Raw genomic sequence first — 55726 nt, forward strand, 5'->3', positions numbered from 1 at the left:
TGCAGGCGGGCAGCCTGGCTGTTGGCGGCGGCGCCACGCGCTTCCTCGGCGCGGGCGCGCGTCAGAGCGGCGTCCGCCTGCTCTTGGCGGCGGGTGGCTTCGGCACGGGCCTTGCTGGCCGCGATGCGCTCGGCTTCGGCTTGGTCCCTGGCAACGCGTGCCGCTTCTTCTTCCTGAGCAGCCTGCGTCTCGGCCGGGGAGTCCGGTTTTTCTGGAGCCGCTGCGGGCGTCGTCTGGGCAACCGGTGGGGCGGTGTCGGCGGATGCCGGAACGGAGAATGTCAGCGTGGACGGTTTTGGAGCGCTTGGCGATGGGGTGTCCGGCGAGCGAGCCGAAGGAGGATTGGCGTCGGATGGAATTTGCTGTTTTTTAATAAATTCCGGGACGAAAATCACGGCTAGCGCGGTAATGACGGCGGCGCCGACCAAGCGTTGGGTTAAGCGGTTGTTCAAAATCAAGCCTCCCGTGATTGCGGCGGGGGAGAATCGGATAGCCACGGCTGGGCGGCCAGCACGGGCGCAACGGTTTGGAACGAACCCAGCACGACGATGCGGTCGCCGGGCCGAGCGGCGGTCCGGGCGGCTCGGCAGGCGCTGGCGACGTCGGTGGGCGCTGGCGCGTCGACATCGCGCAGTGCCCGCGCCAGTTCGTCGCCGGAACCGCCTCGCGGCCCGGTCAGCATGACCGGATGCCAGCCGTCGATCAGGCCGGTCAGCGCTCGGACGACGCCGCTTGCGTCCTTGTCGGCCAGCAGGCCGATGACGGCCTGGGTTCGCCCGGCGCAGGGTTGTTCCCGCAGGTGGGCGGCCAGGACGGCGGCACCATGCGGATTATGGGCAACATCGAGAATCCACTCAACCGGGCCGGAGATGCTTTGCAAGCGACCGGGCAGTTCGGCGCGCGCCAATCCGGCGCGAATGGCGGCGGCGGTCACCGGCAAGCGGTCGCGCAGGCTGGCCAGGGTCATGAGCACGGCGGCGGCGTTGCCGATCTGGTGCGAGCCGGTCAGCCCCGGTGGTGGCAGGTTATCGAAGCGTAGCTCGTCCACCCACCAGCGCCAGGTCCGACCGGTGCGCTCGAAGCCGTAGTCGAGGTCGACTTGCCGGTAAGTCGCGCCGATGTCGCGCACGTATTCGACCAGTCGGCGTGGCGGATCGGGATCGGCGCAGATCGCCGGTCGGCCAGCGCGGTAGATGCCGGCTTTCTCGAAGCCGATGCTGTCGCGATCCGGACCTAACCAGTCGGTGTGATCGAGGCCGATGCTGACCACCAGCGCCGCGTCGGCGTCAACGATGTTGACTGCGTCCAGCCGTCCGCCGAGCCCCACTTCCAGCAGCGCGACTTCGACGTCGGCTTCGCGGAACAGTTCCAGCGCCGCCAAGGTGCCGAATTCGAAGTAGGTCAGGGAGATGTCGCCGCGAGCCGCGTCGATGCGGGCAAAAGTCCGGCGGAGCGCGTCGTCGCCCGCTTCCGCGCCGTCGATGCGGATACGCTCGTTGTAGCGCAACAGGTGCGGCGAGGTGTAGGCGCCGACCCGGTAACCGGCGGCCCGCAGTATCGCTTCCAGCAGGGCGACGCAGGAGCCTTTGCCGTTGGTGCCGCCGACCGTGATTGCGATGTGGGGCGGCGGTTCCGGCTGCAGCCGGCGCAACACGGTCCGCACCCGCTCCAAACCCAAGTCGATGGTTCGGGGGTGCAGGGTTTCCTGCCAGCGCAGCCAGTCGTCCAGGGTCGCAAACCGTGAATCGGGCATCCGGGGATCTCGATGCGCGCGCCTAAGCCGCCAAGGCGGGGCGGCCGGTCAGCAGCGCCAGCAGATTGGCCAAGCGGTCGCGCAGTTCGCGGCGGTCGAGAATCAGGTCGATGGCGCCGTGCTCCAGCAGAAACTCGCTGCGCTGAAAGCCGGGCGGCAATTTTTCCCGGACCGTTTGTTCGATCACCCGTGGACCGGCGAAACCGATCAGCGCCTTGGGCTCGGCGATATTGATGTCGCCCAGCAGCGCCAAGCTGGCGGAGACGCCGCCGGTGGTCGGATGCGTTAGCACCGAGATGTAGGGGATGCCGTGCTCGGCCAGCCGGGCGAGCACGGCGCTGGTTTTGGCCATTTGCATCAGCGAGACCAGGGCTTCTTGCATTCGCGCGCCACCGCTGGCGGAAAAGCAGATGAGGGGGATGTGTTCCTGCAAGGCGATTCGAGCGGCGCGGACGAAGCGCTCGCCGACCACCGACCCCATCGAGCCGGCCATGAACTCGAATTCGAAAGCGGCGGCGACCACCGGCATGCCCTTGAGCAGGCCGCGCATGGCGATCAGAGCGTCTTTTTCCTCGCAGGTTTTCTGTGCCTGAGCCAGGCGGTCCTTGTATTTCTTGCTGTCCTTGAACTTGAGAAAATCGGTCGGTTCGATATCGTCACCGATTTCGCTCGAATCGGCTTCATCCAGAAAACCGCGCAGGCGCTGGCGGGCACCAAGGTACATGTGATGGCCGCATTTGGGGCAGACTTGCAGATTGCGCTCCAGCTCGACGCGATACAGTACCGCCCCGCATTCCTCGCACTTGCTCCACAAGCCTTCGGGAATCTGATGCTTGTTGCGGCCGTCGGTGCGGATGCGGGAGGGAACGAGTTTTTCGTACCAGCTCATGCAACGGGTTCCGGGTTTGGGGAGAGTCTCCGGCGGCCGGTGATCGGGATGCCGGGCGGGCCTGGAGAGAAGAAATATTGCGTGCGATGGGACGCTCAGCCGGCGAAAGCGGTGGGCATGCCGGCTTGATCCATGGCTTGGCGCATGGCGGCGAGCTGCGCGGCAACCTCCCGGCGCATCCGTTCGGGGTCGTCGGCCAGTTCGTGCATCTTGGCGACCAGCGCGCTGCCCACCACCACGGCGTCGGCGATCCGGGCGACGGCGGCGGCGGTCGGCGGGTCCTTGATGCCGAAGCCGACGCCCAGCGGCAGATCGGTGCAGGCGCGGATGGTCGCCAGTTTTTCCGCCACTTCGGCGACGTTGAGCGCGGCCGAGCCGGTCACGCCCTTAAGCGAGACGTAGTAGAGATAGCCTTGCGCCAATTGGGCGGTGCGACGGATGCGCTCGACGGAACTGGTCGGGGCCACCAGGAAGATGGGAGCGATCCCGGCGGCGCTCATCAGTTCGATCGGTTCGGCCGCCTCTTCCGGCGGCAGGTCCACGGTCAGTACGCCGTCCACCCCGGCGTCGCGGGCGGCGGCGACGAATGCCGCGTGGCCCATGCGCTCGATGGGGTTGAGATAGCCCATCAGGACCAGCGGGGTCTGAGCGTCGATCTGGCGAAATTCGCGCACCAGTTCCAGTACCCGTCGCGGGGTCATGCCTTGGGCCAGCGCCCGCTCGCAAGCTTTCTGAATGACCGGGCCATCGGCCATCGGGTCGGAAAACGGCACGCCCAGCTCGATAATGTCGGCACCGGCCGCGACCAGAGCATGCAACATTGGCACGGTTAGTTCCGGGTGCGGGTCGCCGGCGGTGATGTACGGAATCAGGACCTTGCGCCCGGCGCGGCGCAACTCCTGAAAACGGTGGGTAATCCGGTTCATAAGATTCGAGACCCTTACAGTTGGATGCCTTCCAGCGCGGCGACGGTGTAGATGTCTTTGTCGCCACGGCCGGACAGGTTGACCACGATGCTTTGGTCGGGGCGCATTGTCGGAGCCAGTTTCGTGACGTAGGCCAAGGCATGGCTGCTTTCCAGCGCCGGAATGATGCCTTCGGCGCGGGTCAAGTCATGGAAACCTTGCAGCGCCTCGTCGTCAGTGATGGCGACGTACTGGGCTCGGCCGATATCCTTGAGCCAGGCGTGCTCCGGGCCGACGCCGGGGTAGTCCAGCCCGGCGGAAACCGAGTGGGTTTCGGTGATCTGGCCATGCTCGTCGTTCAGCAGGTAGGTGCGGTTGCCGTGCAGCACACCGGGTTGACCGGCGCACAGGGTGGCGGCGTGGCGGCCGGTGTCGATGCCGGAGCCGGCGGCCTCGACCCCATAGATCGCCACTTCGCTGTCGTTCAGGAACGGATGGAATAGGCCGATGGCGTTGGAACCGCCGCCCACGCAGGCGACCAAGGCATCCGGCAGCACGTTGTACTCGCTCAGCATCTGCTCGCGCGCCTCGCGCCCGATCACCGCCTGAAATTCGCGCACCATCAGCGGATAGGGATGCGGGCCAGCCACCGTGCCGATCATGTAAAAGGTGTTGTCCACATTGGCGACCCAATCGCGCAGGGCCTCGTTGAGCGCGTCCTTCAGGGTGCGCGAGCCGGAGGTCACCGGTTGCACGGTGGCGCCCAGCAGCCGCATGCGATAGACATTCAGCGCTTGGCGCTGGATGTCTTCCGCGCCCATGTAGACCACGCATTCCATGCCCAGCCGAGCGGCCACGGTGGCGGAGGCCACGCCGTGCTGGCCGGCGCCGGTTTCGGCGATCAGTCGGGTCTTGCCCATGCGCTTGGCCAGCAGTGCTTGGCCGACGGTGTTGTTGATCTTGTGCGCGCCGGTATGGTTCAGATCTTCGCGCTTGAGGTAGATGCGCGCGCCGCCCAGTTGCCGGCTCCAGCGTTCGGCGTAATAGAGCGGGCTGGGGCGGCCGACGTAATGGGCCAGATCGGCGTCCAGTTCCGCCAGGAATTCGGGGTCATTGCGGCAGTCCCGCCAGGCTTCGTTCAATTCGTGCAGGGCTTCCATCAACGTTTCGGCCACGAACCGGCCGCCGTAACGGTCGAAATGACCGTTGGCGTCGGGAAACTGGCTGAAATCGACCGGGTTACGCAGTGCGGCTTTCACAATCGTTCACACCTCGAAAAAAATGCGCGCATCAATTCGGCGTCTTTGACGCCTTTGGCGGCTTCCACCCCGCTGCTGACGTCGACCGCCTGGGGTCGGACCTGGCGGATCGCGGCGGCGACGTTGCCGGGATGCAGGCCACCGGCCAGAATCAGGGGCTTGCGGCGTTCGGCGGGAATTTTCGCCCAGTCGAAACCTTGGCCGGAGCCACCCATTTTATCGCCGCCGTGGCTGTCCAGCAGCAGGCCGGCTGCGTCGGCGAAACGCTGCTCGTAGTCCCGTACGTCGGCGTTGGCGCCCATCGGCACGGCCTTGAGATAGGGCAGGCCGAACGCCGCGCAGTAAGCCGCTTCCTCGTCGCCGTGAAATTGCAGTAGCTGCACGGGAACCTGGGATAAGATGGCGCGAACCGCCTCGGGTTCGTCATTCCTGAACAAGCCGACCGTGGTGACGAAGGGCGGCAGTGCCGTGATGATTCGGCATGCTGCATCCGCGCTTACGTAGCGGGGGCTGGGCGGGTGGAACACCAGACCGATGGCGTCCGCGCCCAACTCGGCCGCCGTCACGCCGTCCTCGGGACGGGTGATGCCGCAGATCTTGACACGGGTACGGGGTGTCGGGGTCATGGAACGGGTACTGGGCAGGGCAAGGACGGTTGGAGGAGTTGAAGACTATCAGAATTCAGCGGGATTTGTGGAGTAATGTGCGCGGCCGTGGCGGGACGACCGAGAACGCTTTTAGCCTATCAGCATCCGCGCCGCCAGCACGATTTCATATATCCCGAACAGAATGACCAGGCTGCCCGTCAAGTGGCGCACCGCTGGTCGCCGCACGAATTCCGCCAGCGCCGCTGCGGCCGTGCCCATCGCCAGCAGCGCCGGCAGGGTGCCTAAACCGAAGCTGAGCAGCAGCAGCGCGCCTTTCAGCGCTCCACCCGCGCCGATCGCCCACACCAAGACGCTGTAGACCAGGCCGCAGGGTAGCCAACCCCACACCAAGCCGATGCCAAAAGCTTGCGCCGGGGTGCGCACCGGCAGCCAGCGCCGGCCCAGCGGCTCGATCCGTCGCCACAGCACGCCGCCGGCTCGTTCCAGCCGGCCCAGCACCGTTTGCCAACCGGCCAGATACAAGCCGAGGAGAATCATGAACAGTCCGGCCAGCAGTTGCAGTCCCAATTGAGCACGATGGACGGGCAGCAGATGCGTGGCCCATGCGCCCACGCCGCCGGCCAGCGCACCGGCGATCATGTAACTGATGATGCGCCCGCCGTTGTAGGCCAGCAGATACGGCAGGCGGGTGCGCAGCGGATGTCCCGGCGTCGCTGGAAGGCCCAGGGTCAGTGCCCCGACGATGCCGCCGCACATGCCGAAGCAGTGCGCGCCGCCGCTCAGACCGATCAAGAAAGCGGCCAGATAAGGAGGATCGATGGCCATCTCGCCGCTTCCTAGCGCAGCACCACGGTTTTGCCACCGTTCAGGAACACCCGCCGTTCCAGGTAATAATGAATCGCTCGGGCCAGCACGATGTTCTCGATGTCGCGGCCGACCGCCGCCAGGTGTTCCGGGCTATGCGCGTGGTCCACCCGCTCCACTTCCTGCTCGATGATCGGCCCTTCGTCCAGATTGGCGGTGACGTAGTGAGCGGTGGCGCCGATCAGCTTCACTCCGCGGTTGTAGGCCTGATGGTAGGGTTTGGCGCCCTTGAAGCCGGGCAGGAAGGAATGGTGAATGTTGATCGCCCGTCCCGCCAGCGCCCGGCACAGCTCCGGCGACAGGATCTGCATGTAGCGAGCCAGTACCACCAGTTCGGTTCGGGTCTGCTCGACCAGGTCCAGGATCTGCTGCTCCTGTTCCGGTTTGGTCGCCGCTGTCACCGGCAGATGGTGGTAGGGAATCGCGTGCCAGTCGGCCAGATGCGCCAACTCGCGATGGTTGGAAACGATGGCGGTGATCGCCATCGCCAGCGCTCCGGTGCGGTGCCGATACAAGAGATCGTTCAGGCAATGCTCGGCTTTGGACACCAGTACCATCACTCGGGGTGGCCGGCGCTGGTCGTACAGACGCCAGTCCATCTCGAACTGCTGGGCCAGTGGAGTGAAATGCTCCAGTAGCACTGGTTCGCTCGCTTCGTCCAGGTCGAACACCAGACGCATGAAAAACCGGCCGGACTCGGTGTCGCTGAACTGGCTGGATTCCACGATATTGCCGCGATGGGCCGCCAGCACGCCGGACACGGCAGCCACGATCCCCACCCGGTCAGGGCAGGCGATGGTCAGGATATAGCGAAGGATGAGCATGGCGATTTCAGCAGGGTTGCGCGGAAGAGGGCGGATTGTAGGCGAAATCGTCGCTTGTCATCCCGGCTTTTCCGCCAGGTTCAGGGCATCGCGCAGCAGCGGCAGGTGCAGCCGCACGCAATCCATGCCAGCGGCGATGCCCTCGCTGGCGCGGTCGAAATCCATCAGCCCCAGATGCGCCAGCCGCGGGGCCAGCACCACGTCCGGCGGGTCGCCCGCCATCCGCGCCCGGGTGATGCGGTCCTGCATGATGTGGATCGAGCCGGCCATCACGTCGAACAGGCTCGGCGGCTCGTCCTCCTCCTTTTCCGGCGGTGACAAGCGATCGTGCAGATTCCCCAACACCGTCTGCCAGCCGGTGCTCAGCCGTGCCAGTAGTGGATTCGAGGCCGGTCGCCGCGTCGATCGCCCGAGCAGATGTCGGCCAACGATATCGCCGTTCAAATTCACCGCGATCACCTGTTCCGCGCCCAGTGCCCGGCATAACGACACCGGCAGCGGGTCCACCAGTCCGCCGTCCACCAGCCAGCGTTCCTGAAACCGCACCGGGCTGAACAGTCCCGGCAGGGCGATGGAGGCGCGCACCGCCTCCAGCAGTGAACCGTTCTGGAACCACACCTCTCGACCGGTCAGCAGATCGGTGGCCACCGCGCCGAACGGTTTGGGCAGGGTTTCGATCGGCACATCCTCGACCCGCTCGCCGAAGGCGCGCATCAGCCGCTCACCTTCCACGCCGCCGCGACGCATGTCCATGTAGCGGATGATTTCCCACCAGTCGATTCGCGCGACCCACTCTTCCAACGGGTCCAACCGGCCGCTGGCGTAGGCCGCGCCGACCAGTGCGCCGATCGAGGTCCCGGACACTACATCCGGGACGATGCCGGCCTGTTCCAGCGCCCGCAGGACGCCGATATGCGCCCAGCCGCGGGCCGAGCCGCTGCCGAGGGCGATGCCGAGCCGGGGTTTACGCAACCGCATGGCCACCGCTTCCTTCCCACCCTTCCCGCAGGCGCGGCAACAGTTCGACCAGATTGCAGGGTTGGGTGCGGGCGTCCAGTTGGGCTTGCAGGATGCGGTCCCAGCCGGTGCGGCAGGCTCCGGTCGAACCGGGTAGGCAGAAAATGAAAGTCGTGTTGGCCAGTCCTCCCAGTGCCCGCGATTGCAGGGTGGAGGTGCCAATCTCTTCCCAGGACAGCATGCGGAACAATTCGCCGAAACCGTCGATTTCCTTGTCCAGCAGCGGTCGGATTGCCTCGGGTGTGCTGTCGCGGCCGGTCATGCCGGTACCGCCGGTGATCAGCACCACCTGCACCGTTGGATCGGCGATCCAGCCCGACACCACCGCCCGGATACGGTAGATATCGTCGGGCACGATCGTGCGGTCGGCCAGTCGATGACCGGCGGCGGTTAGCCGTTCCGCCAGGGTTTGACCGGACGCGTCGTCCGCCAGGGTCCGGGTATCGGACACGGTCAGCACCGCCATCGCCAGCGGCAGAAACTTACATTCGTTCATGACGGACACTCCTTGCTGCTTCGAAGAAAATCCGGCCGGAATCGCTTGAAATCCGATCGGCCGACCGCATTTAAAAATCATCGACAACCTACTTATGCGAGGCTTTCTGCCATGAACCCAACCCGTTTCGAATCTTGGCGGCGCATGCACCACCTGCGCAATGAACTGGACCGGCTGTTCGAACCCTACAACGCCGACCAGGATCAATCCAGTATCGCGACTTGCGACTGGATTCCGGCGGTGGACATCAAGGAAGAGAAGGATCGTTATGTGCTGCGTGCCGATATCCCCGGTGTGGACCCGAAGGATATCGAGATTATCGCCGAAAACGGTATCCTGACCCTCCGCGGCAATCGGCCGGGCGAAACCCGCGAAACTCGCGCCGGCTACAGCCGGGTCGAACGGCCCTGCGGCAGCTTCTATCGTCGTTTCAGCCTGCCCGACACCGCCGATCTGGCGCGGATCGCCGCCCGTAGTGCGCACGGCGTACTGGAAATCGGCATTCCCAAGCTGACCCAGACCGTGTCGCGGACTATCAAGGTCGAAGGCTGAACCTCATGACCGGCGGGAGCGCTCCCGCCGGTCGCTTCCGTCCAAACCGCCCGGAGCCGGCATGAAATACAAGGACTACTACCAAATTCTCGGCGTGGCCCGCAATGCCTCGGAAGAGGACATCAAGAAGGCTTATCGTCGGCTGGCTCGCAAATATCACCCGGACGTCAGCAAGGAGTCCAACGCCGAGGACCGTTTCAAGGAGGTCGCCGAGGCTTACGAGGTGCTGCGCGACTCCGAAAAGCGCGCCGCCTACGACCAGCTCGGCAACAATTGGCGGGCCGGTCAGGAGTTCCGACCACCGCCCGGTTGGCAGAGTGGACGGCCATCCGCTGGCGGCGGGTTCGGCGGCGGCGATTTCAGCGACTTTTTCGAATCGCTGTTCGGCGGGCTCGGCGGGCTCGGCGGGCTCGGCGGGCTCGGCGGCGCGCGTGGGTTTCACGGCGGCGGACGCGGGTTCCAGCAGCCCGGCGGTGAGGATCGGACCGTGGCGCTGGAGATCGGTCTGGAAGAGGCTTATCACGGTGGCCAGCGCGCCTTGCAATTGCAGGCGCCGGAGATGGATGCCAGCGGGCGGGTCAGCACCCAGACCCGGACCTTGAACGTCAGGATTCCCGCCGGCGTGACCACCGGCCAGAAGATCCGGTTGGCCGGTCAGGGTGGCGGCCGAGCCGGCGGCGATCTCTATCTGAAAGTAACGATCAGGCCGCATCCGCTCTATCAGGTCAAGGGGCGCGATATCACGCTGGAACTGCCGCTGGCGCCCTGGGAAGCGGCGCTGGGCTGCAAGGTCGAAGTGCCGACGCTGGGTGGCCCGGTGACGCTGAACATCGCGGCCAATGCCCGCAACGGTCAGAAGCTGCGGCTGCGCGGTCGCGGTCTGCCCGGCCAGCCGCCCGGCGATCAATTGGCGGTACTACGCATCGTCAATCCGCCGGCCGATACCGAGGAAGCGCGCGAATGTTTTCGACGCATGGAGCGGGAACTTCCGTTCGATCCGCGCGCTCATTGGAAACATTGACACTGTCGTAACATGGCTCCAGACGACGGTCGTTCCCTGGCCTGAAATTGCCCGATTGCCGGTCAAGATAGAGAGTTTTTGTCGTATGAACAACCAACGCTGTCTCTTGCCGGTGGCCCTGCTGGTGCTGGGTCTTGCCGCCGCCGTGCCGCCGTCGGTGCTAGCGGCCTTGCCCGCCCTGGTGGAGGGCCAGCCGCTGCCGACCCTGGCGCCGATGCTGGAACGAGCCACCCCGGCGGTGGTCAACATCGCCACCGAAAGCCGGGTGCAACTGCGCCGCAATCCGTTGCTGGACGACCCGTTTTTCCGCCGATTCTTCAATGTCCCCGACCAGCCGCGCGAGCGCCGGGCGCAGAGCGTCGGTTCCGGGGTGGTGGTGGATGCCCGGCGCGGCTACGTCATCACCAACCACCATGTGGTCGACGGCGCCGACACCATCACCGTCACCCTGCGCGATGGCCGCCAGCTCGACGCCAAGGTGATTGGTTCCGATTCGGAAAGCGACGTGGCGGTGATCCAGGTACCCGCCCGCAATCTCACCGCATTGCCGTTGGCTGATTCCGATCGGCTGCGAGTCGGCGATTTCGTGGTGGCCATCGGCAATCCGTTCGGCCTGGGCCAGACCGTGACCTCCGGTATCATCAGTGCCCTGGGCCGCACCGGCCTGGGTATCCAGGGCTACGAAGATTTCATCCAGACCGACGCGTCCATCAATCCCGGTAACTCCGGGGGCGCGTTGGTCAATCTGCGCGGCGAGCTGGTCGGCATCAACACCGCCATCATCGCGCCCGGCGGGGGCAATGTCGGCATCGGCTTCGCCATTCCGGCCAATATGGTGGCGCGGTTGATGGAGCAGATCGTCGACCATGGTTCGGTGCGGCGCGGTCAGTTGGGGGTGTCGGTGCAGGATCTCACGCCGGACTTGGCACGGGCTTTCAATCTGCCCGTCAGTCAGGGCGCGGTCATCGCCCAGGTCAGCCCTCGTTCCACCGCCGCCAAAGCCGGACTGAAAGAGGGTGACGTGGTGTTGCGGGTCAACGAGCGATCGATTCGCGACGGTGGCGGCTTGCGCAACGCCATCGGCTTGCTGGAGGTGGGCGAGACGGTGCGGCTGGAAATCCTGCGAGATGGCAAACCGCTCACCCTCGATGCCAAGGTGGGCGAGTACGTGCCGGCCAAGGCGGAAGGCGAGGCGCTCCATCCGCGGTTGGCGGGAGCCACCTTCGAGGACATCGGGCCGAATTCGCCGCTGGCCGGGAAGGTGCAGGGGGTGCTGATCGTGGGCGTCGATTCCGGTAGTCCCGCCGCCCGCGCCGGTTTGCGCAGAAACGACATTATCATCGGCGTCAATCGCCGCCCCATCGCCAGCACCGCCGAATTGAGGCAACTCATGATCGATCGCGATGGGTTGCTGCTCAATCTGCTGCGCGGCCAGGAGGAGCTGGTGCTGATGCTGCGCTAAGTCGCGCGTCCGGGAACGGTTTGTCGCCGTTCCCGGTTTTATCCGACTATCTTCAGCGTCCCGGTTCCCCGGTTTGCAGTTCCACCCGGTTTTGCTTCTGGTTGTAGCCCTGCCGGAGGATGATCTCGTAATCCAGTTCGGCTTTTTCGCCAGCCTGAATCTTGGCTTCGAACTGCACAGTCTGGAAGTCGTGCAGGGTCGGATTGAGCCGGCTACGAAATACCACATCGCCCGGATAGTCGCGACGGATCTGGACCGCGATCGGCTTGCGGCTGTAGTTGCGGATGCGTTGCCGGTAAACCGTGTGTTCGTCCCAGCCCGCCACCTGGCTGTCCAGGTCCAGCTTCAGGCCGTCCTCGCCCAGTTTGCGATAGAGGTTGCCGCCCTTGATTCGCAACCAGAAATTGTCGCGGTAGACTTTTTGCTTGACCAGTTCGAACACCACCGCTGGATCGACGCCCAGATTCAGTTCGATCTTGTCGCCGATGGGTACGTACTTGAGGTTCTGGGTGGTCAGATAGCTCAAGCCCTCGTGGCCGTTGGCGCGAAATACCCGGATCAGGCCGTCCGGCAGCGGTGTGCCGCCGAGTTTTGACGCCACGTCATTCTTCAACAGGTACAGCCGAGTGAGTTGGTCGCCGTACTCACGGGGGCGGTAACGATACTCGACCGTCATCGGCACCCCGTCCGCCTCGAAGCTGCGCAGCCGCTTGGCCCAGCCGTTCGGCACGGTTTCGGTGCCTTCGATGGTGTAAATGAAGTACTCGCTCAGTCCCTCCTTAATGATTTCCTTGGGCGCCATCTCCGCCGTATCGGCGGCCATTGCACCGACAGCCATTTCCATCGCTGGCGCGGGCGCCGCCATGGCCTTGCGGGCCGCTCTCTGGCGCAGATCGCGATATTCCTCACGCTTGAGCTCGTTGAGCCGGCCGACCGGTACTTTCGCCAACTCGGCGATTTTTTCCACCAGATTGATGGTGCCCACCACGAGCCGCACCTGGGCGTTTTCGTAATCCTCGCCGGATTGATTGCGGACCCGCACGAAGCTTTCCAGTCGTAGATGCCGTTCATCGGGATCGGCGATGGCCAGATAGTCGGCGGCCCAACTGATGCCGGAGGTGAAGTAACTGATTTCGATGGTCGCCTCGCGGTCGGCATCACTATGCACGTTCCAGTACAGAGTTTGCGGTTTGTCGTGCGGGAAGGTGGTGTCGAGCACTTCCAGTCCGGGTTTGGGTTCGCGAAAACGCAGGTTCACCGAGGTCGGGTCGATCAGGGTGTTGGCCCAGGAGAACTGCAAGGGATTGATGCCTTGTTTGAAGGTCACCACCCGGGTTTCCCGCACCAGGGTCAGATCCTCGGAGTTGTAGATGGTCAGTTGCACCGTGCGTCGCTCGGGCACGGTGGCGAGATCGACGTTGCGAGCCGGCAACGTCAGTGGTAGCAACAGCCCGAACAGGCAGAGCAGCACACGCAGGGTCGGATGAGGGGTCATGGCGCTCACCATTCGTTATTCAGGGTCAGCCGTAGGGTGTGGATCTGTTTTTTTTGCCTGGCCGTCGGCGGCACGGGCGGGTAAATCCACATGGAATAGCAGTTGGTCGGCGTCGCTCTTCTCGGGATCGGGTTGACGCAGGGTGCCATCGCCCAGTTGCCATTCCGGGTCGCGGCCGTTGTCGCCGCGAAGGTCATTGCGAATCTGGCGCACGCTTTCGACGATATCCAGCGTAACCGGCGTGTCCTTGAAGTTTTCGATCTCGTATTTCAGCGTCACCTCGTGGCGATACAGATTGCCGGCGATGCGCTGGCGCTCGTTGCGATCCACGGTGCGCCGCACGCCGATGTCGCGGGCTAGGCCCAGATAGAGTTCCCATTCGTCGTCGGGTGGGGTGAAGGCGCCGCGATCCTCGCCGAGAAAAGCACTACCGCCTTGGCCGTCGTCCTGGAAGATGCGCGCCTTGCCTTCCGGCAGCGGTTCCCGACCCAAGGGACCACCGGCGTTCTTGACCACGTAGTGCATCGGCACATTGAGCTTATCTTGAGCCCGATCCAGATAGCCGAATTGCGCGGGGTCGCAGGTGTAGGTTTTGCGCACCGGCACGGCGGCGAAGCGGTCTAGCAGCACTTCCTTGGTTTCGTTCAACCCCAGTGGTTTCTCGAAGCGTTCACCGACGCCCGCCCAGAACCGGGCATCGTCGTAGGCTTCGTTGGCGGCGTTGCCGACCCGCAGGTATTGCGCCAAATTGAGCGTTTTCTCGTCGCGGTCGGCCACGGCGCGGTAGTGGAACTCCTTGCTCAGTCCGCCCAGTACGTAGCTAATCCGCATGCGCGCCGCGCCGGAGGCGCTGGCGGCCACCGACCACACCAGGGCGGTTTCGTTGGGCGGATAGCTGACCGATAGCACCTTGGCATCCAGTGCTTGCGCGTCCGTCGGAGCGAGGATGCGCAGCACTAGGGTGTCGGGATCGATGCGAGTGTTGGCCCAGGAAAAATCCACCTGATTGACGCCCTTGACCAAGGGCACGATGCGCTCTTCCTCGACCAGGGCGATTTGCGGGTGATCGAGCTGGATTTCCACTCGCTCACGTACCGGCAGGGTGGTGAGCTTGATACGGGCCAGCACGTCCGCCGGCGCGGCGCCGAGCAGCAGCAGAAGGCCAAGCGGGTACAGCAACGGGCTTCGATTCATCGGTCGCGACCTCCAAGGGTTGAGCGTATTGGTATAACCATAAACGCTCGCGACCGACTTTTGGGGTTAACGCGGCGCGAGTCGATCACGCGGGTCGGTCGGGGTACGACGCTGTCTGCTTTCAGAATTTCAGAGGGATCGGGTCGATGAGATTGGTTTTCATCGGCTTCGCGCGGTGTCGCCGTGGAGGAATTTCACGCGTCGTCTTCGTCTTCGTCATTTGGGATGGAAACCGAAGAGCTGGGCAGGCCGGCAAAGTAGCGTTCGAGTTTGCGCAAGGCTTCTTCCGGCGTGGTTCCGCCGCCGGCCAGCTTCTCCGCAAAAGCCCTGCCGGGATGTAGGACATCCCAGGATGAGCGGTATTGTGTTGCCCGGCGATTGCCAGGATCTTTGTTACCGAAACCGTCGATCACGATGTTCCAGATGGGCTTGAAGGTTTCGATCAGCATGTTTTCGCCCAAGGGAATCCAGATATCGTCAACCATCAGACAACGATAGTAAAAAATCTTGTAGTTCCAGATTGTTGGCCTGTTCAATGGAGGCGGTATGTTGTCGGAGGCGGTCTCGTAGGGCTGTTCCCTTGCTCGCGTCGGCGGTGATGCCGCCTTTCCGTCCTCCCTTGGGGATGGCCTTGCCCACATAGATCGGTTGCCAAGATTCGCCGTTGCGATTGGGCGTCACGATGGGTTCGTAAGCCGGAAATGGGCCGGTGTAGTAGATTGCATACACGCCGGCGCCTTGGAGTTCGGCGGTCTCGGCCAGCGCGACCACCGCCTGCGCCAGTAATGCTTGGGCGACACTCTTGCCAAGATTGATTTTGTCCAGCGGATTGTATGGCGATGTCTTCACGGTCATGTCGGGCGCTCAAGATGTTTCCTGACATGACTGGCCAGCAATTCGGCCAAGCCAACCGGCACGGCGTTTCCCAGTTGTCGCATGGTTTCCGTCCAGGAGCCATGAAACGCAAAGGTATCGGGGAACATCTGGAGTCGCGCGCTTTCCCGGACGGTCAGGTAGCGCACGGTTCCATCCGGCTTGAGCAGCATGTTTTCCCCGCCGGGCACGCCATGCACACCGGCCTTGAGCGTTTTTTGCCGGCTCGTCGAGTGGACTCCCCGTATGGCCGGGATAACTACGTGCTCCTCCTTGAAAGCGATGATTCAGGTATTTTGCCGCAGTGAGTGGATCAAGTTCTGGATCGGGTAGATCGGATAGAGCATCCCTGATGGTTCGCCATGGCATCAAGATGGGTTTTTCTTTTGATCTTCCAGCCCGTGGAGGGATGGATTTCAGTGTTTCACTCTTGGGATTTGGTATGCCATGCCGCGCCCAATATGCATTGGAATGAGTCTGTTCCCAAGATAACGCTGCTTGGGAGTGCGTAGGTTCGGGAAAAGCCCATTCAATGTCCAGATCCGATCGAAATCCCACAAGAAATACCCGTTCGCGACGTTGTGGAACACCATAGTCGGCGGCATTGAGCACTCTTGTCACTAATCGGTATTGCAGGTCCAGAGAGCTACCGTAAGTGTGATGGCGCTCCAGACGAGTGAGATGATCTGACCAGTCTTCACTCGAACGCTTTGTGATCTCAGGATAAGTCAATTGCAGGCGGATATATTCGAAATAGCTGGCAAATCCGGTTCGTGTCAATCCCTTGACATTTTCGAAAAGAAAAGCGCGTGGTCGAATCTCTCGGACAGCGCGTACGGCTTCGGGGAACATATCCCGGTGATCGCCATGACCACGGTGCTTTCCCCCTAGCGAGAATGGCTGACAAGGTGGTCCGCCGGAAACCAGATCGATACCACCCTCGAAAGGCTGAAAATCAATCTTCCTGACATCTTCTTCGATCAGAGGCCATTGACATATCGGTTTCGTGCCACGACTCTGATTTTCACGAATGGTGTCACAACAGTAACGATTCCATTCAATCACGGCGGCGGTCTCGAAACCCGCGTGACTAACGCCCATGCCCAGGCCACCCGCGCCCGCGAACAGTTCAATGACCTTGACTTTATTCATCTTCCAGAAAGCTCCTGATTTTTTCCGCAAGCTTCGAAATGTCGCGTAGCTCGCATTCCCATAAAACCAACACTCGCCATCCAGCTTCGGTAAGTTTCTTGTGATTTTCAAGATCGCGCAATCGATTGCTTTCCAGTTTGGCGCTCCAAAACTCCAAGCGGGATTTTGGCAGTCTCGCCAACTTACAATTCGAGTCCGAATGGCGATGCCAAAAACAGCCGTGCACGAAAATAACCTTGCGTCGTTTGGAAAAAACCAGATCGGGCTTGCCGGGAAGATTTGCGCGATGCAGGCGATAGCAATAACCCAAGCCATGCACGAGGCGGCGGACCTTCATTTCCGGTTGGGTGTCCTTTCCATGAATCCGGCTCATCCGTTCGCTGCGAGCGGCAGGTGTCAACGTATCCGTTCGCTGGGAAGGCGCAACGGGCACGGTTCGATCGACCCAATAACCAGTCCGAGCGCCTTCGTTCACCGCGTCCTTGCTGGTTTCGCGATCACGCTCGCCCTCAGGCATCTCGTGGCGCTTCTTCGAGGTCGTCGTCGGAGATACTGGCGGCGCCGCCGGCTCGCACCCAGGCGTCCACATCTTCCTTCTTGAACTTCCAGAACCGCCCGACCTTGTAGCCGGGCATCCCCTTGCCGCTCACCCAGGCATACACCGTGTCCTTGCTGACACCCAAGTATTCGGCGATCTCATCGACAGATAACCAACGGTCTTGCATGACGGATTCCAGTAGTAGCGAGTGTGTAGTAAAAATAGTAGTGTTAATTGAAAGGGTTGAATAGGGTTTGAACCGATTAAGATAGATCAAGTAGTATTGATACACGGCTCAGATCCATGAATGCCCTTTTATGAGTCAAAATGGAGTCGAATGTAGCTAACGATTGATAGGCGATCTTCGAAAATTCGGCCAGCCTGGCTGGCATATTCGTTGCCCACGATTTCCATTCCTTTCTCCTCAACAGGTCTCCACTTATGAACCCACAACCTCTGCGGGTCGGCGTCGGCGGTCCAGTCGGTTCCGGCAAGACCGCCCTAGTCGAAGCGCTGTGCAAGGCGCTGCGCGATCGCTATCGAATCGCGGTGGTCACCAACGATATTTACACTTACGAAGACGCTCAGTTCCTCACTCGTGCCCAAGCGCTGGAACCGGAACGGATCGTCGGGGTGGAAACCGGCGGCTGTCCGCACACCGCGATCCGCGAGGACGCCTCGATGAATCTGGCGGCGGTGGCGCAGTTGTGCGAGCGTTTTCCCGATCTGGATCTGGTGCTGGTCGAATCCGGCGGCGACAATTTGAGTGCCACCTTCAGTCCGGAACTGTCGGATCTCACGATCTACGTGATCGACGTGGCCGCCGGCGACAAAATTCCGCGCAAGGGCGGACCTGGCATTACTCGCTCTGACCTGCTGGTGATCAATAAGATCGATCTTGCGCCCTATGTTGGTGCGTCATTGGAGGTCATGGAGCGCGATGCGGGAAAAATGCGCGGCGATAAGCCGTTCGTCTTTACCAATCTCAAGACTCGACAAGGGCTGGAACAGGTGATCGATTTCATCGTCGAGCGAGGGATGCTCGGCGCGGAGCGCGGCCCGGCGGCTTGATTCGCCGCTCTATTCCAAGGGCGGGTGCCCGCGTCGATGATCGAATCGGGCTAGCGCGGTTCTTGGCTTTATTGGCGGCATTGCTCGCTTGTGGTGCCTGCCATTTCTCACGCTATCCCTATGACTGTGCACCCATTCCGTTCTCCGAATGCACCTTTTTGAAACTCAGCCCCATCTTTATGATCGTCTTCGCCCTGCTTTGCCGCAACGAAGCTTCGTCATGCACTATTACAAGGCGTGACCGTTTCGCCCGCAACGTACAATCCAAATCAATCGATTGAATATCATTGATATTGTCGTTTGGCACGGCGTTTGATGAAGCGCTCTCTGGGTCCGCATCCGGGCGGACCGATCAATCACCATATCGAGGGCTACGCATGACAAAGATAATGCCAAAATTATCCCATTGGTTGCTGGCCGGCGCGCTGGCGCTGGGCACCACCTTGGCCCACGCCGCCGATACCATCAAGGTCGGGGTGCTGCATTCGCTGTCGGGGACGATGGCGATCAGCGAAACCACGCTCAAGGACACCGTCCTGATGCTGATCGATGAACAGAACAAGAAGGGTGGTCTGCTCGGCAAGAAACTGGAAGCGGTGGTGGTCGATCCGGCCTCGAACTGGCCGCTGTTCGCCGAAAAAGCGCGCGAGTTGTTGCAAAAGGATAAGGTGGCGGTGGTGTTCGGCTGCTGGACCTCGGTGTCGCGCAAGTCGGTGTTGCCGGTGTTCGAGGAACTGAACGGCATCCTGTTCTATCCGGTGCAATATGAAGGCGAGGAGTCGTCGCGCAACGTGTTCTACACCGGCGCCGCGCCCAACCAGCAGGCCATCCCAGCGGTGGATTACCTGATGAAGGATTTGGGCGTGGAGCGTTGGGTGTTGGCCGGTACCGACTACGTCTACCCGCGTACCACCAACAAGATTCTGGAAGCCTATCTCAAGTCCAAGGGTGTCAAGGAAGAGGACATCATGATCAACTACACGCCGTTCGGCCATTCCGACTGGCAGTCCATCGTCGCTGACATCAAGAAGTTCGGCACCGCCGGTAAGAAGACCGCCGTGGTTTCCACCATCAACGGCGACGCCAACGTGCCGTTCTACAAGGAACTGGGCAACCAAGGTATTTCCGCCACCGACATTCCGGTGGTCGCCTTCTCGGTCGGTGAGGAAGAACTATCCGGCATCGATACCAAGCCGCTGGTCGGCCATCTCGCCGCTTGGAACTACTTCATGAGCATCAAGGACAAGGCCAACGATGCCTTCATCAAGCAGTGGCACACCTTCATCAAGGACAAGAAGCGCGTCACCAACGATCCGATGGAAGCTACCTACATCGGTTTCAACATGTGGGTGAAGGCGGTGGAAAAAGCCAAGAGTACCGATCCCAACAAGGTGATCGATACCATGGTCGGCATCGAGTATCCGAACCTGACCGGTGGCATGGCCAAGATGTTGCCCAACCATCACCTGACTAAGCCGGTGTTCATCGGCGAGATCCAGGCCGACGGTCAGTTCGACGTGGTGTGGAAGACCAAGGGTCTGGTGCCGGGCGACGCCTGGTCCGACTACCTGCCGGGTAGCAAGGACATCACCGCCGACTGGGCTGATCCCAAGATCAAGTGCGGCAACTACAACACCGTCACCAAGAAGTGCTCGGGTCAGAATTACCAGTAATCTCCCCGGCCCCCTCTTGTCGATCTTCACGAATGATCGGGTGGCGCCGGTTCGAATCGCCCGGCGCCATTGCACTCCCTACCTTGGTTAAGGAAGGTAAAAGTCACCCGATCCATTTCCGCAAGCTCGGCGAAGAGGGGATTTCCCTCTCACCCTTCCGATGAGAAGCGCTCCTTATGGTATCCCGCACGTCGTTTCGCGCCGGGCTGACCGGTCTTGCCCTGCTGTTGCTGACGCTTTTCGCGGCATCATCCGTCCGCGCCGCCGATGACGATGCGCTGCGGACTCTCTTGATGCAACTCCGCGAAGCCGATTTCACCGAAAAGGCGACGTTGATTGAAACGCTGGTGAATATGGATCATCCCCGGATCGCCGCAATCCTCGGCGCATTGCCCGAAAGTCGCTTGTACTACCAGGAGGAAGGCGATCGGATGGTGATCGCTCTGGGCGACGATGCCGAGATTGCCATTGAGGATGCCATCACCGGTCAACCCTTGGGGCAAGTGATCAAACGTGACTTGGATCGCGTCCGGGTCAACAATCATTTGCGCAGTCTGATCGAAGACCGCTTGGCCAGTCTGGGCTTGTCCAGCGCCGATCCAGGAAAGCGCCGGGCGGCGGTCGATGCTTTCCTGCGCAATCCCAAACCGGAAGGCGCGGCCCGGCTGAAGGCACGGCTGGAGGTGGAGTCCGACAAGAAAATCCAGGAATTATTGACGGCGGCGTTGGCGCTGGTCGATCTGGCGAGTCCCGACCCTGCCGTGCGTGTACAAGCCGCCAAGGCGCTGGGCGGCTGGACGCAACCGGAAATTCGCGGTCCATTGCTGCGGGTTGCCGCCGAGGATAGCGACGCCACAGTACGCGAGGCGGCAAAAGCCGCGCTGGCCAAGACCGAATTCCGGCTGCAAATGCTGGGTTGGGCGGAAACCCTATTCTTTGGTCTGTCGCTGGGTTCGGTGTTGATTCTGGCGGCCATCGGTCTAGCCGTCACCTTTGGGGTGATGGGCGTGATCAACATGGCGCACGGCGAGTTGATGATGCTCGGCGCTTACACGACTTGGTTGACGCAGCAGTATCTGCCGGTCAACTGGTCGCTGCCGGTGGCCGTGCCGCTGGCCTTTCTCGTGGCTGCATTGGTCGGTATCGCCATCGAGCGCAGCGTGATCCGTTTTCTCTACGGCCGGCCGCTGGAAACCTTGTTGGCCACCTTCGGCATCAGCCTGATCCTGCAACAACTGGTGCGTTCGATTTTCTCTCCACTGAACCGCTCGGTGGCGACCCCGGACTGGATGAGCGGCACGATCCTACTCGGTCCGCTGGAGGTTACGCTCAATCGCCTGGTGATCATCGGCTTTTGCATCGCGGTGTTTGCCCTGCTGTGGCTGGCCCTGCAACGCACTCGGCTGGGCTTGGAGGTGCGGGCGGTGGCGCAGAATCGGGCGATGGCGAAGGCGATGGGCGTCCGTTCGGCGCGGGTGGACGCGCTGACCTTCGGCCTGGGTAGCGGCATCGCCGGTGTGGCCGGGGTCGCGTTGTCGCAACTGACCAATGTCGGGCCCAACCTGGGGCAGAATTACATCGTGGACTCGTTCATGGTGGTGGTGTTTGGCGGGGTCGGTAACCTGTGGGGCACGATGGTGGCCGGGCTGTCGCTGGGTGTCGCCAATAAACTGCTGGAACCCTGGTCCGGCGCGGTATTGGCCAAGATCCTGGTGCTGGTGTTCCTGATCCTGTTCATTCAAAAACGCCCACGCGGACTGTTCCCGCAGCGCGGGCGGGCGGCGGAGGTTTGAACTCATGCGTTTCCCTCCCTGGCTACTCTCCGATCGTGCCGGACTGGTGTTGCTGGCCGTGCTGGCTATCCTCGGCATCGGCGTTCCGGTGCTCAATCTGCTGGTTCCACCCGATCACCCTCTGCATCTGACCGCCTATACCGTTACCCTGCTTGGCAAATACCTCTGCTACGCGCTGTTGGCGGTGTCCATCGATCTGGTGTGGGGCTACATGGGCATCCTGAGTCTGGGCCACGCCGCTTTCTTCGCCTTGGGCGGCTACTGTTTCGGCATGTATTTGATGCGCCAGATCGGGACTCGCGGAGTTTACGGCGATCCCGTGTTGCCCGATTTCATGGTGTTCCTGAACTGGTCGAAGCTGCCTTGGTATTGGCATGGCTTCGACAATTTCGGGTTTGCGGCGCTGATGGTGCTGGTCGTGCCCGGCCTGCTGGCGTTCGTGTTTGGCTGGTTTGCCTTCCGCTCGCGGGTGTCGGGCGTCTACCTGTCGATCATCACTCAGGCGCTGACCTACGCCCTGATGCTGGCCTTCTTTCGCAACGAGATGGGCTTCGGCGGCAACAACGGCCTGACCGATTTCAAGGATGTGCTCGGCTTCCCGCTGCATGCCGATGGAACCCGTATCGTGTTGTTCGTGCTGTCCGCCCTGGCGCTGGCTGGTGGTTATCTTTTGTGCCGCTGGTTGGTCTCGACCCGGATGGGCCGGGTGCTGGTGGCGATCCGCGACAGCGAGGATCGCGCCCGCTTTCTCGGCTACCGGGTGGAACGAGTCAAGGCGCTGGTGTTCACCTTGTCGGCGATGTTGGCCGCAGTGGCCGGGGCGCTGTACGTGCCACAGGTCGGCATCATCAATCCTGGCGAATTCGCGCCGCTGAATTCCATCGAGGCAGTGATCTGGGTGGCGGTCGGCGGGCGCGGCACGCTGGTTGGCGCGGTGATCGGCGCGGTGCTGGTCAACTACGCCAAGACCTGGTTGACCGGTGCCTTGCCGGAAGTCTGGTTGTTCGCCTTGGGTGGATTGTTCGTGGCGGTCACCGTGTTGTTGCCCTACGGTTTGATCGGCCTGTTGCGGCGACGGGAGAAAGCGGCATGAGCGAACTGATCTCGGAATTGGATGCGGTCGGTCTGCATACGCCGGTCGAGCCGGTCGATGCCACCCATGGCATCCTGCTGTATCTGGAAGAGGTCAGCGTCAGTTTCGACGGCTTCAAGGCCATCGATAAGCTGTCGCTGTATATCGGCGATGGCGAACTGCGCTGCATCATCGGTCCCAACGGTGCCGGCAAGACCACCATGATGGACATCATCACCGGCAAGACCAAGCCGGACAGCGGGCGGGTATTTTTCGGCCAGACCATCGATCTGCTCAAGCTGGACGAGCCGGCCATCGCCCGGATTGGCATCGGCCGCAAGTTCCAGAAACCGACCGTGATCGAACCGCTGACCGTGCTGGAAAACCTGGAACTGGCGATGTCGGGCGCCAAGCGGTTGCGCGGGTTACTGTCCACCCGACTGAGTGGCGAGGAACGCGACCGCATCGGCGCGGTGTTGGAGCGGGTCGGCCTGTCCGAGCACGGCGGGCGCCGGGCCGGCATTCTGGCGCACGGCCAGAAGCAGTGGCTGGAAATCGGCATGCTGCTGATGCAGGAGCCGCGCCTGCTGCTGGTGGACGAGCCGGTGGCCGGCATGACCCCGGCGGAAATGGAGCGCACCGCCGAATTGCTGCGCTCGCTGGCCGGCGCGCACTCGGTGGTGGTGGTCGAGCACGATATGGGTTTCGTGCGCTCCATCGCCGATCAGGTGACCGTGCTGCATCAGGGGCGAGTGCTGGCGGAAGGTCGGCTGGACGAGTTGCAGGTCGACCCCACGGTCATCGAAGTCTATTTGGGAGCCGGCGATGCTTACCATTGAAGGTCTGAACCAGTATTACGGCGAATCGCGACACGCTGTGGGATCTGGGGCTGGAGGTGCCGGAAGGCGCGGTGATCAGCCTGATGGGCCGCAACGGCGTGGGTAAGACTACTTTGCTGAAGTGCCTGATGGGTCTGCTGCCGATCCGCTCCGGCACGATCACTTTCGCCGGCGAGGATCTGAGTCGTCTACCGGCGGAGCGGCGGGCGCCGCTCGGCATCGGCTACGTACCGCAGGGCCGGCAGATCTTTCCGCTGCTGACCGTGGAAGAAAATCTGAAAATCGGTTTGGCGGCCAATCCCCGGCGCTTACGACAGGTGCCGGAATTGATCTTCGAACTGTTTCCGGTGCTCAAGACCATGCTCAAGCGCCGCGGCGGCGATCTGTCCGGCGGGCAGCAGCAGCAACTGGCCATCGGTCGCGCCCTGGTGCTGGAGCCGCGTCTGTTGATCCTTGATGAGCCGACCGAAGGTATTCAGCCCAACGTGGTGCGCGAGATTGGCCGGGTCATTCGCCGGCTGAATCAGGAACAGATCGACCGAACCCGCGAGCAGGCCGCCATCGTTCAGGAGATCAATGTGGCGGTGCAGCGCTTGAATCGGGAGTTGGGGATGACCGTGCTGCTGGTCGAGCAGAAGCTGCCGTTCGCCCGTTGGGTCGCCCAGCAGTTTTGTATCGTCGACAAGGGCCGGGCGGTGGCCACCGGAGCGATTGCCGATTTAAACGACGATCTGGTGCGGCAGTATTTGACGGTATAACGGGATTCAGTCGGCGGCATAAGCCAGCGATAGCGCGCCAGGGCCGACGCTGGCGCCGCCGACCGCGCTCATGGTGGACACCATGACTTCGATACCCCACTGGTGGGCGTACCGTTCGAATTCGACGAAGCAGGGCTTCTGCCTGAGTACTTGCGGGTCGCCGGCGTAACTGATCGCCACCAACGGGGTTCGCAGGCCCAATTCGACCGTTTTCCGAGCATGATCGAGCAGCTTCGGCAACGCTTTGTCAAAACCGCGCCCCTTGAACGCCAGTTCAATTTCACCATCGAAAAAGCGGGCAACCGGCTGGTTGCCGAGCAGCCCATCCAGGTGGGACTCCGGAAACGTCATGCGCATTTCCTCATTATCCTTTGCCCAGTTGCGCGCGTAGGCCAAGTCTCCGGGCAGAATGTAGCAGCGCACGTACCGCCGGAACTCCTCGATCCGTCGGCGCAATTCGTTGAAGGCCAAATCCTGATCCCGGAGCAGCCGAATCGCCGCATCGGCCAGCACCGCCTCACCGGCGAAAACGGTTCTACTGTCGAGCACGTTCAGATGGAACGGCGTCAGCAATCCGGCCAGCCGGCGCTTTTCGCGGTAGCCGCGCAGGGTGGCGAAATAGGCTTCGGTCGCGTTTTGAAACAAGGCGCTGAGGGTTTGCGAGAGGGTGATCAGAACCGCCCGGTCGTACTCGACGACCCAACGATCCAGAAACAGCGCGGCGATGGCGTCGGCTGGACAAGGTTCGTTTGTCGCCTTCAGATCCGGCGACGCGGCGTAACGGTGAAAAAAAAGCCAGACTCAGGTTGATATCCCGGGTATCGGAAAACACCTGATCGCCCAGGAGCAATTTATTGGGCAACACCTTTAAACGATGTTGTTGCACGTAAGCATCCGGCAGATCGCAGGTTGCGTCGATCACTACCACGGTTTTCACGCCGACACAACTCCAGAGCCGCGCTTGCGGTCCGTTTGGCGGGCATCCGGCGGCCGGACGAGGGGGTCAGTCCGCATGGGGGTTGTTGTAGAGCGCTTCGAACCGGCAGCCATAACCGAACCGCCCATCCTTCTTGGTGGGGTCGACGCGCACGATGGTGGCCGTTGCCTCCAGTTCGATCTCCGCCAGTTCGTCCGAGTGGATGAAGAGGTATAGTGTCGTTCCGACCGGTAGTTCCTGCTCGGCCCACAACAAGATTCCCCCCCCCGCCGAAATTGCCCATCGTGCCCTCGTGCAACAGGTCGGCGCCGGCAACCTTGTACTGGATTGCGGCGTTGACTTCGGTGCGGGCAAACTGCCGCTTTTCGACACAACCAGGCATGAGCGCACTCCGAAATGGATTTTGGGAAAGCCGGGGCGATGTCTGGGGTGTGCCCTATCACACCTCCGCAAAGTCGGTTAAACTGCCACAAAATTATCGCACCAACCGTTTGGCAAGCCAAGGCGCGGATATCCCCATCGACTCTCCGCACGATGAGACACCGATCCATGCGCAACCAGGAACTTTTTAACCAGCTTGAAGACAGCCGTTCTTTCGCCGCCGGCCAAGCCATCTTCCGGGAGGGGGAGCCGGGTGATAACCTCTATATCGTGGCGGAAGGCGAGGTCGACATCCTGATGAATGGCGGCCATATTCTGGAAACCGTTGGCCCTGGCGGCATTCTCGGAGAACTCGCGCTGGTCGATGACAAACCCCGCAGCGCCACAGCCGTCGCCCGCACCGACTGCGTGCTGGCACCTGTCAGCCGGGCGCACTTTCTGGCTCTGGTGCGGCTGACGCCTTCCTTTGCCATCCAAGTCATGCGGGTTATGGCCGAACGGTTGCGTCGTACCACCAACCAACTCCGCGACTGATCGCGCGGTCAGGCGCCGGCCCGGCTGTTCGGTGCGGACCGGGTTGTCCATGCGCTTGAAAACGCTTTTTCGCATGACACACCGCACGATGCCTGCGGCCTTTCGTGCCAGCCGCGCACCGAAGCCGCTCCGGCCATGGCCGCACGACCGGCAAGCGGGATCGCAGTAGCCTCCTCCGTGGGAATTTGCATGCCTGAAGCTTCTGTCGCCTATCAAGAGGATTCGAATCTGGCCGACAACAGCCCGCTGCTGGGTGACTACCCGGTCGCCGAGTCCGGCTACGACGAAATGTTCGCGGCACCCGGCCTGTTGCGCCCTCATTGGGGCGATATGGCGCGGGCCTTGGAGGGGATCGGTGGCGTGGAGCTGGAGCGCCAGCAGTCCGAAATCCAACGTCTGCTGCAATCGGACGGGGTGACCTACAATACCTACAACGATCCGCGCGGTTCGTTGCGGCATTGGCTGGTCGACCCCATTCCGTTGCTGATGACCGGCGAGGAATGGAACGTGTTGGCAGCCGGGTTGGAGCAGCGTTCGCGGCTGTTGAACGCCCTGCTGGCCGATCTTTACGGCCGACGATTGGCGATTCGTCAGGGGTGGCTACCGCCGGAGTTGATCTATGCTCACCCTGGCTTTTTGCCGTCCTGCCATCAATCGCTGCCGCCGGGTTGCCGCTGGCTGACCTTTCACGGTGTGGACCTGGCCCGCGGGCCGGACGGCACGTTTCGGATCCACGGCGACCGTGCCCAATCGCCGTCCGGCGCCGGCTATACGCTGGAAAACCGGGTCATTCTGGCGCGGGCCCTGCCGATGCTGTACCGCGACGCGCCCTTGCGCCGGCTGGCCAGTTTTCTGGAAACCGAGCGAGCCACGCTGGCGGGCATGGCGCGCCACAACCCCGACAGCCCGCATGTCGTACTGCTGACGCCCGGTCCCAACAGCCCGGTCTATTTCGAACATGCCTATTTGGCCAACTATCTGTCGCTCAGCTTGGTCGAGGGCGAGGATCTGGTGGTGCGCGACGGCCGAGTCTGGCTGAAAACCCTCGGTGGGTTGCGGCCGGTGGATGTGATCCTGCGGCGGGTATCGGACGTTTTCTGCGACCCACTGGAGCTGCGCGGCGATTCCCTGTTGGGCATCCCCGGACTGCTACAAGCAGTGCGCGGCGGTCATGTCGCGCTGGCCAATGCCCTCGGTAGCGGCCTCATCGAAAACCCTGGACTGGCCGCTTTCCTGCCGATGCTGTGCCGGCATCTGCTGGGCGAGGATCTCAAACTGCCATCCTCGGCCACCTGGTGGTGCGGCGACCCGGCCGAACGCGGTTACGTATTGGCGAATCTGGACCGCCTGGTGGTGCGCTCGATCCTGGCGGACGGGCCGTGCTGGGACGGCAGTCAGCTCGACGCAGCGGCCCGCGCGGAGCTGGTCGGGCGAATTCACGCCAACCCCTATCGCTTTGTCGGTCAGGAGCCGCTGCCGCTGTCCACCGCGCCGGTGCTGGAAGAGGGCCGACTGACGCCGCGACCGGTGATCCTGCGCGGTTTCGTGGTCGCCGACGGCGACGGTTATCGCGTCATGCCCGGCGGATTGGCCCGAGTCTCGTCCGGCCTGGATACGCTGCAAGCTTCGCTGCAAAACGGCGGTATCAGCAAGGACTGGTGGGTGCTGGCGCCGACGCCTCAGCGTCATGTCAGCTTGTTGAGGCAGTCCTACGGCCCGATCGTGGTGACTCGCGATGGCAGCGATCTGCCCAGCCGGGTTGCCGATGACCTGTACTGGATGGGGCGCTACCTCGAACGGCTCGACAGCACCGCGCGGTTGCTGCGCGAAGCATTCGGGCGGCTGCTGGAATGGGAGCAGGACAATACCGACGAGCGCTGTTTGGACGACCTGCTCGACGCCCTGGAGATCCCGGTGCCGCCGGTGGCGGAATCGCCGCGCGCGCGGTTCTTCACACTGCGCCAGGAACTACTCGACCTGATCGCCGATTCGGAGCACCCCAGCAGCATGCAGGCGCTGTTCGATGGCTTGCTGCGAACCGGCCGCGCGGTACGCAACCATCTGGGCGACGATAGTTGGCGCTTGTTGAATCGTTTGCAGCAAAGCATCCAGGAGCCGCCCAAAAGCTTGGGTGCCCGCCAAGCGCGGGAGCTGCTGGAAGAAGATCTGATGCTGATGGCGGCGTTTTCCGGGCTCAGCAATGAAACCATGCCTCATCATCAAGGTTGGCTGTTCTTCGACATCGGCCGCCATCTGGAGCGAGTGCTGCATACCTTGGATCTGTTCAAGCTGGCGTTCATCACCGCCCGCAATCCAGGACTGCCGCTGTGGGAGGTCGTGCTCACCTTGACCGATAACCTGACCGCCTATCGCCGTCGCTATCGTTCCGCGCTGCATCCGACCGCGATCATCGACCTCCTGTTGTTCGATGAAGACAACCCCCGGTCGGTTGGCTATCAGTTGCGACGGCTGCAACGCAACATCGGTCGGCTGCACCGGTCGGTCAGCTCCACCTACCGCAACGCCGAGGAACGCTTGATTCTGGAAGCCTTCACCACCTTGCAGCTTGCCGATATCGAAGCCTTGGCCACGTTGTCCCACGACAGCACCCGCTCCAGCACCGAGCTGAGCCGCTTGCTGGACGCGCTGCACACACCATTGTCGAACCTGTCCGACGCCCTGACCCACAGCCATTTCAGCCACGCCGAAGTTCCCCGACAACTGATCACCATGCAGCCGTGAAGTACACCATCACTCATCGTACGCTCTACCATTACAGCAGTGGTGTCGCCCTGTGTCACAACCAGGCGTGGTTGCTGCCACGGGAAGCGAGCTGGCAGCGTTGCCGTCCCAGCCGCATCACCATCCAGCCGCGACCGGCGTTGTCCGTCGAGCGGCAGGATTTTTTCGGCAATCGGGTGCTGTATTTTGCGATCCAGGACATTCATCAGCGTCTTGAAGTCACTCTTGCCACCGAGGTCCAGGTACTGGATGCGCGGCCATTCGGTCCGTCCAGCCCATCCATGGCCTGGGAACAGGCTGGCAAGATGCTGCGGGAAGATCCGGACCCCGAAATCATCGAGGCCCGGTTGTTCGTGCTGGATTCGCCGTTCGTGGGCTTGCATCCAAGCTTTCGCGCATACGCCGAACCCAGCTTTCCACCGGGGCGGCCGCTGTTGAACGCCGTGGCGGATCTGAACCGGCGCATCAATCGGGAATTTACTTACGACCCGCACTTCACGACAACGGCGACTCCGTTGGGTGAAGTCCTGAGCGAGCGACGCGGAGTCTGCCAGGATTTTGCCCATCTGGGGATCGCCTGCCTGCGGGCGCTGGGTTTGGCGGCGCGCTACGTCAGCGGCTATTTGGAAACCATACCGCCACCGGGTCAGCCGCGGCTAGTCGGCGCCGATGCATCGCACGCTTGGCTGGCGGTCTACGTTCCGGGCACCGGCTGGGCGGAGTTCGATCCGACCAACGACTGCATGCCGGGAGAACGGCACGTCACCTTGGCCTGGGGTCGGGATTACGGCGATGTCGCGCCGCTCACCGGGGTGATGACCGGCGGCGGCTCGCACTCGCTGGAAGTGTCGGTGGACGTGGAGCCGCATGCGGAGCCGGTATCGAAAGGCGGACAAGGATAGGCGAATTCCGTCAAATCCGCACCGCCAGCACGTCGCAGGGCGCACCGTGCAGCACGGCGTTGGCGGTCGATCCCAGCAGCAGCGCCAAACCGTGGCGTCCGTGGCTACCCACCACGATCAGGTCGACGCCGTGCGCCCGAGCGGCGTCGAGAATCCCTTCCTTGGTGGAAGGAGCGCTGACCACCCATTGTTCGGCATCTTCCGTTCCCAGGCGGTGCGCCATTTCGTCGAGCGTCTTCCGTGCCTCTCCCAACAGCGCCTCGTCGGGTAAATCCGGCAATACCGGCAGCAGTTCGTAGCCGCCGCCCAGGCTGATATTCACATCCTCGATCACATGGATCAGGCTCAGTCGCGCGCCATACTTGTGGGCGATGTCCTTGGCGCGCTCGCCGACCCGCAATGCTTCGTCGGCAAAGTCGGCGGCAAATAAAATGTGTTGGTAAGCCATCTCGCTTTCTCCCGAGTCATTCACCCAATGGATTCGAACCGGTATGCCACGCGGACCCGATGGTGGAACCTGGATTTCATTGCGCCATCGCATCCAACAGTGCTCGCAGAAACTCGTGGGTTTGCTGACGGGCCGGGTCATTCGGCGGCAGCCGTTCCCATGCCTCGCGCAGGGCGCCCACCCCAAGCCGCACCTGCACCAGACCGAGATTATGCAGGGTCCGCGCATCGTCGCGGCGACGTAGCGCCTCCCGGTAGGCGCGCTCCGCCATATCCAGTCGTCCCTGTTCGGCGTAGAGATTGCCCAACTGGAACCAGGGTCCGGCATCTTGTGGTTGCAGGCGGGCCAATTGCAGATAATACCCTTCCGCCACGTCCCAGCGCCCGGTTGCGTAGGCTTGCCGCGCGCGTTCCTCGATGAAATCCGCACTCGGCGACGGCGCGGGTGGCGCGTTCGACGGCACCGCCCGATCGTCTGGCGAGCGCGACACAGGGGCTTCCAGGCTGGTTGATGTGCCTTGCATGGTGGCGCAACCGGCCAAAACCATGCAGTAGGCCACGATCAACGCAATCCGGCATGGCATTTGGGCGAACCTCTCTGGCGAGCGGCGTATTAGGAACGATTTTGTGGAACGAGCCGCGTGTTCCCAAGTCTTATTGGAAATTCTTCGCCAGTCAAAAACTCCATGTCCCATCGTTTGCTTCCCCTGATCTTGAGTCTGTCGCTGAGCGCTTCATTGGCGTCGGCGGGCGCGCAATCCATCCTGTTGCCGGATATGGGCGATCCCTCGCGGATCTATTTCGGTGCCGACGACGAGCAGCAAATGGGTCTGCAAATCATGCGGCAGCTTCGCGCGCGCGGGGCGGTGCTGGACGATGTGCAGTTGAACGAGTACCTCGATTCCGTGGGTCAGAGCATCGTGACCTACGCCGATCAGAACGGCGTGCCGTTCACGTTTTTCCTGGTCCGCGACCCCGGCATCAATGCGTTTGCCCTGCCTCACAATTTCATCGGCATCAATACCGGCTTGTTGTTGGCCACGCAACGGGAGGACGAACTGGCGGGGGTCATCGCCCACGAAATCGCTCACGTCTCGCAGAAGCATATCGTTCGCGCCATTGCCGACATGAAGCGGCTGACATTACCCTTGGCGGCGGCGATGGTGGCCTCGGCGGCGCTGGCGGCGGCCAGTGGCCAAGCCGGTCAAGCGGCCATGGTGGGGACCATGGCGGCCAGCGCCCAGCATCAGATCAGCTTCACTCGCGCCAACGAACAGGAAGCGGACCGCATCGGCATGCAACTGCTGGCCAAGGCCGGTTTCGATCCTCGGGGCATGAGCGATTTCTTTACCAAACTGGAGCGCATGTCCAGCGGCGAGGCTCGCAACCAAGTTCCCGAAATGTTGCTGACGCACCCACGCCCGGAGAATCGCGTCGCCGATACCCAGGATCGAATCGAGATCCCACCGCTGCGGCGCGTCACTCCCCGCGATCGCCAAGCCTACGCGCTCGCCAAGGCTCGGGCACAGGTGCTGGCGACCGAGGATACCCATACTCTTATCAGGGAGTTGGAAACCCTGCTGGCCAGGGGCGATGCATCCGACCAAACCGCCACGCGCTATGCCTACGCGCTGGCCCTGCGTCAGGCTGGCCGTTATGACGAGGCCCGACAACAGGTGGCACGCCTGGTCAGCGGCGATCCCGATCGGCTGGCCTTCCGCATCGAGGCGGCGGAAATCGCGCTGGCCCAGGGCGATCGGCAACAAGCCTGGCGACTGTTCGAGGAGGCCCGCAAGCTCTATCCAGATGATTTTACCCTGGCCATGCACTACGGTCGCGCGCTGGCCACTCAGGGCGATTCGAAGTTGGCGATGCGTTTGCTGCAACCACACCTGCGCCGTCACCCCAACGATCCCCTGCTGTATGCAAGCTACGCCCAAGCGGCGCAGCGGGCGGGCGACATGGCGGCGACCTATGCCACCATGGCGGAATATCATTATCTGAACGGCGAATTGCTGCCCGCCATCGAGCAATTGGAACTCGGTCTTCGGAATCCCGGCCTGTCGCCGAACCGGGAAGCCCAGTTGCGCGCCCGGCTCAAGCAGTTCAAGGCGGAAGCCATCGCCCTGGATTTACCGATCCCCAAACGGGCTTCGCCCTGAATTGCGGCATGCCGGCAAGTAGCCCGGCCCATGTTACGCCCTGCACCGATCCGATTGACCCACTATACTTAGGTAATATCGACTGACACCATCATCCGAAAAATTTTTTCCTGACCATGACCGATCAAAATTCCACCGCCGAACCAGGCCTGTTCGATGTCGAATTGCTGCTCAAGCAGGCTCGCGCTTATCTGGCGTTCGGCGAGCAAATCCGTCAGTTCGCCGAACAGTCCCCCGACGCCGGCGCTCAGCCGCCCGACTGGGACACTACGCTGCGCCAGCATTTCGACCGATTCAAGGCGGCGGTCGCCCAATCGACCGAGGATTCGAACGCTGATCCCGATCTGGCCCGTCTGTGGACGCTGACCCTGGAAAGCTGGCAACAAGCCGCCTCGTCCTTGGGTGTTTCCGCCATCGCTCCTCGCGCCGACCAGAGTGCCGATGGCTGGCGGGCCTACCAGCAGGTCCAGGGCGAATATCTCGAATTATTGCGGCAGTCGGCGGTGGCTGCGCTGGATCTCATGGAACAACGACTGCGCGAACGCGCGGCTGCCGGCACGGTTGCCGACAGCCTACGCGAGTTGTTCAACTTGTGGGTGGATTGCAACGAAGAAACCTACGGCCGAATGCTGCGTGGCGCCGAGTACAGCGAACTCAGCGGCCGTCTGCTGAACGCTTTGTTGGGCTGTTGCGCGCGCGGAGAACCTGCTTCATGATCGGTCTGACATCCGAACGGATTACCGAGGAACTTCGGTCCTTCAGCGCCAAGCTGGCTCAGGGTGGCCAGACCCTGCGCGATTTGGGCGAGATCGAGACCGGCGTATCCCCTCGGGAGGCGGTCTATCAGGAAGACAAGTTGACGTTGTATCGCTATCAGCCTCGGGTGGCGCAACCGCATCCGGTGCCGTTGCTCATCGTCTACGCCCTGGTCAACCGCCCCTATATGATGGATTTGCAGGAAGACCGTTCCATGATTCGCGGTTTGTTGGATGCTGGTCTGGATGTCTACCTGATCGATTGGGGCTATCCGGACGCCGCCGACCGCGAATTGAGCCTGACGGATTATATCCACCGCTATATCGACCATTGCGTGGATGCCCTGCGCGAGCGTTGCGGGCAGGATGCGATCAACCTGCTGGGAGTATGCCAGGGTGGCACCCTCAGCCTGTGCTTTTCGTCGCTCTATCCGGAGAAGATTCGCAACCTCGTCACCATGGTGACGCCGGTGGATTTCCATACGCCGGACAATCTGTTGACTCACCTGATTCGGCATGTGAACGTGGATTTGCTGGTGGATACCCTCGGCAACCTGCCGGGCCAGTTGCTGAATTTCACCTTTCTGTCGCTCAGCCCGTTTCGGCTAGCCGGGCAGAAGTACGTGGATTTGACCGATATCCTCGACGATGCCCAGGCACTGCGAAATTTTCTGCGGATGGAAAAATGGATTTTCGATAGCCCGGACCAAGCCGGCGCGGCGTTCCGCCAGTTTGCCAAGGATTTCTTTCAACAGAACAAGCTGATCAAGGGCGAAGTGAATATCGGCGACCGGCGAGTGAATCTGGGGAACATCGTCATGCCGGTGCTGAATGTGTATGCCGCTCAGGACCACCTGGTGCCGCCCGCCGCTTCCAAGGCCTTGGCGGAATGCTGTGGCAGTCGGGATTACACGGAGTTTTCCTTCCAGGGTGGCCACATCGGCATTTACGTCAGCGGCCGTGCCCAACGCGAAGTACCGCCGGCTGTCGCGGCGTGGTTGCTGGCCCGTTAGAGGAACTCCGCCAGTCACGTACGGCGTTCGATTCGGAAGGAAGATCAGTCTTTGTGGTCTTTCCGCGCTTTCCTGGGCTTTTCTTGCGCGCTGGTTGTTGCAGCCGAGCTGTCGGCTTGGGCGACTTGCTGGGAGAGGGGAGCCAATTCGCTGACCGTTTCCGGCGGGATATAGGGTTTCTGGAATCGATCGTTGACGCTTTTCCACAACGAGAGGTTGTGTTCCACCAGCTCGGTGATCATCGCCAGCGGATTCTTGCCGATAAGTGTGCGCATCTGTTCCCGAAACAGGTGCTGCTGGTCCACGAACGCCTGCAAGCTTTTCTCCAGATAATTGCCCATCATGCCTTGCAGGGTGTCGCCGTAGAAGCGGATGATGTGCGCCAGTACTTCCGCGGTAAAAATCGGATTGCCCTGCTCTTCCTGTTCGCTGATGATCTGCAACAGAATCCCGCGCGTGATGTCGCTATTGGTGCGAGCGTCGATGACATGGAACTCGGCGCGTTCCAGCACCAGTTGCTTGACATCCTCAAGGGTGATGTAGCTGCTGATAGCCGTATCGTAGAGCCGACGATTCGGGTATTTTTTGATGGTGCGGAGTTCGCTCATGGCGGGCATATAAAAAAAAGCGGCGCGGCGCCGGCCGGAAGGCAAGCGCCGCGCGGTTCAGGGCTCAGCGGAAGTAGAGACCGCCGTTAACGGTGACGTCTTCGCCGGTCAGGAAACCGCCGTCTTCGGCCGTCATGAACGCGACGGTACGGCCGATTTCGGAAGGTTCGCCCAGACGGCCGACTGGAATGGTCTTGACGATGGACGCCAGCACATCTTCCCGGATGGCCCGCACCATTTCGGTGCCGATGTAACCGGGCGAGATCGAGTTGACGGTAACGCCTTTCTTGGCGCATTCCTGAGCCAATGACTTGGTGAAGCCGTAGACCGCCGCCTTGGTCGCCGAATAGTTGGTCTGGCCGGCTTGGCCCTTGATGCCGTTCACCGACGAGATGTTGACGATGCGGCCCCAGCCCCGTTCCACCATCTTCCCGTAGACCTGCTTGGTCATGTTGAACATGCTGTTCAGGTTGGTGTTGATGACGGCGATCCACTGTTCCGGGGTCATCTTGTGGAACATGGCGTCGCGGGTGATGCCGGCGTTGTTGACCAGAATTTCGATCGGGCCGACTTCCGCCTCGATCTTCTTGCAGGTTTCGGCACAGGAATCGAAATCGGTGACATCGGCCAGATAGACTGGAATGTCGAGGCCTTCGGCCTTGCGATCGGCCTTCCATTTGTCCACGGCTTCCTGGCTGAGGCCGTTGTAGTCGACCGCGACGGCGCGACGACCTTGCTCGATCAGTGCCTTGCACATGGCCGTGCCCAGACCACCGATACCACCAGTAACGACTGCGACTCGAGACATTAGAGACTTCTCCTCGGATTTTTGGTTGGAATCAATCGCGTTCGACGGCCAGGGCAACACCCTGGCCGCCACCGATGCACAGGGTCGCGAGACCCTTCTTAGCGTCACGGCGGACCATTTCGTGCAGCAAGCTCACCAGAATGCGGCAGCCGGAAGCGCCGATCGGATGGCCCAGCGCGATGGCGCCGCCGTTGACATTCACTTTGCTGGTGTCCCAGCCCATTTCGCGGTTGACGGAGATCGCCTGAGCCGCGAATGCTTCGTTGGATTCGATCAAGTCGAGCTGATCCACCGTCCAGCCGGCCTTGCTCAGGCAAGCGCGGGATGCCGGAATCGGACCCGTACCCATGATTTTCGGATCGACGCCGGCCTTGGCGTAAGCGGCGATGCGCGCCAGTGGCGTAAGACCGAGGTCACGGGCGGCGCTGGCGGTCATGACCACGACGGCGGCCGCGCCATCGTTGATGCCGGAGGCGTTGCCGGCGGTGACGCTGCCGTCCTGTTTGAACGCCGGCCGCAGCTTGGCCAAGCCGGCGGCGGTGGTTCCCGCGCGTGGGAACTCATCGGTATCGAACACGATCGGTGCGCCCTTGCGCTGCGGAATCTCGATCGGCACGATTTCATCCTTGAACTTGCCGTCGCGAATCGCGGCGGCGGCTTTGTCTTGGGAGGCGGCGGAAAAAGCGTCCTGCTCCTCGCGGGAGATGTCCCATTGGGCGGCGATGTTCTCGGCCGTGATCCCCATGTGGTAGTGGTTGATGGCGCAGTGCAGTCCCTCGTTCAGCATCGAGTCCATCAGCTTGGCATCGCCCATGGTGGTGCCGCGACGCGACCCGAGCAGAAGGTGCGGGGACAGACTCATGCTTTCTTGACCACCGGCGATCACGATTCGGTTGTCGCCGTCGCGGATGGACTGATAGGCCAGATGCACGGCTTTCAGGCCACTACCGCAGACCTTGTTGATGTTCAGGCAGGGCACTTCGATGGGTAGTCCGGCGTTCAGCGCCGCAGTGCGGGCCGGGTTTTGGCCGGTGCCGGCGGTCAGCACCTGGCCAAGGATCACTTCGTCGATTTGTTCTGGCTTGATCCCGGTTTTCCCGAGCAGACCCTGGATAATCTTGGCACCCAGAATGTTGGCTGGGATCGTCGATAGTGATCCCATGAAGTTGCCGATTGCGGTCCTGGCGGCGGCGGCGATGACCACATCTTCCATCGAGTTAACCTCCGGATAGCCCTATTTATATTGGAAATCGCCATGCGTTGGCGAGAGACGACTTGCGCCGTGCACCAACAACAGCATCATACCGATGCAAAAAATAAAGAAGTAGTGAGAGGAGCGTCCAAAGCTGTAATGATGCGGGTTGCGGCCGGCGACAATGGCAGGAATCCTATTCTCGACTGATTTGAGCGCAACATATTGGCGCTTGCCATAATTCTTGTCAACCGATTCTGGCATTGCAGCATCGCGCGATTGTGCGGTATGGCATCGGTCCCCAGTGTTTCAAGGCGAGCTGGATCGAGGAGTAGTGGGCGGTAGTTCGAAATGCACCAGTAGGGTTGCCTGCCAAGCACTACAGTTGTCGTCGCTGATTATGAAGAACCGTCGATCCCGATAGCGGGTCAGGCCTTCGAAGTTGTCCAGCAGCCAGCCTTGGCTGCTGTCGAGGACAGCCACATCGGCCACCGGTAACGGCGTTTCTCCTCCCATTGGCGGCAGCTCGGTGCGGCGCAGGCTGATGATTAGAGGCCGCAGGGGGGCGACGAAAGCGCGTTCCAGCGTCAGCAGACCGCCGTCGGGCAGCGCTTCCATGGCGACCAGGGCGCTGCCGGGCGCGGACCCAAGCGGGTAACTCCAGAATCGGCCATCGCTGGCGAAGAGGCGGATCCGGCCGACTGGGTCGTCGCGCAATGGTGCCTCGGTTCCGGTCAGCACGCCCCAGCGCGGATCGATGGTCACCGCTTCCAGCGCCTGGTTGGTGTCGCGGTAGTTGCGTAAATCGCTGAGGAGCGCGGGCAAGGGTTCTTCGCCCCGCCATTGGCCGGTAGGGCTGTAACGAACCACGCGTGGCCTGATTTCGAACGATACCAGCAGTTCGGTATCGCCGGGCGTCCGGTTGTCGCCGTTGCGGATCGCCAAACCCTCGGCATCGTCGAAAGGCGGACGGATCGGTTGACCGGATGCATCCAGCAATGGATAGGCGGTCACTACCCGTACCCCGGTTAGTATCCCGCGCGAGTCGAATTCCGGCCGTAAATGGAATAGCCCACCGATGTCGGAGATGGCATACAACAGCTCCTCATCTTCGTCCCAGGCCAGGCCGGACAGACCGCACAATTTCAGACTATTGAACTCGGCATTGGGCAATCGCAACGCACCGAGCCAACGAATGCCAGCATGGGTATCGCCGGGACCGGATCGATCGGCGAGCGTGATGGGCGTTGCCTGGAATTCTCGGGCGCAAGCGCTTTGCAAGATGAACATCAGCACGAGAATCGGGAACGAGCGGAACATGTGAACTCCAGCACGGCGGTGGGGCGACGGTCAGGGCGCTCATGCTACCATTTCGGTACCGTATTCGATAAAGGCGAGGCAAGGGCCAACAGCATGAAGGTACCGGTCTGGAATCCGGCGGTCGAGTTCCTGGAACGGGAGGCGCTTGAGCGTTTGCAACTCGCCAATCTCCGCAAAACCGTGGCTTGGGCGCTGAAAACTCCTTTTTACCGACGGCGGCTGGCCGAGGTTGGCTTGCATCGTCCCGAGGATATCGCCAGCCTGCGCGATCTGCGCGACATCCCCTACACCACGAAGGAAGACCTGCGCGAATCCTATCCTCGCGGCCTGCTGGCGGTCGATCTGGAGCAGGTGGTGCGGCTGCATACCTCCAGCGGCACCACCGGCATGCCGACCGTGATTCATCACACGCAGGCCGATCTCGACGCTTGGACCGAACTGGTGGCCCGCTGCATCGTCGCCACCGGCGCCAGTCGCCGCGACGTGTTCCAGAACATGACCAATTACGGGTTGTTTACCGGTGGCTTGGGCCTGCATTACGGTGCCGAACGGGTGGGCATGCTGGTGATTCCGGCCAGTTCCGGCAACACCAGCCGTCAGGTTCAGTTGATGCGACATTTCCAGACCAGCGTGGTGCATGCCACACCCAGCTATTTGCTGCATCTGCACTCGGCGCTGATGGACGAGGACACCGACACCAGTCCGCCGAGCTTGCGCAAGGCCTTCATCGGTGCCGAACCGCATTCGGAGGAAACCCGCCGCAAGATCGAAACACTGTTCGAAATCGAGGCCTACAACTCCTACGGTTTGAGCGAGATGAACGGCCCCGGCGTGGCGTTCGAATGCCTGTACAAGACCGGCCTGCATCTGTGGGAGGATGCCTACCTGCTGGAAGTGATCGATCCCGACAGTTTGCGGCCCTGCGCTGAGGAGGAGACCGGCGAGATCGTGCTGACCACGCTACAGCGACAGGCCACGCCGTTGCTGCGCTACCGTACCCGCGATCTTTCTCATCTGGTGGGCGGTCATTGCCCCTGCGGGCGCAGTCACCGCCGACTGGCGCGAATCAAGGGCCGCAGCGACGATATGCTGATCGTCAACGGGGTCAACGTCTTCCCGTCGCAGATCGAGGAAGCGCTGATGAAGGCGCCGGAAGTCGGCACCAATTATCTGATTCAGGTCGAGAAGCGCGGGGCGCTGGATCGGCTGGCGGTCAAGACCGAAGTCCACGCCGCATTGTTCGCTGGCGATGCGCGCGTGCTGAGCGATTTGCGCGAGCGCATCGCCGAGCGGATCCGTGCCGCCGTTCTGGTCAAGCCATCGATCGAACTGCACGAACCGGGTAGCCTGCCGGTGTCCGAGGGTAAGGCCCGACGGGTGCTGGACCTGCGACCGGCGTTCTGAACGGGCAGGGGACGGGAAGCGGCTCAGTCACTGTAGAAGATGCTCCTGAGATACTCCTCGTGGGCGTGGCGCAGCACCACCGCGATCACCGCCGCCACCGGTAGTCCCAGCAGGACGCCGAAGAAGCCGAACAGATGGCCGCCGGCCAGCACCGCGAACAGTACCGCCACGGGGTGCAGGCCGATGCGATCGCCGACCAGCTTCGGAGTCAGCACGAGATCGCTGATCAACTGGCCGACGCCGAAAACGATCAGCACCGGAATCACGCTCAGCAGGCTGTGATACTGGAGAATCGCGGCGATGCTGGCAACGCCGATGCCGGTAATCAAACCCAGGTAGGGCACGAAGCTCACCAGCCCGGCCAACATGCCGATCAGCAAAGAGGATTGCAGCCCGATGATTGCCAATCCCGTCGAATAGATCGCCGCCAGTGCCCCCATGACCACGAACTGGCCACGCAAGAACGCACCGATCACCTGATCGGATTCCCGCGCCAACGCGCTGACCATCGGTTCGATGCGTCGTGGCAGCAGGTCGTGAATCCGGGCGACCAGCAGGTCCCAGTCGCGCAGCAGGTAGAAGGTGACCACCGGCACCAGCACCAGGTTGGCCAGCCAAGCGAAAATCGCATCGGACGATTCTCGAAATGAATGCAACAGGCCGACGGCCAGATTGCCGATATCATCGGCGTATTTGAGCAGTTCCGAACGCAACTGGCTGAAGTTGAACAAGTCCGGGTCGATGCCTAGCGTATCGCGCAACCACGGCAGCATGGTGGTGTTGAACCCGTCGATATAGTCCGGCAGCCGCTGCAACAGTCCCTTGAACTGGTGAGTGAGCACTGGGATCACCAATAGCAGCAGTAACAACAGGCCGAGCACGAGCGCGCCGAATACCAGGCTGACCGCCAAGGACCGCGACAGCTTGCGTGCCTCCAGCCGGTCGATCAGCGGGTCGCCCAGATAGGCCAGTAGGGCGGCGAACAGAAACGGCGTCAATACCGGTGCCAGCAGGTACAGCAGCGCGGCGGAAACCGCGATGACGATCAGCCAGAAGCGTGCCCGTGGCGGATCGGAAAGTTTGGGCTGTTGGGGGTCGGGTTGCTTTTCGAGCATCATGACGACGGTGGCGGTCGGTCAGAGGGATGATGGTGCTGGCGCCAGGCGTCGTGGCCCCAGCGCCAGACGTAAGCCACGCCGCTCCAGACGGTGGTCAGCGTGGTCAGGCCGATCAGAGTTTCCAGCAGCCACGTCGGTAGCGGCATGATCCCGTGGTTGGCGACGATCACAAGTACCAGCGTCAATTGCAGCAAGGTGTTCAGCTTGCTGATCATCAGCGGCGCGGCCTGAAAGCGCGCGATCAGAAAATGATAGCCGATCGCGCCGCCGACGATGAGGGCATCCCGTACCAGCACCAGCATGACCAGCCAGCCCGGCAGTTCGTGCAGCCAGCCCAACGCCAGGATCGCGCCCAGTAGCAACAGCTTGTCGGCAATGGGGTCGAGGATGCCGCCCAGCTCGCTGGTCCAGCCGTAGTATTTGGCCAGGAATCCGTCCAGCGCGTCGGAGATACCGGCGACCACGAACAGCACCAGCGCCGCGCCGTAGTGTTCCTTCAGCAGCAGCCACAGAAAAGGCGCCACGAGCAGGATCCGCAGGCCGGTGATGAGATTGGGAATATCGCGGGGTTTCACAGGTAACGATGTCATGTCAGCGCCGCCCGTCCCTCTTGGAGACCGCGCGTGCTCGTTGGGGTTCGAGCGCTGTATCGATAAGCATAACTTACCCGAATCCCGTCAAACAGCAAGCTGGAAATACGACTAGAATGAGGGGGTCAAGCGAGTGACGGCCCCGTTCCGGGAGAACCGGATGGAGGAGATACGATATGACCGAACCTACGCAAACCAGGCGCCTGGTGCAGGCGTACGACCGCATGATGGAGCGGGTGAAACTCCGTCTGGAAGAACTGGAACAGGCCGAACGGGAGGCGCTTCCGCAACTGCGCGCCAGCATCGAACACGCGGCGGAAAAGGCGGTGGAACTGGGCGAATTGACCCGCGAGGAAGCCCGCTTGATCGGCGGCTATTTGAAACGCGATCTGGAGGATGCCGGCCAGTATCTGACGACCACCGGTCAAGATTTACGCGCTTGGCTGCGATTTGATCTGGAGTTGCTCGAAGATCGCATGTTGGAATTCCTTCAGCGCGGCGTGGATCAATCGCGGCTGGAGCTATTGGCGTTCGAAGCGTCGGCGGCGGAGGTGGAGACCGAGCGGTATCGCAGCGGCGAGATCACTGGACCCGGTACCCTGCAATGCGAAAAGTGTGGGGAGTCGATGGCCTTTCTCGCCAGCGCGACGATTGCGCCTTGTCCGGTTTGCGGGGGCATCGACTTCGTACGAGTAACCGAAGAGTCGTGAGTGTCGCGAAATAGGTATAAACCCTGATTGATCTGTCAATCGTCCCGATTTACCGCTTGGCCGGATTGTTTTTAACTAAGTGCCGCTTGAGCTGGTTTCTACAGCGAAGCGTGTTTTAAGCTCAATATCCTGTACTTTGACCGCCAGCCGGATCTGCTGGCGGTTTTTTTTATGGCCGCCGCCGGTGCATATTGCCAATTCGAAGAAGCATTAGATGAGTCTCCGCGCCGCGAGTGGCGGTTCGCAACGGCCTAGTTGGGCGCGGTAGCGGGCCGCTTGTCGGCTGACTTGGCGGGCCCGCTCCATCAACCACGGTTTGCTCCGGTAGCTGCGTTTGGCGAAACCGCCCTGACCTTCGTGGTAGGCCAGATATTGGTGATAGGCATCGTGTTTGGCGACGCCGTTGCGGCGCGCGGTTTCGCTGACGTACCAGCCGATGAAATCCACGGCATCGTCGAACTGGTCGCGCTCGGCGCCGTGGTTGCCGGTCGCGGCGATGTAGTCGTCCCAGCTCCCATCGAGCGCTTGGCTGTAGCCGTGGGCGGAGGAAGGGCGGGGGCCGGGAATGAAACCGAGATACCAGGTGCGAGGCGGTGGTCGGGCGTCGGCTTGGAAGGAGGACTCCTGGTGGATGATCGCCAGCAATATCGGCAAAGGCACGCCCCACCGCTGGCTGGCGGCGTTGGCGTCGGCGAACCAATCCTCGTGTTGCTCGAAGATGGCGCAGGCGTCGTCGATATCGCGCGGTGGCGCGGTCGTGCACGAAGCCAGCAGCAGACTACCGAGTACGCCGAGCACAATGAGGCTCCCACCCCAGACAACCTGTTTCCGCAGCGGTAACGCGATCCACCGGCGTGCCACTCCGGTAATCCAGGCACGCCAGGTGGGCGGGAATGCGGCGCGCCATCCGTTCATGGTTGGATCGTGCCGCGCCGACCCAGAAACAACCCGGTACCCAATAGACAGAGCATCGTCAGTACCACCGGCAGATCCCCGAAACGGGCGTAGGGCGTCAGTCCGCGCAGCGGGCGCACCTCGCCACGGATGACTTCGGCCTCGAACTGAGCGCCTCGGTTCATGATTCGGCCACGGTCGTCGAGAATGGCGGAGAGGCCGGTATTGGTGGCGCGGGCCAGGTAGCGACCCATTTCCAGGGCGCGCATCCGCACGATTTGCAGATGCTGATGCGGGGCGGTGGAGTCCTTGAACCAGGCGTCGTTGCTGACGTTGATCAACCAGGTCGCCTCGGGCAGCGCCAGGCGGATCTCGTCGCCGAACACGGCCTCGAAGCAGATGGAGATCCCGACCGGCTGCCCACCGGCGCGCAGCAGCGGCTGATCGTGCTCGCCGGGAGTGAAGTCGGCCATCGGGATATTCACCCAGTCCCGAAAGAACAGGAAGAACGAGCGCAGGGGCAGGTATTCGCCGAATGGCAGCAAGCGGCGTTTCTGGTAGATGCCGGGCGATCGACCGATGCCGATCACGCTGTTGTGGAAGACGTTGGTTTCCCACGAGCCGGTCGGAATCCCGGTCACGTAGTCGACGTTCGCGCGTCGGGCACTTTCGGCCAGCGCGGTCAGGAAGGCATGGACCTCATCCTGAAAAATCGGGATCGCCGTCTCCGGCCAGACGATGACGTCGGCGCGGCCATGCTCGCTCAGGCTGAGCTGGACGTAGCGCCGCAGGGTTTCTTCCAGCACGGCGGGTTGCCATTTCCGATCCTGAGCGATGTTGCCCTGGACCAGGGCGACGCGCAGCGGTGGTCCCGCCGGCTCGACCCAGGAAATGCGACCCAGACTCCAGGCACCGAGCCATAAAGCCGCCAGCATGCCCAGCCAGAGCAAGCGTTCTTGCCCGCGACCGCTGTTCAGCAACGCCCGCAACAAGCCCGCGCTGACCAACACCGCCCAGCCGACGCCGAACACGCCGAGATAGGGCGCGAGATCGCCCAGCGGCGAATCGATCTGACTGTAACCCACCGCCAGCCAGGGAAATCCGGTGAATAGCCAACTTCTGACCCAGTCCAGCAGCGTCCACAGCGCCGGGAGGACCAGTAGCCAGCGAACCGGACCGGGGGGTGGCCCCCAGCGGCCGATCAGATAGCCCAAAACGGTTGGATACAACGCCAATACCGCCACCACCGCGAAGGTGGCGAGCGCCGCGAATGCCGCCGGGGCATTGCCATAATCGTGCAGGCTGATGAAGATCCAGTAAATACCGAAACCGAATGCACCCAGGCCAAACAGCCCGCCGCGCGCCGCCGCCCGTCGTGGCGAGGTATGGTCCCAGCTCCACGACAGGATGACGGGCAGTAGGATCGCCAACGGCCAGATCCCGAACGGCGCGAAAGCGAGCGGCAGCAGCGCCCCGGCGGTAAAGGCCAACAGGTCGGTGGCGAGGGGGCGGCATTGTGAAAGATCGGGCATCATGATCGGCGGACAGGTATCGATGGGTTCGGCTCACCCGGTTGGAGAAAGAGGGTTACCGGCTTGCAAGGGCGTGGCGACAAAGAAAAAACCCTCTGGGGGGAAGAGGGTTTGCGCGGCGCCGGAATCAGATGTTCTCTGTGGCGGGCGGCGCAGCTTCCTGGCCATCGTGCAAGCTGGTTTCCAGCAGATGAATCCGCCGGTTGTCGGCGCGCAGCACCCGGAAGTGGAACCGATCCAGGTCCACGGTTTCGCCGCCCTTGGGCAGTCGCCCCAGCTCCATCATGACCAGCCCGCCGACGGTATCGGCGCGCTCGTCGCTGAGGGTAGCTTGGAAGTACGCGTTGAAATCCTCGACCGGAGTCAATGCCTTGACGATGAAGGAGTCGCCCTGGGAGCGAATGAAGGCACTATCGTCGTCGGTATCGTGTTCGTCGTCGATTTCACCGACGATCTCTTCCAGCACGTCCTCGATGGTGATCAATCCGGCCACGCCGCCGTATTCGTCGACCACGATGGCCATGTGCAGACGGTTGCCGCGGAATTCCTTGAGCAGGATATTGAGGCGCTTGCTTTCGGGGATGTACTTGGCCGGACGCAGCAGGGCGCGGAGATCGAAGTCTTCACGGCGGTCGAAGGCGTGGCTCAGCAAGTCCTTGACGATCAGGATGCCGATGACGTTGTCCTTGCTTTCGTCGATGACCGGAAGGCGGGAATGGCCGGATTCGACGATTTCGGCGATCAGGCGCTCCAGGTTCCAGTCATGTTCGAGCACCACCATCTGCGCGCGCGGAATCATAACATCTCGCACCTGGGTTTCCGACACCTTCATGACGCCTTCCATCATCTTGAAGGAGTCGGCGTCCAGCAGTTCCCGTTGCTGGGCGTCGCGCAACAACGCCATGAGTTCGTCCCGGTCCTTGGGTTCGCCCATCAGGGCGGAGCTTAAACGTTCCAGCCACGATTTATGGCTTGATTCGGCTCGCTCGTCGTTCATGATCGGTCTTGTGGGTCTCCATAAGGATCAGGATAGCCGAGCCCCATCAGGATGCGGATTTCCAGGGTTTCCATGGTTTCGGCGTGCGATTCATGTTGATGATCATAGCCCAGTAGGTGCAAAACGCCATGCGCGACCAAGTGTGCCCAGTGCGCCTCGGCCGGTTTTTCCTGATTGAACGCCTCGCGCAGCACCACCGGGGCGCAGATCACGACATCGCCCAGCAAAGCGCTTTCGACGCCTGGCGGCGCCTCGAACGGAAAGGACAACACGTTGGTTGGCCCCTGTTTATGGCGATAGGTTTCGTTGAGCGCCGTGCTTTCGGCTTCGTTGACCACGCGGACGGTCAGTTCGGCATCGCGCCGATAGCCCGCGCCGGCGAGCGCCGCTTCGGCCCAGCGGCGGAACTCGCTCTCAGCCGGCAATCCCGGCATGTCCAGGGCGATCTGCAAGTCCAGTTCCAGTGTCATGAAGGGTTGTCCTGTTCGTAACGGGCGTAGGCGTTGACGATGCGCTGCACCAGGGGATGTCGCACCACGTCGCGGGCGTTGAAGAAGGTCATGCCGATGCTTTCCTCATCCTTCAGGACCTGCAGCACCTGCCGCAGGCCGGACTGGACGTTGCGTGGCAGGTCGACCTGAGTGACGTCGCCGGTGACCACCGCCGTTGAGCCGAAGCCGATCCGGGTCAGGAACATCTTCATCTGCTCCACGGTGGTGTTCTGCGCCTCGTCGAGGATGATGAAGGAATCGTTTAGGGTTCTGCCGCGCATGAACGCCAGCGGCGCGACTTCGATGATGCCGCGCTCGATCAGTTTGGTGACCCGCTCGAAACCCAGCATTTCGTACAGGGCGTCGTAGAGCGGTCGCAGGTAGGGATCGATTTTCTGCGCCATGTCGCCGGGCAGAAAACCCAGCCGTTCGCCGGCTTCCACCGCCGGCCGCACCAGAACCAACCGCCGCACCGTGCTGGATTCCAGGGCATCCACGGCGCAGGCCACCGCCAGATAGGTTTTGCCGGTACCGGCCGGGCCGACTCCGAAATTCAGATCGTGGTGCTTGATGTTCCATAGGTAGCGCTGTTGGTTGGGACCGCGGCCACGGATCAGGCCACGCCGGGTGCGGATCAGCACTTCGTCGGTGTCCGGCTCCAACTCATCGACCAGGGTGTCGGCGCCGGCTTCCTGCAGGGTGAGGTGCACGCTGGCCGGGGTCAGCGTTTCGTCGCGGGTGTTTCGGTACAGCGCTTCCAGCACCGCGACCGTCACCGTAATTGCCGCCGATTCGCCGATCACTCGAAACTGATGGCCGCGATTGTTGATTTCCACGCCCAACCGGCGTTCGATCTGGCGCAGGTGCTCGTCCAGATGCCCACATAGATTGGCCAGACGCGCGTTGTCGGCGGGTTCCAGCAATAAATCCCGAAATTGGGGGGCAGTGTTTAGGTTCAAGGCGCGGGCGGCTCGGATATCCGCTAGCTGGCTTGTCTGAGGGTGGCGACCGGCGGTTCCGGACAGGCTTGCAGCCGGCCGCGCAGGGAATTGGGCAGCGCCTCGGTAATGGCGAGATCGGCAAAGCGGCCGATCAGTCCGGGCGGACCGTCGAAGTTGACCACGCGATTGTTCTCGGTGCGTCCCGACAGTTGCCGGTCATCCTTGCGCGAGGGTCGGTCCACCAGCACCCGCTGGACGGTACCGATCATCCCCTGGCTGATGGCGCGCGCCCCATCCTCGATGCGCGCTTGCAGTTGCGCCAATCGTTCTTTCTTGGTCGCCAGCGGCGTGGGGTCGGTCAGATTGGCGGCGGGGGTGCCGGGCCGGGGGCTGTAGAGGAAGCTGAAACTGTGGTCGAAGCCGATTTCGTCGATCAGCGCCATGGTCGCCTCGAAATCCCGCTCGGTTTCGCCGGGGAAGCCGATGATGAAATCCGAGGACAGGCTGATGTCCGGGCGCGCGGCGCGCAGTTTGCGGATCTTGGCCTTGTATTCCAGCACGGTGTGGCCGCGCTTCATCAACGCCAGGATGCGGTCGGAACCGCTTTGCACCGGCAGGTGCAGGTGACTGACCAGTTGCGGGACGCGGCTGTAGACCTCGATCAGCCGATCGGAGAATTCCACCGGGTGGGAGGTGGTGTAGCGGATGCGGTCGATACCGTCGATGGCGGCGACATGTTCGATCAGCAGTGCCAGATCGGCGGTTTCGTCGTCGCCGATCGGGCCGCGATAGGCGTTGACGTTCTGGCCGAGCAGGGTGATTTCGCGCACGCCCTGCGCCGCCAGCGCCGCCACTTCGGTCAGCACGGCGTCGAAGGGGCGGCTGACTTCCTCGCCCCGCGTATAGGGAACGACGCAGAAGGTGCAGTATTTGCTGCAACCTTCCATAATCGAGACAAAGGCGGTCGGCCCTTCGGCGCGCGGTTCCGGCAAACGATCGAATTTTTCGATTTCCGGGAACGAGATATCGACCACGGGTTGCCTATTGGCCCACACGGCCGACAGCATGTCCGGCAACCGGTGCAGGGTTTGCGGACCGAACACCAAATCCACCTGCGGCGCCCGCTCGCGCAGCGCTTCGCCTTCCTGACTGGCGACGCAGCCGCCGACGCCGATCACCGTATCGGGGTGGCGGGATTTGTGGGCTTTCCATTGACCCAGTTGCGAGAACACCTTTTCCTGGGCTTTTTCGCGGATGGAGCAGGTATTGAGCAGCAGGACGTCCGCCTGATCGGGATCGTCGGTGCGCTCCAGACCGTGGGCCACGCGCAGAACATCCGCCATTTTGGCGGAGTCGTACTCGTTCATTTGGCAGCCGTGGGTCTTGATGTAAAGTTTGCGCGTCATCGGTGATTTTTGAACAATAACATCGGTGGGAAACTATAGCATCGCCGTTGGGGGGGCGCTAGGCAAGGAGTTTGTCAGCGCCGATAGGACTATGTATGGGGGCTTGCGGAGGGCTTGCCATTATGACCGCGCCATCGGAAGAAACCCGCACCCAGCCGGTCGAGGTCACCTGTCCGGGCTGCTTTCGCCCGCGCGAATGGGACGCGGCCGGCGTCTGTCCGATCTGTCATTACCGGGCCAATGCCGAGGGACGATCCGCCGCGCTACTGCCGGTCGGGACGCAACTCAAGGGCTACGTGGTCGGGGAAAAGCTGGGTCAGGGCGGGTTCGGGATCACCTATCGCGGCTTCGACGTCACCCTGAAGATGAAGGTCGCGATCAAGGAATACTATCCCAGCGAATTTGTCGGGCGCTCGACCGACCGCAAGACGGTGGTGCTCAACAGCCGCGACCACGAAGAGCTGTTCCACTACGGATTGCGCACCTTCCTGCAAGAAGCGCAAACGATCGCACAGCTACGGCACCCGCATCTGGTGCGGGTGGTGAACTTCTTCGAACTGAACGACACCGCCTATCTGGTCATGGACTACTACGAGGGCGAGGACTTGGCGCGGCATCTGAAACCGCCCCGGAAAGGACAACCGGGAGTCCAGTTGCCGTGGCGGCGGGTGGTCGCGCTACTGCTGCCGGTGCTGGACGGTTTGCAGAAAGTGCATCAAGCCGGCTTCATGCACCGGGATATCAAACCGGGCAACCTGTACCTGACCAGGGACGACGAATTGATCCTGCTGGATTTCGGCTCGGCCCGGCAGGTGAGCGGTACCCACAGTCGCAGCCTGCTGATCTATTCCGAGGGCTTTGCGCCCTACGAACAATACCTGCAAGATCATCTGAACCGGCAGGGACCGTGGACCGACGTCTACGCCGTGGCGGCGACGCTGCACTTTATGCTGACCGGGCATCGGGTGTCGTCGGCGCTGGACCGGAAACAGGCGACGCTGCTGCAACAATCGGATGTGCTCAAACCGGCCCGACACTTTGTCCCCGATCTGCCGCTGACGCTGGACGCCGCGTTGCTCCGAGCGCTGGCGGTGGAACCGGAACAGCGGCTGCAATCAGTTGCTGAACTGAAGCAGTATCTGGAAACCGCGCTGGCGGAAGAGGACAAGCCGCGCCCGCAGCAGCAGCCCCAAGTCGCGTCAAAATCGCCGATCTCGCCCGAACCGGCTCACGCTCCTCGACTCGAACCCTCGCCCGTGCCCCGTACCCAATCCCCAACCGCTGCCATACCCCGATCGGAGTCCCACCCCCGGCCAGAACCGCAACCGGCGATTATGCTCGCATCCCCGCTTCTGACCGAACCGAAATCGCCTCGCGGTTTACGGGGGCTGCTGAGGCTGTTTTTTGGAACAACCGCACCGGCCCCCCGTGCCCAAGCGGCCAGCGCTCCAAGTCTTCCAAGACATGTTAAGCGACAGCACGCGAGGGCCGGCCATGGTGGTCATTCCAGCGGGCAAGTTCTGGATGGGCAGCCCTGAATCTGAAGCGGAGCGGAGAGATAACGAGCGGCGCCACCGAGTTTCGGTGGAAGCCTTCGCCATGGGTCAATATGAAGTTACCTTCGTTGAATACGACCACTTCTGCACGGCCACTGGCCGAGAAAAAACCGGACGATGAAGGCTGGGGTCGAGGCGACCGACCCGTCATCAGGGTGAGCTGGCACGACGCTGTGGCTTATACCAAATGGCTCTCGAAACAGACCGGCCAAGACTACCGCCTCCCCACCGAAGCGGAATGGGAATACGCCGCGCGAGCGGGGACGGAGACCCCATTTTGGACGGGGTGCTGCGTCACGACCGCGCAAGCCAATTACAATGGTAACTATGGCTATGGCACTTCGGATTGTGGGGCAAGGACTGAGGATTACCGGGCAAAGACGACCTCGGTAGGTTCCTTCACTCCCAACCCCTGGAAACTGCACGACACAATGGGCAACGTGTGGGAATGGACCTGCTCGGTGTACGACGAGAACTACGGCGGCGCGGAGCTAAAATGTGCTAACAGTGATACGTTCGGTGCCATGGCAGTACGAGGTGGCTCCTGGAGCAACAGGCTCGCGAGGGTGCGTTCCGCTGGCCGCGGCTGGGATACGCCGACGTATCGCTTCAACTACCTAGGATTCCGTCTTGCCAGATCAATATAACTATTTGATATTAATTATATTAAATGTTATCACGCGCGAAGCGCACGTTCTTTTCCGCGCATGTTTTTTTGAGGGGGGTTATCCACAATCGAACCACACCAGCATTTCCCACCAACCCTCCTTGCTCAAGGAGGGGAACGCCTTCCATTTTCCACGAGGTGATGATCATGCGTTTTCCCTACGGCATCGCCGACTTCCGCAAGATCCGAGAGGAAGGCTATTTCTATGTGGATCGCAGCGACCGTATCGCTCTGCTGGAAGAAACCGGGAGCCAACTGTTGTTCCTGCGCCCGCGCCGCTTCGGCAAGAGCCTGTGGCTGTCCACGCTGGAAAACTACTACGACTTGGCGCGGGCGGACGATTTCGAGCAACTGTTCGGCGGGCTGAAGATCGGCCAGAATCCGACGCCACGGCACAATCGCTATTTCATCCTCAATCTCAACTTTTCCGTGGTGGACCCCCACGGCGACTCGGACGCCGTTCGCGCTTCCTTGTTTCACCATCTGAATATCCAGATCAAGGCCATGATGGCTCGTTATGGCGATTGGTTGGAGGGTCGGGTCGACATCGAACCCGACGATGGCATCGCCTCCTTTCAATCCCTGACCAGCGCCATTTCCCAAACCCCGTACAAGCTCTATCTGCTGGTTGACGAATACGACAATTTCGCCAACGAAGTGATGATCAGCCCGTGGCGCGGCACGGATCGCTATCAGCGCCTGGTTGAAAACGAGGGCACCATCAAAACCTTCTTCAAGGCGGTCAAGGCCGGAGCGGAAGGACGCGGCGTCGACCGGGTATTCCTGACCGGCATCTCGCCGGTGGTGTTGAGCGACATGACCAGCGGCTACAACGTCGCCGAAGACCTCTCGCAACGGCCTCGATTCCACGATCTGTGCGGGTTTACCGAGACCGAACTGCGCGTTGCCTTGGACACCGTGGCGGTGGCGCACGACCTCGGCGCCGGTCAGGTCGACACGGCCTTGACGCTGATGCGTGACTTCTACAACGGCTATCGTTTCACCCCGCAGCGCGACGAGCGAGTCTACAACCCGACCCTGGTGTTGTACTTTCTCAAGCGCTTGGCCGAGGACGGCGTTTTTCCGACCCGACTGCTGGACGACAACCTGGCGATGGATCGAAACCGGATTCAATATGTCGCCCGGCTGCCCCACGGCGAAGCCTTGGTCAACCGCGCCCTGAATCCGGCTGAACCGCTCGCCGTCGCGCAACTGGTCAACCGCTTCGGGGTGCAGGACATGCTCACCGCCCCGAAGAATCCCGATTTTCTCGCCACCTTGTTGTATTACTTCGGCGTTCTCACCCTAGCCGGGCGGGATGCCCTGGGCAAGCTGCAACTGGCCATTCCCAATCAAGTGATTCGTAAGCTCTACGTCGAGCGCTTGCAAGAACAGCTCCTGCCACGCTACGAAGATCAGGAACAACGACAGGCAGTGGTCGAACGGTTCTACGCCACCGGCGACCTTGGCCCCCTCTGCGACCTGCTCGAACAAACTTATTTCAAAGTCTTCGACAACCGGGATTTGCGCTGGAGCAATGAGCTGGTGGTGAAAACGGCGTTTCTGGTGGTGCTGTTCAACGATGCTTTCTACATCATGGACTCGGAACCGGCGCTGGGACGGGGGTACGGCGATCTCATGCTGCGGGTGCGGCCCGACATGCGTCAGTATCAATTGCTCGACCACTTGCTGGAATTTAAAAAGGTCGGTCTCAAAGCGGTCGGCCTGACCAGTGCCGAGCTGGCGGCGAAAACGCGGGACGAATTACGCGCCCTGTCCGTGGTGGCGGAAAAGTTGCGGGAAGCCGAAATTCAGTTGACCGCCTATCGGGAAACCCTGAAGCGCACCGACAGCGAGAGTCTCAAGCTGCGTACCCACGCGGTGGTGAGTATCGGGCTGGAACGGCTGGTGTGGTGAGGACGGATGCGGCCATGGGAAGGAGAGCGAGAAGACTCCGTGCTCGTCTTTTCGGAGGGAGTGATAAGATAGCGACCCGTTTGACAGCCCCTTGGAGATCGGAGCTTGATGGAATTTTTGAGTGAATACGGCATGTTTTTGGCTAAGGCCGTGACCATCGTGGCGGCGTTGCTGGTCATGGTGGGCGGCATCGTGGCGTTGGTGGCGCGCGGCGGCCAACGGGGAGAGAGCCATGGGCGACTGGACATCCGCCATCTCAACGAGAATTACGATGGCATGGCGTTGGCGCTCAAGTCGGCCATTTTGTCGAAAAAGCAGTTCAAGCAGGCCCAAAAGGAACGCAAGGCGCACGACAAACAGCGCGAGAAAGCTGAGCGCCGGCGGGTGTTCGTGCTGAACTTCCACGGCGACATTCGCGGTACGGCGGTGGCGTCCTTGCGCGAGGAGGTCACGGCGGTGCTGACCGTCGCCCAAGCGGAGGATGAAATCGTGCTGCGGCTGGAGAGCGCCGGCGGGTTGGTGCATGCCTACGGGTTGGCGGCGGCGCAACTGCTGCGCATCCGCGACCGGCGGGTGAAGTTGACCGTGGCGGTCGACAAGGTGGCGGCCAGCGGCGGCTACATGATGGCGTGCGTGGCCGACCACGTCATCGCCGCGCCGTTCGCCGTGCTCGGCTCGATCGGGGTCGTCGCCCAGTTACCCAATTTCAACCGCCTGCTCAAGAAACACGATGTCGATTACGAACAGTTCACGGCCGGCGAATTCAAGCGCACGGTGACGATTTTCGGCGAGAACACCGATCAGGGTCGGCATAAGTTTCAGGAGGAAATCGAAGACGCGCACACCCTGTTCAAGGACTTCGTCAAGACCCATCGTCCTCGGGTCGAGCTGGAGCGGGTGGCGACCGGCGAGCACTGGTACGGTACCCGGGCGTTGGAGTGCCAATTGGTGGACGAGCTGCGCACCAGTGACGATTATCTGCTGGACGCCAGCGCCGAGGCGGATCTGTACGAAATCGCCTACACCGGCAAGAAGCCCTGGTTGGCTCGGTTGCTGGCGCAGACCGGGGAGGCGTTGGGGCGATTCTGAGCGTGTTGGCCGGTTGCGCGGGCGGCAACCGGCCTGGGCGTTGCGATACTCCAACTGATTCAGAACGGAATATCGTCGTCGAAACTGTTATCCACATCCGGCTTGGACGGCGACGGGGTACGCGCCGGGCTCTGCGGCGCTCTCGACGCTGGCTCGCCTGCTTCCGAGGTGCGCGGCTCGAACGAGGCGTCGCCGCCGGAGTCGCCACGGCCACCCAGCATTTTCATTTCGTTGGCGACGATTTCGGTGGTGTAGCGGTCCTGGCCGTCCTGACCCTGCCACTTGCGGGTCTGAATACGGCCCTCAATGTACACCGAACGGCCTTTTTTCAGATATTCGCCGGCGATTTTCGCCAGAGCGCCGAAGAAGACCACGCGATGCCACTCGGTGCGTTCCTGCTTCATCCCCTCGCGATCCTTGAAGGTTTCGGTGGTGGCGATGTTGATGTGGGTGATCGCGTCGCCGCTGGGCATGTAGCGCACCTCCGGGTCCTTGCCCAGGTTGCCGATCAGAATCGCTTTGTTGACGCTGGCCATGGCGATTTACTCCTTAATTCTCTTTCAATCTCAATGGGTGGTTAGTACGGGCATCATGCCATAGATTGGCGGGATACGTAGGCGTCGCTCAGCGTTCCGTCGCCGCATAGGCTCGCAGCGCCGCTTCGTCCAGCGCGTGCCGGTCCACCTTGAGATAAGCCACCCCGTCGGCGGCGATGACCACCGCCTCCGCCACCCCAGGTACCTGCGTCAGCCGCGCCGCCAGATCCCAGGCTTGCCCTTCGTCCAGCGCACCCACATTGAGCAGATAGCTGCTCAGATAACTCGGGTTCCGCATGGTCCAGGCCACCAGCAGCCAAGCCAGCGCGCCCAGCGTCGCGAAAGCGAAGACCCCCTGGAGGCCAACCCGCCCGTGCAGCAGACCGCCCAGCGCCCCGCCGGCAAACGCCCCCAGAAACTGGCTACTGGAATAGACGCCCATCGCCGTACCCTTGGCGTCGGGCGGCGCCATCTTGGCGATCAGGGAAGGGAGGGTGGCTTCCAGCAGGTTGAAGCCAGTGAAGAACGCCAGCATCAGCAGGCTGATTTCCAGCACGCTGTCGTGCAGGGTCAACAGGCCGAACTCGGTCAGTGCCAGCAGCAGAATCGCCCCCAGGAACACCGGTTTGAGCCGGTGCTGTTTTTCGGCAACGATGATGAAGGGCACCATCGCCGCCATCGAGAACAGCAGCGCCGGTAGATAGACTTCCCAATGCTTCCCGCTCGCCAGACCGGCGTCGCGCAGCGCCAGCGGCACGGCGACGAAGGTGGCGGTCAGCAGCAGGTGCAGGGTGAAGATGCCGAAATTGAGCCGCAGCAACTGACCGTCGAACAGCACCCGGCCGAACTGGGAGGCGACCGGCTCGGCGTCGCGGTGGACCCGACTCACCGTGGGATCGGGTACCTGAAAGCGCACCACGGCCATGCCAAGCAGGGCGAACAGGCCGGTCAGCCAGAAGATGCCGGGTACCCCGATCCAGCCATTCAGCACCGGTCCCATGATCATCGAGACGGCGAAGGACAGGCCGATGGTAATGCCGATGAAGGCCATGACCTTGATGCGGTGTTCCTCGCGGGTCAGATCGGCCGCCAGCGCCATCACCGCCGCCGATACCGCGCCGCCACCTTGTAGCGCCCGGCCGAGGATGACCGCCCAAATGGAATCGGCCAGCGCCGCCACCACGCTGCCCAGGGCGAAGATCAGTAGGCCCAAATAAATCATGCGCTTGCGGCCGTAGCGGTCGGACAGGAAGCCGAAGGGAATCTGGAACAGCGCCTGGCTGAAACCGTAAACGCCTATCGCCAAACCCGCCAGCGCCGGCGTATTGCCGCGCAGGTGTTCGGCATACAGCGCGAACACCGGCAGGATCATGAACAAGCCCAACATGCGCAGCGAAAACACGCTCGCCAGCCAGAGTGCTGTCTGGCGTTCGTTGTTGGTCATCCCGTCATGCACTAAACCGCCTGCCTTCATCCTGCTTCAAGTCTCCGTCTGTCTTCGAGTCAAGATTGCCCATGATACTACCCTCGATCTTTGCCCGCATGGATAGCTGTTGTTTGCGCACATGGATAATCATTGCTTACGTTTTGTTTGAGAATGATTCTCATTTTTATTATTATGTTTTCAAGACATGACGGGACCGATCGCGATGAACCACGCCAGCGTGGCCATTCTCGCGCCGGACGAGATGCAAGTAACCGTTCTCCCACGACGAAAAGGCGGCATGAACATGACCCAAGCACTCGATAGAAACGCCACTATCAGCGTATTGAATCGAATTCTCGAACTGGAGTTGGCGGGCGTGGTGCGCTACACCCACTACGCGTTGATGGTGTACGGCTACAGCCGTATTCCCATCGTCGGCTGGCTCAATGCGCAAGCCGATGAAAGTCTGCTGCACGCTCGTCAAGCCGGGGAATTGATCACCAGCCTGGGTGGTCACCCCTCGCTGGGCATTGGCCCGTTGCT

General features: G+C 61.9%; 55 protein-coding genes and 4 pseudogenes (1 of these 59 cut by a window edge). 23 read left to right on the plus strand and 36 right to left on the minus strand.

What is annotated here, in order from left to right; translation table 11 throughout:
- The 10 genes and pseudogenes from E4P82_RS10595 to moaB form a co-directional block, all read right to left on the minus strand.
- Positions 1-452: pseudogene (locus tag E4P82_RS10595) on the minus strand (hypothetical protein); the annotation flags it as partial.
- Positions 453-454: 2 nt separating this feature from the next.
- Entirely contained in the window at positions 455-1753 is a 1299-nt protein-coding gene (folC, locus tag E4P82_RS10600) for a bifunctional tetrahydrofolate synthase/dihydrofolate synthase (protein ID WP_169248855.1), read from the minus strand.
- Between the two features lie 22 nt (positions 1754-1775).
- Complete coding sequence (gene accD, locus E4P82_RS10605; protein WP_169248856.1) at positions 1776-2642, minus strand: acetyl-CoA carboxylase, carboxyltransferase subunit beta; 867 nt, start codon at positions 2640-2642, stop codon at positions 1776-1778.
- Positions 2643-2737: 95 nt separating this feature from the next.
- On the minus strand, positions 2738-3568 hold the full coding sequence (gene trpA, locus E4P82_RS10610) for a tryptophan synthase subunit alpha (protein ID WP_169248857.1): 831 nt from the start codon (positions 3566-3568) through the stop codon (positions 2738-2740).
- A gap of 14 nt (positions 3569-3582) precedes the next feature.
- Positions 3583-4806, minus strand: coding sequence for a tryptophan synthase subunit beta (gene trpB / locus E4P82_RS10615; protein ID WP_312914745.1), 1224 nt, complete (start codon positions 4804-4806; stop codon positions 3583-3585).
- Positions 4803-5432 (minus strand): phosphoribosylanthranilate isomerase, encoded by a 630-nt coding sequence (locus tag E4P82_RS10620; RefSeq protein WP_169248858.1) that lies wholly within the window; start codon positions 5430-5432, stop codon positions 4803-4805. The genes trpB and E4P82_RS10620 overlap by 4 nt, the downstream gene beginning before the upstream one ends.
- A gap of 111 nt (positions 5433-5543) precedes the next feature.
- Entirely contained in the window at positions 5544-6239 is a 696-nt protein-coding gene (locus E4P82_RS10625; RefSeq protein WP_169248859.1) for a sulfite exporter TauE/SafE family protein, read from the minus strand.
- Positions 6240-6250: 11 nt separating this feature from the next.
- Positions 6251-7102, minus strand: a complete 852-nt coding sequence (gene purU, locus E4P82_RS10630; protein ID WP_169248860.1) for a formyltetrahydrofolate deformylase — start codon at positions 7100-7102, stop codon at positions 6251-6253.
- A 57-nt stretch (positions 7103-7159) separates the two neighbouring features.
- Positions 7160-8080: a patatin-like phospholipase RssA gene (gene rssA, locus E4P82_RS10635; RefSeq protein WP_169248861.1), complete on the minus strand. Its 921-nt coding sequence runs from the start codon at positions 8078-8080 to the stop codon at positions 7160-7162.
- Positions 8067-8615 (minus strand): molybdenum cofactor biosynthesis protein B, encoded by a 549-nt coding sequence (gene moaB, locus E4P82_RS10640; protein WP_169248862.1) that lies wholly within the window; start codon positions 8613-8615, stop codon positions 8067-8069. Before moaB ends, rssA begins: the two co-directional genes overlap by 14 nt.
- A 111-nt stretch (positions 8616-8726) precedes the next feature.
- On the opposite strand from moaB, the gene E4P82_RS10645 reads away from it, so the two are divergent.
- The 3 genes from E4P82_RS10645 (at position 8727) to E4P82_RS10655 (ending at position 11650) form a co-directional block, all read left to right on the plus strand.
- The gene (locus E4P82_RS10645; protein WP_169248863.1) at positions 8727-9167 is read left to right on the plus strand and encodes an Hsp20/alpha crystallin family protein; all 441 of its coding nucleotides are present in this window, start codon (positions 8727-8729) and stop codon (positions 9165-9167) included.
- 61 nt (positions 9168-9228) lie between these two features.
- Entirely contained in the window at positions 9229-10188 is a 960-nt protein-coding gene (locus E4P82_RS10650; protein WP_169248864.1) for a DnaJ C-terminal domain-containing protein, read from the plus strand.
- 85 nt (positions 10189-10273) lie between these two features.
- Positions 10274-11650 carry a DegQ family serine endoprotease gene (locus tag E4P82_RS10655; protein ID WP_169248865.1) on the plus strand — a complete coding sequence of 459 codons (1377 nt, stop codon included), beginning with the start codon at positions 10274-10276 and terminating at the stop codon, positions 11648-11650.
- A 52-nt stretch (positions 11651-11702) separates the two neighbouring features.
- Here E4P82_RS10655 and E4P82_RS10660 read toward each other — a convergent pair whose 3' ends face one another.
- The 7 genes and pseudogenes from E4P82_RS10660 to mads1 all read right to left on the minus strand — a co-directional run bounded on the left by E4P82_RS10660 (position 11703) and on the right by mads1 (position 17089).
- Positions 11703-13145 carry a DUF4139 domain-containing protein gene (locus E4P82_RS10660; RefSeq protein WP_169248866.1) on the minus strand — a complete coding sequence of 481 codons (1443 nt, stop codon included), beginning with the start codon at positions 13143-13145 and terminating at the stop codon, positions 11703-11705.
- A gap of 15 nt (positions 13146-13160) precedes the next feature.
- The gene (locus tag E4P82_RS10665) at positions 13161-14339 is read right to left on the minus strand and encodes a hypothetical protein (protein ID WP_169248867.1); all 1179 of its coding nucleotides are present in this window, start codon (positions 14337-14339) and stop codon (positions 13161-13163) included.
- A gap of 194 nt (positions 14340-14533) precedes the next feature.
- Positions 14534-14788: an Eco29kI family restriction endonuclease gene (locus E4P82_RS22105; protein WP_246327518.1), complete on the minus strand. Its 255-nt coding sequence runs from the start codon at positions 14786-14788 to the stop codon at positions 14534-14536.
- A 28-nt stretch (positions 14789-14816) separates the two neighbouring features.
- Entirely contained in the window at positions 14817-15194 is a 378-nt protein-coding gene (locus tag E4P82_RS22110; RefSeq protein ID WP_246327519.1) for an Eco29kI family restriction endonuclease, read from the minus strand.
- A pseudogene (locus tag E4P82_RS10675) lies at positions 15191-16364 on the minus strand (DNA cytosine methyltransferase). Before E4P82_RS10675 ends, E4P82_RS22110 begins: the two are co-directional and overlap by 4 nt.
- Positions 16357-16881: a very short patch repair endonuclease gene (locus E4P82_RS10680; RefSeq protein WP_169248868.1), complete on the minus strand. Its 525-nt coding sequence runs from the start codon at positions 16879-16881 to the stop codon at positions 16357-16359. The pseudogene E4P82_RS10675 and the gene E4P82_RS10680 overlap by 8 nt, the downstream one beginning before the upstream one ends.
- Positions 16874-17089, minus strand: coding sequence for a methylation-associated defense system helix-turn-helix domain-containing protein MAD1 (mads1, locus tag E4P82_RS10685; protein ID WP_169248869.1), 216 nt, complete (start codon positions 17087-17089; stop codon positions 16874-16876). The genes E4P82_RS10680 and mads1 overlap by 8 nt, the downstream gene beginning before the upstream one ends.
- A gap of 254 nt (positions 17090-17343) precedes the next feature.
- Between mads1 and ureG the strand changes: the two genes are divergently transcribed.
- From ureG to E4P82_RS10715, 6 genes and pseudogenes are all read left to right on the plus strand, one after another.
- Positions 17344-17973, plus strand: a complete 630-nt coding sequence (gene ureG, locus E4P82_RS10690; protein WP_169248870.1) for an urease accessory protein UreG — start codon at positions 17344-17346, stop codon at positions 17971-17973.
- A 389-nt stretch (positions 17974-18362) separates the two neighbouring features.
- Entirely contained in the window at positions 18363-19646 is a 1284-nt protein-coding gene (gene urtA, locus E4P82_RS10695; RefSeq protein ID WP_246327520.1) for an urea ABC transporter substrate-binding protein, read from the plus strand.
- Between the two features lie 176 nt (positions 19647-19822).
- Positions 19823-21439, plus strand: coding sequence for an urea ABC transporter permease subunit UrtB (urtB, locus tag E4P82_RS10700; RefSeq protein WP_169248872.1), 1617 nt, complete (start codon positions 19823-19825; stop codon positions 21437-21439).
- 4 nt (positions 21440-21443) lie between these two features.
- Positions 21444-22532: an urea ABC transporter permease subunit UrtC gene (gene urtC, locus E4P82_RS10705; RefSeq protein ID WP_169248873.1), complete on the plus strand. Its 1089-nt coding sequence runs from the start codon at positions 21444-21446 to the stop codon at positions 22530-22532.
- Positions 22529-23350, plus strand: coding sequence for an urea ABC transporter ATP-binding protein UrtD (urtD, locus tag E4P82_RS10710; protein WP_169248874.1), 822 nt, complete (start codon positions 22529-22531; stop codon positions 23348-23350). The genes urtC and urtD overlap by 4 nt, the downstream gene beginning before the upstream one ends.
- Positions 23337-24108 (plus strand): annotated as a pseudogene (locus E4P82_RS10715) (ATP-binding cassette domain-containing protein). The gene urtD and the pseudogene E4P82_RS10715 overlap by 14 nt, the downstream one beginning before the upstream one ends.
- Positions 24109-24114: 6 nt before the next feature.
- Here E4P82_RS10715 and E4P82_RS10720 read toward each other — a convergent pair.
- Positions 24115-24873, minus strand: a pseudogene (locus E4P82_RS10720) (DegV family protein); the annotation flags it as partial.
- 238 nt (positions 24874-25111) lie between these two features.
- The gene (locus E4P82_RS10730; protein ID WP_312914756.1) at positions 25112-25435 is read right to left on the minus strand and encodes a PilZ domain-containing protein; all 324 of its coding nucleotides are present in this window, start codon (positions 25433-25435) and stop codon (positions 25112-25114) included.
- A 159-nt stretch (positions 25436-25594) separates the two neighbouring features.
- Here E4P82_RS10730 and E4P82_RS10735 point away from each other — a divergent pair, with 159 nt between their 5' ends.
- The 3 genes from E4P82_RS10735 (at position 25595) to E4P82_RS10745 (ending at position 29604) form a co-directional block, all read left to right on the plus strand.
- Positions 25595-25960, plus strand: coding sequence for a cyclic nucleotide-binding domain-containing protein (locus E4P82_RS10735; protein ID WP_169248878.1), 366 nt, complete (start codon positions 25595-25597; stop codon positions 25958-25960).
- A gap of 189 nt (positions 25961-26149) precedes the next feature.
- Positions 26150-28702 (plus strand): circularly permuted type 2 ATP-grasp protein, encoded by a 2553-nt coding sequence (locus tag E4P82_RS10740; RefSeq protein WP_169248879.1) that lies wholly within the window; start codon positions 26150-26152, stop codon positions 28700-28702.
- A complete protein-coding gene (locus E4P82_RS10745; RefSeq protein ID WP_169248880.1) occupies positions 28699-29604 on the plus strand; it encodes a transglutaminase family protein in 906 nt (301 codons plus the stop codon). The genes E4P82_RS10740 and E4P82_RS10745 overlap by 4 nt, the downstream gene beginning before the upstream one ends.
- A gap of 10 nt (positions 29605-29614) precedes the next feature.
- Here E4P82_RS10745 and E4P82_RS10750 read toward each other — a convergent pair whose 3' ends face one another.
- Both E4P82_RS10750 and E4P82_RS10755 read right to left on the minus strand, forming a co-directional pair.
- Positions 29615-30052: a universal stress protein gene (locus tag E4P82_RS10750; RefSeq protein WP_169248881.1), complete on the minus strand. Its 438-nt coding sequence runs from the start codon at positions 30050-30052 to the stop codon at positions 29615-29617.
- Positions 30053-30128: 76 nt separating this feature from the next.
- A complete protein-coding gene (locus tag E4P82_RS10755; RefSeq protein WP_246327521.1) occupies positions 30129-30635 on the minus strand; it encodes a tetratricopeptide repeat protein in 507 nt (168 codons plus the stop codon).
- 102 nt (positions 30636-30737) lie between these two features.
- Between E4P82_RS10755 and E4P82_RS10760 the strand changes: the two genes are divergently transcribed.
- The 3 genes from E4P82_RS10760 (at position 30738) to E4P82_RS10770 (ending at position 33981) form a co-directional block, all read left to right on the plus strand.
- Positions 30738-32213, plus strand: coding sequence for a beta-barrel assembly-enhancing protease (locus E4P82_RS10760; protein ID WP_169248883.1), 1476 nt, complete (start codon positions 30738-30740; stop codon positions 32211-32213).
- A gap of 116 nt (positions 32214-32329) precedes the next feature.
- On the plus strand, positions 32330-32929 hold the full coding sequence (locus E4P82_RS10765; protein WP_169248884.1) for a poly(R)-hydroxyalkanoic acid synthase subunit PhaE: 600 nt from the start codon (positions 32330-32332) through the stop codon (positions 32927-32929).
- Positions 32926-33981 (plus strand): class III poly(R)-hydroxyalkanoic acid synthase subunit PhaC, encoded by a 1056-nt coding sequence (locus E4P82_RS10770; RefSeq protein ID WP_169248885.1) that lies wholly within the window; start codon positions 32926-32928, stop codon positions 33979-33981. The genes E4P82_RS10765 and E4P82_RS10770 overlap by 4 nt, the downstream gene beginning before the upstream one ends.
- 44 nt (positions 33982-34025) lie before the next feature.
- Here E4P82_RS10770 and phaR read toward each other — a convergent pair whose 3' ends face one another.
- The 5 genes from phaR to E4P82_RS10795 form a co-directional block, all read right to left on the minus strand.
- Positions 34026-34589 (minus strand): polyhydroxyalkanoate synthesis repressor PhaR, encoded by a 564-nt coding sequence (gene phaR, locus E4P82_RS10775; protein ID WP_211203115.1) that lies wholly within the window; start codon positions 34587-34589, stop codon positions 34026-34028.
- Positions 34590-34653: 64 nt separating this feature from the next.
- Complete coding sequence (gene phbB / locus E4P82_RS10780; RefSeq protein ID WP_169248887.1) at positions 34654-35397, minus strand: acetoacetyl-CoA reductase; 744 nt, start codon at positions 35395-35397, stop codon at positions 34654-34656.
- 31 nt (positions 35398-35428) lie between these two features.
- Entirely contained in the window at positions 35429-36610 is a 1182-nt protein-coding gene (locus tag E4P82_RS10785) for an acetyl-CoA C-acetyltransferase (RefSeq protein WP_169248888.1), read from the minus strand.
- Between the two features lie 21 nt (positions 36611-36631).
- Positions 36632-36853: a hypothetical protein gene (locus E4P82_RS10790; RefSeq protein ID WP_169248889.1), complete on the minus strand. Its 222-nt coding sequence runs from the start codon at positions 36851-36853 to the stop codon at positions 36632-36634.
- A 45-nt stretch (positions 36854-36898) separates the two neighbouring features.
- On the minus strand, positions 36899-37909 hold the full coding sequence (locus tag E4P82_RS10795) for an esterase-like activity of phytase family protein (RefSeq protein WP_169248890.1): 1011 nt from the start codon (positions 37907-37909) through the stop codon (positions 36899-36901).
- Between E4P82_RS10795 and E4P82_RS10800 the strand changes: the two genes are divergently transcribed.
- Complete coding sequence (locus E4P82_RS10800; RefSeq protein ID WP_312914762.1) at positions 37910-39313, plus strand: phenylacetate--CoA ligase family protein; 1404 nt, start codon at positions 37910-37912, stop codon at positions 39311-39313.
- A gap of 23 nt (positions 39314-39336) precedes the next feature.
- Here the strand turns inward: E4P82_RS10800 and E4P82_RS10805 are convergent, their stop codons facing one another.
- Positions 39337-40431, minus strand: a complete 1095-nt coding sequence (locus tag E4P82_RS10805; RefSeq protein WP_246327522.1) for an AI-2E family transporter — start codon at positions 40429-40431, stop codon at positions 39337-39339.
- Positions 40428-41021, minus strand: coding sequence for a CDP-alcohol phosphatidyltransferase family protein (locus E4P82_RS10810; RefSeq protein ID WP_211203116.1), 594 nt, complete (start codon positions 41019-41021; stop codon positions 40428-40430). The genes E4P82_RS10805 and E4P82_RS10810 overlap by 4 nt, the downstream gene beginning before the upstream one ends.
- Before the next feature lie 176 nt (positions 41022-41197).
- On the opposite strand from E4P82_RS10810, the gene E4P82_RS10815 reads away from it, so the two are divergent.
- A complete protein-coding gene (locus tag E4P82_RS10815) occupies positions 41198-41731 on the plus strand; it encodes a zinc ribbon-containing protein (RefSeq protein ID WP_169248891.1) in 534 nt (177 codons plus the stop codon).
- A gap of 210 nt (positions 41732-41941) precedes the next feature.
- Here the strand turns inward: E4P82_RS10815 and E4P82_RS10820 are convergent, their stop codons facing one another.
- The 6 genes from E4P82_RS10820 to miaB all read right to left on the minus strand — a co-directional run bounded on the left by E4P82_RS10820 (position 41942) and on the right by miaB (position 47992).
- Positions 41942-42646 (minus strand): transglycosylase SLT domain-containing protein, encoded by a 705-nt coding sequence (locus tag E4P82_RS10820; RefSeq protein ID WP_246327523.1) that lies wholly within the window; start codon positions 42644-42646, stop codon positions 41942-41944.
- Entirely contained in the window at positions 42643-44160 is a 1518-nt protein-coding gene (lnt, locus tag E4P82_RS10825) for an apolipoprotein N-acyltransferase (protein WP_169248892.1), read from the minus strand. The genes E4P82_RS10820 and lnt overlap by 4 nt, the downstream gene beginning before the upstream one ends.
- A gap of 124 nt (positions 44161-44284) precedes the next feature.
- Positions 44285-45154, minus strand: coding sequence for an HlyC/CorC family transporter (locus E4P82_RS10830; RefSeq protein WP_169248893.1), 870 nt, complete (start codon positions 45152-45154; stop codon positions 44285-44287).
- The gene (gene ybeY, locus E4P82_RS10835; RefSeq protein WP_169248894.1) at positions 45151-45624 is read right to left on the minus strand and encodes an rRNA maturation RNase YbeY; all 474 of its coding nucleotides are present in this window, start codon (positions 45622-45624) and stop codon (positions 45151-45153) included. Before ybeY ends, E4P82_RS10830 begins: the two co-directional genes overlap by 4 nt.
- Positions 45621-46604 carry a PhoH family protein gene (locus E4P82_RS10840; protein WP_211203117.1) on the minus strand — a complete coding sequence of 328 codons (984 nt, stop codon included), beginning with the start codon at positions 46602-46604 and terminating at the stop codon, positions 45621-45623. Before E4P82_RS10840 ends, ybeY begins: the two co-directional genes overlap by 4 nt.
- Positions 46605-46627: 23 nt before the next feature.
- Positions 46628-47992: a tRNA (N6-isopentenyl adenosine(37)-C2)-methylthiotransferase MiaB gene (gene miaB, locus E4P82_RS10845; RefSeq protein WP_169248895.1), complete on the minus strand. Its 1365-nt coding sequence runs from the start codon at positions 47990-47992 to the stop codon at positions 46628-46630.
- A 122-nt stretch (positions 47993-48114) separates the two neighbouring features.
- Between miaB and E4P82_RS10850 the strand changes: the two genes are divergently transcribed.
- The 5 genes from E4P82_RS10850 to sohB all read left to right on the plus strand — a co-directional run bounded on the left by E4P82_RS10850 (position 48115) and on the right by sohB (position 53221).
- Complete coding sequence (locus E4P82_RS10850; protein WP_169248896.1) at positions 48115-49530, plus strand: serine/threonine protein kinase; 1416 nt, start codon at positions 48115-48117, stop codon at positions 49528-49530.
- Positions 49517-49669 carry an SUMF1/EgtB/PvdO family nonheme iron enzyme gene (locus E4P82_RS22835; protein WP_281383686.1) on the plus strand — a complete coding sequence of 51 codons (153 nt, stop codon included), beginning with the start codon at positions 49517-49519 and terminating at the stop codon, positions 49667-49669. The genes E4P82_RS10850 and E4P82_RS22835 overlap by 14 nt, the downstream gene beginning before the upstream one ends.
- The gene (locus tag E4P82_RS10860) at positions 49617-50195 is read left to right on the plus strand and encodes a formylglycine-generating enzyme family protein (RefSeq protein WP_281383681.1); all 579 of its coding nucleotides are present in this window, start codon (positions 49617-49619) and stop codon (positions 50193-50195) included. The genes E4P82_RS22835 and E4P82_RS10860 overlap by 53 nt, the downstream gene beginning before the upstream one ends.
- A gap of 167 nt (positions 50196-50362) precedes the next feature.
- Positions 50363-52132, plus strand: a complete 1770-nt coding sequence (locus E4P82_RS10865; RefSeq protein ID WP_169248899.1) for an AAA family ATPase — start codon at positions 50363-50365, stop codon at positions 52130-52132.
- 108 nt (positions 52133-52240) lie between these two features.
- Positions 52241-53221 (plus strand): protease SohB, encoded by a 981-nt coding sequence (gene sohB, locus E4P82_RS10870; protein WP_169248900.1) that lies wholly within the window; start codon positions 52241-52243, stop codon positions 53219-53221.
- 59 nt (positions 53222-53280) lie between these two features.
- Here the strand turns inward: sohB and ssb are convergent, their stop codons facing one another.
- Both ssb and E4P82_RS10880 read right to left on the minus strand, forming a co-directional pair.
- Complete coding sequence (gene ssb / locus E4P82_RS10875; protein WP_211203118.1) at positions 53281-53757, minus strand: single-stranded DNA-binding protein; 477 nt, start codon at positions 53755-53757, stop codon at positions 53281-53283.
- 88 nt (positions 53758-53845) lie between these two features.
- Positions 53846-55201: an MFS transporter gene (locus E4P82_RS10880; protein WP_246327524.1), complete on the minus strand. Its 1356-nt coding sequence runs from the start codon at positions 55199-55201 to the stop codon at positions 53846-53848.
- A gap of 286 nt (positions 55202-55487) precedes the next feature.
- Here E4P82_RS10880 and E4P82_RS10885 point away from each other — a divergent pair, with 286 nt between their 5' ends.
- A protein-coding gene (locus E4P82_RS10885) for a ferritin-like domain-containing protein (protein WP_169248934.1) crosses the window boundary here: on the plus strand, positions 55488-55726 show its 5' portion. It continues 226 nt past the right edge of the window; 239 of the gene's 465 nt are visible here — the first part of the coding sequence; the start codon lies at positions 55488-55490; the stop codon falls past the right edge of the window.

Origin of the sequence: Candidatus Competibacter phosphatis (genome assembly GCF_012939995.1) — a bacterium.
Taxonomy (GTDB): Bacteria; Pseudomonadota; Gammaproteobacteria; order Competibacterales; family Competibacteraceae; genus Competibacter; species Competibacter phosphatis.

What these genes read in the sequence shown, in the direction of transcription:
- E4P82_RS22110 (WP_246327519.1), bottom strand. Translation starts at nt 15,194, where the DNA reads ATGACCGTGAAGACATCGCCATACAATCCGCTGGACAAAATCAATCTT.
- E4P82_RS22835 (WP_281383686.1), top strand. Translation starts at nt 49,517, where the DNA reads ATGGGCAGCCCTGAATCTGAAGCGGAGCGGAGAGATAACGAGCGGCGC.
- E4P82_RS10650 (WP_169248864.1), top strand. Translation starts at nt 9,229, where the DNA reads ATGAAATACAAGGACTACTACCAAATTCTCGGCGTGGCCCGCAATGCC.
- E4P82_RS10645 (WP_169248863.1), top strand. Translation starts at nt 8,727, where the DNA reads ATGAACCCAACCCGTTTCGAATCTTGGCGGCGCATGCACCACCTGCGC.
- E4P82_RS10620 (WP_169248858.1), bottom strand. Translation starts at nt 5,432, where the DNA reads ATGACCCCGACACCCCGTACCCGTGTCAAGATCTGCGGCATCACCCGT.
- E4P82_RS10755 (WP_246327521.1), bottom strand. Translation starts at nt 30,635, where the DNA reads ATGCCATGCCGGATTGCGTTGATCGTGGCCTACTGCATGGTTTTGGCC.
- urtA (WP_246327520.1), top strand. Translation starts at nt 18,363, where the DNA reads ATGCCAAAATTATCCCATTGGTTGCTGGCCGGCGCGCTGGCGCTGGGC.
- ssb (WP_211203118.1), bottom strand. Translation starts at nt 53,757, where the DNA reads ATGGCCAGCGTCAACAAAGCGATTCTGATCGGCAACCTGGGCAAGGAC.
- E4P82_RS10820 (WP_246327523.1), bottom strand. Translation starts at nt 42,646, where the DNA reads ATGAACGGATGGCGCGCCGCATTCCCGCCCACCTGGCGTGCCTGGATT.
- E4P82_RS10810 (WP_211203116.1), bottom strand. Translation starts at nt 41,021, where the DNA reads ATGACATCGTTACCTGTGAAACCCCGCGATATTCCCAATCTCATCACC.
- E4P82_RS10770 (WP_169248885.1), top strand. Translation starts at nt 32,926, where the DNA reads ATGATCGGTCTGACATCCGAACGGATTACCGAGGAACTTCGGTCCTTC.
- moaB (WP_169248862.1), bottom strand. Translation starts at nt 8,615, where the DNA reads ATGAACGAATGTAAGTTTCTGCCGCTGGCGATGGCGGTGCTGACCGTG.
- phaR (WP_211203115.1), bottom strand. Translation starts at nt 34,589, where the DNA reads ATGAGCGAACTCCGCACCATCAAAAAATACCCGAATCGTCGGCTCTAC.
- urtB (WP_169248872.1), top strand. Translation starts at nt 19,823, where the DNA reads ATGGTATCCCGCACGTCGTTTCGCGCCGGGCTGACCGGTCTTGCCCTG.
- E4P82_RS10790 (WP_169248889.1), bottom strand. Translation starts at nt 36,853, where the DNA reads ATGCCAGAATCGGTTGACAAGAATTATGGCAAGCGCCAATATGTTGCG.
- E4P82_RS10680 (WP_169248868.1), bottom strand. Translation starts at nt 16,881, where the DNA reads ATGCCTGAGGGCGAGCGTGATCGCGAAACCAGCAAGGACGCGGTGAAC.
- E4P82_RS10765 (WP_169248884.1), top strand. Translation starts at nt 32,330, where the DNA reads ATGACCGATCAAAATTCCACCGCCGAACCAGGCCTGTTCGATGTCGAA.
- trpA (WP_169248857.1), bottom strand. Translation starts at nt 3,568, where the DNA reads ATGAACCGGATTACCCACCGTTTTCAGGAGTTGCGCCGCGCCGGGCGC.
- urtC (WP_169248873.1), top strand. Translation starts at nt 21,444, where the DNA reads ATGCGTTTCCCTCCCTGGCTACTCTCCGATCGTGCCGGACTGGTGTTG.
- purU (WP_169248860.1), bottom strand. Translation starts at nt 7,102, where the DNA reads ATGCTCATCCTTCGCTATATCCTGACCATCGCCTGCCCTGACCGGGTG.
- folC (WP_169248855.1), bottom strand. Translation starts at nt 1,753, where the DNA reads ATGCCCGATTCACGGTTTGCGACCCTGGACGACTGGCTGCGCTGGCAG.
- E4P82_RS10655 (WP_169248865.1), top strand. Translation starts at nt 10,274, where the DNA reads ATGAACAACCAACGCTGTCTCTTGCCGGTGGCCCTGCTGGTGCTGGGT.
- E4P82_RS10665 (WP_169248867.1), bottom strand. Translation starts at nt 14,339, where the DNA reads ATGAATCGAAGCCCGTTGCTGTACCCGCTTGGCCTTCTGCTGCTGCTC.
- E4P82_RS10735 (WP_169248878.1), top strand. Translation starts at nt 25,595, where the DNA reads ATGCGCAACCAGGAACTTTTTAACCAGCTTGAAGACAGCCGTTCTTTC.
- E4P82_RS10660 (WP_169248866.1), bottom strand. Translation starts at nt 13,145, where the DNA reads ATGACCCCTCATCCGACCCTGCGTGTGCTGCTCTGCCTGTTCGGGCTG.
- E4P82_RS10760 (WP_169248883.1), top strand. Translation starts at nt 30,738, where the DNA reads ATGTCCCATCGTTTGCTTCCCCTGATCTTGAGTCTGTCGCTGAGCGCT.
- E4P82_RS22105 (WP_246327518.1), bottom strand. Translation starts at nt 14,788, where the DNA reads ATGCTGATCGAAACCTTCAAGCCCATCTGGAACATCGTGATCGACGGT.
- mads1 (WP_169248869.1), bottom strand. Translation starts at nt 17,089, where the DNA reads ATGCAAGACCGTTGGTTATCTGTCGATGAGATCGCCGAATACTTGGGT.
- accD (WP_169248856.1), bottom strand. Translation starts at nt 2,642, where the DNA reads ATGAGCTGGTACGAAAAACTCGTTCCCTCCCGCATCCGCACCGACGGC.
- E4P82_RS10740 (WP_169248879.1), top strand. Translation starts at nt 26,150, where the DNA reads ATGCCTGAAGCTTCTGTCGCCTATCAAGAGGATTCGAATCTGGCCGAC.
- E4P82_RS10830 (WP_169248893.1), bottom strand. Translation starts at nt 45,154, where the DNA reads ATGAACGACGAGCGAGCCGAATCAAGCCATAAATCGTGGCTGGAACGT.
- E4P82_RS10815 (WP_169248891.1), top strand. Translation starts at nt 41,198, where the DNA reads ATGACCGAACCTACGCAAACCAGGCGCCTGGTGCAGGCGTACGACCGC.
- E4P82_RS10785 (WP_169248888.1), bottom strand. Translation starts at nt 36,610, where the DNA reads ATGGAAGATGTGGTCATCGCCGCCGCCGCCAGGACCGCAATCGGCAAC.
- E4P82_RS10880 (WP_246327524.1), bottom strand. Translation starts at nt 55,201, where the DNA reads ATGACCAACAACGAACGCCAGACAGCACTCTGGCTGGCGAGCGTGTTT.
- sohB (WP_169248900.1), top strand. Translation starts at nt 52,241, where the DNA reads ATGGAATTTTTGAGTGAATACGGCATGTTTTTGGCTAAGGCCGTGACC.
- E4P82_RS10865 (WP_169248899.1), top strand. Translation starts at nt 50,363, where the DNA reads ATGCGTTTTCCCTACGGCATCGCCGACTTCCGCAAGATCCGAGAGGAA.
- ybeY (WP_169248894.1), bottom strand. Translation starts at nt 45,624, where the DNA reads ATGACACTGGAACTGGACTTGCAGATCGCCCTGGACATGCCGGGATTG.
- E4P82_RS10805 (WP_246327522.1), bottom strand. Translation starts at nt 40,431, where the DNA reads ATGATGCTCGAAAAGCAACCCGACCCCCAACAGCCCAAACTTTCCGAT.
- urtD (WP_169248874.1), top strand. Translation starts at nt 22,529, where the DNA reads ATGAGCGAACTGATCTCGGAATTGGATGCGGTCGGTCTGCATACGCCG.
- E4P82_RS10750 (WP_169248881.1), bottom strand. Translation starts at nt 30,052, where the DNA reads ATGGCTTACCAACACATTTTATTTGCCGCCGACTTTGCCGACGAAGCA.
- E4P82_RS10625 (WP_169248859.1), bottom strand. Translation starts at nt 6,239, where the DNA reads ATGGCCATCGATCCTCCTTATCTGGCCGCTTTCTTGATCGGTCTGAGC.
- phbB (WP_169248887.1), bottom strand. Translation starts at nt 35,397, where the DNA reads ATGTCTCGAGTCGCAGTCGTTACTGGTGGTATCGGTGGTCTGGGCACG.
- rssA (WP_169248861.1), bottom strand. Translation starts at nt 8,080, where the DNA reads ATGCGGTTGCGTAAACCCCGGCTCGGCATCGCCCTCGGCAGCGGCTCG.
- lnt (WP_169248892.1), bottom strand. Translation starts at nt 44,160, where the DNA reads ATGATGCCCGATCTTTCACAATGCCGCCCCCTCGCCACCGACCTGTTG.
- ureG (WP_169248870.1), top strand. Translation starts at nt 17,344, where the DNA reads ATGAACCCACAACCTCTGCGGGTCGGCGTCGGCGGTCCAGTCGGTTCC.
- miaB (WP_169248895.1), bottom strand. Translation starts at nt 47,992, where the DNA reads ATGACGCGCAAACTTTACATCAAGACCCACGGCTGCCAAATGAACGAG.
- E4P82_RS10795 (WP_169248890.1), bottom strand. Translation starts at nt 37,909, where the DNA reads ATGTTCCGCTCGTTCCCGATTCTCGTGCTGATGTTCATCTTGCAAAGC.
- E4P82_RS10850 (WP_169248896.1), top strand. Translation starts at nt 48,115, where the DNA reads ATGACCGCGCCATCGGAAGAAACCCGCACCCAGCCGGTCGAGGTCACC.